This window comes from Streptomyces sp. NPDC040622, from assembly GCF_055593965.1.
The window spans coordinates 201838-259172 of record NZ_JBVIXD010000010.1 but is presented as its reverse complement, the minus strand read 5'-3'; the positions used below and the strand labels follow the sequence as shown (position 1 = coordinate 259172).

49 protein-coding genes and 1 pseudogene (1 of these 50 running past the window's edge) are annotated in these 57335 nt (G+C 72.1%); 23 read left to right on the top strand and 27 right to left on the bottom strand.

The features are described 5' to 3' along the window. Nucleotides 1-103, bottom strand: partial view of an ATP-binding protein gene (locus tag ACZ592_RS29075; RefSeq protein WP_471584615.1) — the beginning only. It extends 452 nt beyond the left edge of the window; only the first 103 of its 555 coding nucleotides appear in the window; its start codon is at nt 101-103; its stop codon lies off the left edge, out of view. Nucleotides 104-265: 162 nt separating this feature from the next. Between ACZ592_RS29075 and ACZ592_RS29070 the strand changes: the two genes are divergently transcribed. Beyond that, nucleotides 266-1618, top strand: coding sequence for a tetratricopeptide repeat protein (locus ACZ592_RS29070; protein ID WP_471584614.1), 1353 nt, complete (start codon nt 266-268; stop codon nt 1616-1618). 96 nt (nt 1619-1714) lie between these two features. Here ACZ592_RS29070 and ACZ592_RS29065 read toward each other — a convergent pair whose 3' ends face one another. The 5 genes from ACZ592_RS29065 to ACZ592_RS29045 all read right to left on the bottom strand — a co-directional run bounded on the left by ACZ592_RS29065 (nt 1715) and on the right by ACZ592_RS29045 (nt 5071). Continuing rightward, nucleotides 1715-1927 carry a hypothetical protein gene (locus ACZ592_RS29065; protein ID WP_471584613.1) on the bottom strand — a complete coding sequence of 71 codons (213 nt, stop codon included), beginning with the start codon at nt 1925-1927 and terminating at the stop codon, nt 1715-1717. Between the two features lie 960 nt (nt 1928-2887). Next, nucleotides 2888-3205, bottom strand: coding sequence for an antibiotic biosynthesis monooxygenase family protein (locus tag ACZ592_RS29060; RefSeq protein ID WP_471584612.1), 318 nt, complete (start codon nt 3203-3205; stop codon nt 2888-2890). A 70-nt stretch (nt 3206-3275) separates the two neighbouring features. Further along, nucleotides 3276-3782, bottom strand: a complete 507-nt coding sequence (locus ACZ592_RS29055; protein ID WP_471584611.1) for a hypothetical protein — start codon at nt 3780-3782, stop codon at nt 3276-3278. Beyond that, nucleotides 3775-4458 carry a hypothetical protein gene (locus tag ACZ592_RS29050; RefSeq protein ID WP_471584610.1) on the bottom strand — a complete coding sequence of 228 codons (684 nt, stop codon included), beginning with the start codon at nt 4456-4458 and terminating at the stop codon, nt 3775-3777. The genes ACZ592_RS29055 and ACZ592_RS29050 overlap by 8 nt, the downstream gene beginning before the upstream one ends. 208 nt (nt 4459-4666) lie before the next feature. After that, nucleotides 4667-5071, bottom strand: a complete 405-nt coding sequence (locus ACZ592_RS29045; RefSeq protein ID WP_471584609.1) for a DnaJ family domain-containing protein — start codon at nt 5069-5071, stop codon at nt 4667-4669. Between the two features lie 112 nt (nt 5072-5183). Between ACZ592_RS29045 and ACZ592_RS29040 the strand changes: the two genes are divergently transcribed. Continuing rightward, the gene (locus ACZ592_RS29040) at nt 5184-5576 is read left to right on the top strand and encodes a hypothetical protein (protein WP_471584608.1); all 393 of its coding nucleotides are present in this window, start codon (nt 5184-5186) and stop codon (nt 5574-5576) included. A gap of 40 nt (nt 5577-5616) precedes the next feature. On the opposite strand, the gene ACZ592_RS29035 is transcribed toward ACZ592_RS29040, so the two are convergent. Next, complete coding sequence (locus tag ACZ592_RS29035; RefSeq protein ID WP_471584607.1) at nt 5617-6294, bottom strand: O-methyltransferase; 678 nt, start codon at nt 6292-6294, stop codon at nt 5617-5619. 167 nt (nt 6295-6461) lie between these two features. Between ACZ592_RS29035 and ACZ592_RS29030 the strand changes: the two genes are divergently transcribed. Next, nucleotides 6462-7013 (top strand): serpin family protein, encoded by a 552-nt coding sequence (locus ACZ592_RS29030; protein WP_471584606.1) that lies wholly within the window; start codon nt 6462-6464, stop codon nt 7011-7013. 103 nt (nt 7014-7116) lie between these two features. Here ACZ592_RS29030 and proP read toward each other — a convergent pair whose 3' ends face one another. Next, nucleotides 7117-8496: a glycine betaine/L-proline transporter ProP gene (gene proP, locus ACZ592_RS29025; RefSeq protein ID WP_471584822.1), complete on the bottom strand. Its 1380-nt coding sequence runs from the start codon at nt 8494-8496 to the stop codon at nt 7117-7119. Between the two features lie 484 nt (nt 8497-8980). On the opposite strand from proP, the gene ACZ592_RS29020 reads away from it, so the two are divergent. Continuing rightward, entirely contained in the window at nt 8981-11044 is a 2064-nt protein-coding gene (locus tag ACZ592_RS29020; RefSeq protein WP_471584605.1) for a bifunctional glycosyltransferase 87/phosphatase PAP2 family protein, read from the top strand. On the opposite strand, the gene ACZ592_RS29015 is transcribed toward ACZ592_RS29020, so the two are convergent. Beyond that, the gene (locus ACZ592_RS29015; protein WP_471584604.1) at nt 10995-12653 is read right to left on the bottom strand and encodes a hypothetical protein; all 1659 of its coding nucleotides are present in this window, start codon (nt 12651-12653) and stop codon (nt 10995-10997) included. The two genes, ACZ592_RS29020 and ACZ592_RS29015, sit on opposite strands and share 50 nt — an antisense overlap. 183 nt (nt 12654-12836) lie before the next feature. Beyond that, nucleotides 12837-14081, bottom strand: coding sequence for a cytochrome P450 (locus ACZ592_RS29010; protein ID WP_471584603.1), 1245 nt, complete (start codon nt 14079-14081; stop codon nt 12837-12839). A 311-nt stretch (nt 14082-14392) separates the two neighbouring features. Between ACZ592_RS29010 and ACZ592_RS29005 the strand changes: the two genes are divergently transcribed. Beyond that, a complete protein-coding gene (locus ACZ592_RS29005; RefSeq protein WP_471584602.1) occupies nt 14393-15562 on the top strand; it encodes a steroid 3-ketoacyl-CoA thiolase in 1170 nt (389 codons plus the stop codon). Nucleotides 15563-15703: 141 nt separating this feature from the next. Here ACZ592_RS29005 and ACZ592_RS29000 read toward each other — a convergent pair whose 3' ends face one another. From ACZ592_RS29000 to ACZ592_RS28970, 7 genes are all read right to left on the bottom strand, one after another. Then, nucleotides 15704-16159: an aggregation-promoting factor C-terminal-like domain-containing protein gene (locus tag ACZ592_RS29000; protein ID WP_471584601.1), complete on the bottom strand. Its 456-nt coding sequence runs from the start codon at nt 16157-16159 to the stop codon at nt 15704-15706. Nucleotides 16160-16504: 345 nt separating this feature from the next. Then, on the bottom strand, nt 16505-17380 hold the full coding sequence (locus tag ACZ592_RS28995) for an ECF transporter S component (protein WP_471584600.1): 876 nt from the start codon (nt 17378-17380) through the stop codon (nt 16505-16507). Then, nucleotides 17377-19098 carry an ABC transporter ATP-binding protein gene (locus ACZ592_RS28990; RefSeq protein ID WP_471584599.1) on the bottom strand — a complete coding sequence of 574 codons (1722 nt, stop codon included), beginning with the start codon at nt 19096-19098 and terminating at the stop codon, nt 17377-17379. Before ACZ592_RS28990 ends, ACZ592_RS28995 begins: the two co-directional genes overlap by 4 nt. Then, a complete protein-coding gene (locus tag ACZ592_RS28985) occupies nt 19095-20336 on the bottom strand; it encodes an energy-coupling factor transporter transmembrane component T (protein WP_471584598.1) in 1242 nt (413 codons plus the stop codon). Before ACZ592_RS28985 ends, ACZ592_RS28990 begins: the two co-directional genes overlap by 4 nt. A 25-nt stretch (nt 20337-20361) precedes the next feature. Then, nucleotides 20362-21042 carry an SCO2322 family protein gene (locus ACZ592_RS28980; RefSeq protein ID WP_471584597.1) on the bottom strand — a complete coding sequence of 227 codons (681 nt, stop codon included), beginning with the start codon at nt 21040-21042 and terminating at the stop codon, nt 20362-20364. Next, nucleotides 21039-22280 (bottom strand): prenyltransferase/squalene oxidase repeat-containing protein, encoded by a 1242-nt coding sequence (locus ACZ592_RS28975; protein ID WP_471584596.1) that lies wholly within the window; start codon nt 22278-22280, stop codon nt 21039-21041. Before ACZ592_RS28975 ends, ACZ592_RS28980 begins: the two co-directional genes overlap by 4 nt. 277 nt (nt 22281-22557) lie before the next feature. Continuing rightward, entirely contained in the window at nt 22558-23670 is a 1113-nt protein-coding gene (locus tag ACZ592_RS28970; protein WP_471584595.1) for an MBL fold metallo-hydrolase, read from the bottom strand. Between the two features lie 184 nt (nt 23671-23854). On the opposite strand from ACZ592_RS28970, the gene ACZ592_RS28965 reads away from it, so the two are divergent. From ACZ592_RS28965 to ACZ592_RS28940, 6 genes are all read left to right on the top strand, one after another. Beyond that, nucleotides 23855-25321: an aldehyde dehydrogenase gene (locus ACZ592_RS28965; protein WP_471584594.1), complete on the top strand. Its 1467-nt coding sequence runs from the start codon at nt 23855-23857 to the stop codon at nt 25319-25321. Next, nucleotides 25321-25554 (top strand): ferredoxin, encoded by a 234-nt coding sequence (locus ACZ592_RS28960; protein WP_471584593.1) that lies wholly within the window; start codon nt 25321-25323, stop codon nt 25552-25554. The genes ACZ592_RS28965 and ACZ592_RS28960 overlap by 1 nt, the downstream gene beginning before the upstream one ends. A 256-nt stretch (nt 25555-25810) precedes the next feature. Beyond that, nucleotides 25811-28528, top strand: coding sequence for a class III lanthionine synthetase LanKC (gene lanKC, locus ACZ592_RS28955; RefSeq protein WP_471584592.1), 2718 nt, complete (start codon nt 25811-25813; stop codon nt 28526-28528). 49 nt (nt 28529-28577) lie between these two features. Continuing rightward, complete coding sequence (locus ACZ592_RS28950) at nt 28578-28706, top strand: SapB/AmfS family lanthipeptide (RefSeq protein WP_471584591.1); 129 nt, start codon at nt 28578-28580, stop codon at nt 28704-28706. Between the two features lie 138 nt (nt 28707-28844). Beyond that, nucleotides 28845-30572 carry an ABC transporter ATP-binding protein gene (locus tag ACZ592_RS28945; RefSeq protein WP_471584590.1) on the top strand — a complete coding sequence of 576 codons (1728 nt, stop codon included), beginning with the start codon at nt 28845-28847 and terminating at the stop codon, nt 30570-30572. Nucleotides 30573-30640: 68 nt separating this feature from the next. Next, entirely contained in the window at nt 30641-32563 is a 1923-nt protein-coding gene (locus tag ACZ592_RS28940) for an ATP-binding cassette domain-containing protein (RefSeq protein ID WP_471584589.1), read from the top strand. Here the strand turns inward: ACZ592_RS28940 and ACZ592_RS28935 are convergent. Both ACZ592_RS28935 and ACZ592_RS28930 read right to left on the bottom strand, forming a co-directional pair. Further along, nucleotides 32489-32971 (bottom strand): annotated as a pseudogene (locus ACZ592_RS28935) (LuxR C-terminal-related transcriptional regulator); the annotation flags it as partial. The gene ACZ592_RS28940 and the pseudogene ACZ592_RS28935 overlap by 75 nt on opposite strands. A gap of 210 nt (nt 32972-33181) precedes the next feature. Further along, the gene (locus tag ACZ592_RS28930; RefSeq protein WP_471584588.1) at nt 33182-33802 is read right to left on the bottom strand and encodes a TetR family transcriptional regulator; all 621 of its coding nucleotides are present in this window, start codon (nt 33800-33802) and stop codon (nt 33182-33184) included. 214 nt (nt 33803-34016) lie between these two features. Here ACZ592_RS28930 and ACZ592_RS28925 point away from each other — a divergent pair, with 214 nt between their 5' ends. From ACZ592_RS28925 to ACZ592_RS28915, 3 genes are read left to right on the top strand one after another with little or no spacing between them, the layout of a single operon-like run. Beyond that, entirely contained in the window at nt 34017-35390 is a 1374-nt protein-coding gene (locus ACZ592_RS28925) for a glycosyltransferase family 4 protein (protein WP_471584587.1), read from the top strand. Further along, entirely contained in the window at nt 35390-36142 is a 753-nt protein-coding gene (locus ACZ592_RS28920; protein ID WP_471584586.1) for a class I SAM-dependent methyltransferase, read from the top strand. The genes ACZ592_RS28925 and ACZ592_RS28920 overlap by 1 nt, the downstream gene beginning before the upstream one ends. Next, a complete protein-coding gene (locus ACZ592_RS28915) occupies nt 36139-37236 on the top strand; it encodes a prenyltransferase/squalene oxidase repeat-containing protein (protein ID WP_471584585.1) in 1098 nt (365 codons plus the stop codon). Before ACZ592_RS28920 ends, ACZ592_RS28915 begins: the two co-directional genes overlap by 4 nt. A 56-nt stretch (nt 37237-37292) precedes the next feature. On the opposite strand, the gene ACZ592_RS28910 is transcribed toward ACZ592_RS28915, so the two are convergent. Then, nucleotides 37293-37586, bottom strand: coding sequence for a hypothetical protein (locus tag ACZ592_RS28910; RefSeq protein WP_471584584.1), 294 nt, complete (start codon nt 37584-37586; stop codon nt 37293-37295). A gap of 140 nt (nt 37587-37726) precedes the next feature. On the opposite strand from ACZ592_RS28910, the gene ACZ592_RS28905 reads away from it, so the two are divergent. Then, nucleotides 37727-38275, top strand: a complete 549-nt coding sequence (locus tag ACZ592_RS28905) for a hypothetical protein (RefSeq protein ID WP_471584583.1) — start codon at nt 37727-37729, stop codon at nt 38273-38275. Nucleotides 38276-38329: 54 nt separating this feature from the next. Here the strand turns inward: ACZ592_RS28905 and ACZ592_RS28900 are convergent, their stop codons facing one another. The 5 genes from ACZ592_RS28900 to ACZ592_RS28880 all read right to left on the bottom strand — a co-directional run bounded on the left by ACZ592_RS28900 (nt 38330) and on the right by ACZ592_RS28880 (nt 44072). Next, nucleotides 38330-39340, bottom strand: coding sequence for an LLM class F420-dependent oxidoreductase (locus tag ACZ592_RS28900; RefSeq protein ID WP_471584582.1), 1011 nt, complete (start codon nt 39338-39340; stop codon nt 38330-38332). 118 nt (nt 39341-39458) lie between these two features. Next, nucleotides 39459-40319, bottom strand: a complete 861-nt coding sequence (locus ACZ592_RS28895) for a hypothetical protein (protein ID WP_471584581.1) — start codon at nt 40317-40319, stop codon at nt 39459-39461. A gap of 182 nt (nt 40320-40501) precedes the next feature. Continuing rightward, nucleotides 40502-41518 (bottom strand): N-acetylmuramoyl-L-alanine amidase, encoded by a 1017-nt coding sequence (locus ACZ592_RS28890; protein WP_471584580.1) that lies wholly within the window; start codon nt 41516-41518, stop codon nt 40502-40504. A 22-nt stretch (nt 41519-41540) separates the two neighbouring features. Further along, nucleotides 41541-42191, bottom strand: coding sequence for a class I SAM-dependent methyltransferase (locus ACZ592_RS28885; RefSeq protein ID WP_471584579.1), 651 nt, complete (start codon nt 42189-42191; stop codon nt 41541-41543). 132 nt (nt 42192-42323) lie between these two features. Beyond that, on the bottom strand, nt 42324-44072 hold the full coding sequence (locus tag ACZ592_RS28880) for an MFS transporter (RefSeq protein ID WP_471584578.1): 1749 nt from the start codon (nt 44070-44072) through the stop codon (nt 42324-42326). Nucleotides 44073-44334: 262 nt separating this feature from the next. On the opposite strand from ACZ592_RS28880, the gene ACZ592_RS28875 reads away from it, so the two are divergent. The 5 genes from ACZ592_RS28875 to ACZ592_RS28855 all read left to right on the top strand — a co-directional run bounded on the left by ACZ592_RS28875 (nt 44335) and on the right by ACZ592_RS28855 (nt 50971). After that, the gene (locus ACZ592_RS28875) at nt 44335-46629 is read left to right on the top strand and encodes an acyl-CoA dehydrogenase family protein (RefSeq protein WP_471584577.1); all 2295 of its coding nucleotides are present in this window, start codon (nt 44335-44337) and stop codon (nt 46627-46629) included. A gap of 29 nt (nt 46630-46658) precedes the next feature. Next, nucleotides 46659-47843: a lipid-transfer protein gene (locus tag ACZ592_RS28870; protein ID WP_471584576.1), complete on the top strand. Its 1185-nt coding sequence runs from the start codon at nt 46659-46661 to the stop codon at nt 47841-47843. Between the two features lie 194 nt (nt 47844-48037). After that, entirely contained in the window at nt 48038-49564 is a 1527-nt protein-coding gene (locus ACZ592_RS28865; RefSeq protein ID WP_471584575.1) for an MFS transporter, read from the top strand. Between the two features lie 70 nt (nt 49565-49634). Next, nucleotides 49635-50174, top strand: coding sequence for a SigE family RNA polymerase sigma factor (locus ACZ592_RS28860; RefSeq protein ID WP_471584574.1), 540 nt, complete (start codon nt 49635-49637; stop codon nt 50172-50174). Beyond that, complete coding sequence (locus ACZ592_RS28855) at nt 50171-50971, top strand: hypothetical protein (protein ID WP_471584573.1); 801 nt, start codon at nt 50171-50173, stop codon at nt 50969-50971. The genes ACZ592_RS28860 and ACZ592_RS28855 overlap by 4 nt, the downstream gene beginning before the upstream one ends. 270 nt (nt 50972-51241) lie before the next feature. Here ACZ592_RS28855 and ACZ592_RS28850 read toward each other — a convergent pair whose 3' ends face one another. Continuing rightward, on the bottom strand, nt 51242-51874 hold the full coding sequence (locus tag ACZ592_RS28850; RefSeq protein WP_471584821.1) for a response regulator: 633 nt from the start codon (nt 51872-51874) through the stop codon (nt 51242-51244). Nucleotides 51875-52177: 303 nt separating this feature from the next. After that, entirely contained in the window at nt 52178-53497 is a 1320-nt protein-coding gene (locus tag ACZ592_RS28845) for a sensor histidine kinase (RefSeq protein WP_471584820.1), read from the bottom strand. Between the two features lie 568 nt (nt 53498-54065). Between ACZ592_RS28845 and ACZ592_RS28840 the strand changes: the two genes are divergently transcribed. From ACZ592_RS28840 to ACZ592_RS28830, 3 genes are all read left to right on the top strand, one after another. Next, the gene (locus ACZ592_RS28840) at nt 54066-54920 is read left to right on the top strand and encodes a MaoC/PaaZ C-terminal domain-containing protein (RefSeq protein ID WP_471584572.1); all 855 of its coding nucleotides are present in this window, start codon (nt 54066-54068) and stop codon (nt 54918-54920) included. A 64-nt stretch (nt 54921-54984) separates the two neighbouring features. Continuing rightward, entirely contained in the window at nt 54985-56061 is a 1077-nt protein-coding gene (locus ACZ592_RS28835) for a Zn-dependent alcohol dehydrogenase (protein WP_471584571.1), read from the top strand. A 211-nt stretch (nt 56062-56272) separates the two neighbouring features. Continuing rightward, complete coding sequence (locus ACZ592_RS28830) at nt 56273-57214, top strand: 3-oxoacyl-ACP reductase (RefSeq protein ID WP_471584570.1); 942 nt, start codon at nt 56273-56275, stop codon at nt 57212-57214. Nucleotides 57215-57335 lie beyond the last annotated feature (121 nt).

The window sequence follows — 57335 nt, the reverse complement described above, 5'->3', positions numbered from 1 at the left end:
GCGTCAGCGCGCGGAAGCGCCCGCCAACCGGTATCGGCTTCTGATCATGAAGTGTGGGGGCTGGGGAAAGTCTCGCCAGGCCTCTGCTGTGCGGCGCGTTCATGGCACGATCCACCATCCTTGGCTCGTGTCTGCCGAGGTGTTCCGGCAGGGTGGACAGAGGGTGCACCTTCTTCGCCGCTTGCCGCTCCCCCCTCTCGGGGACCCCCGTCGTGGGTACACTCGCCGGACGGAGACGGAAGGTCAGCCACGATGGGGAAGTGAGATGGCCGAAGTTGCTCCCACTCCGGCGGCACTGCCGCCGCATGTGGTGGAACGTGCCGACGTACGTGCGGCTGTCGCCAACCACGATTTCGGCGAGGTCTTCAGGCTCGCCCGGCTGCACGGAAAGATCAGCTACGCCAAGATCGCCGAAGCCGTTGGCTGCAAACGCGAGCACATCGGCAAGATGGCCCGGCCCGAGACCGACGGCAAGGGCGTGCGCCCGCGGATCACGCAGCACCGCAAGATCCTCGAAGTAGTGGACGCTCTGCGTATCCCTGGCCATCTCGCCGGGCTCACTCCGCGACCGTGGGAACGTGAACGCGGCACGAACAACTCTCCGTCGGTAGACCCAAGCACCCTGCTCGCGCGAGGTGGCGCCGGGCTGTGGGACGTCGCGGAGCTGCTCCGCCGGACTGAGATGTCCGACATCAACAGCGCGGCCCTGGAGTCGATCGAGCAGGGCATCGACCAACTGGCGCGCGCGTACCCCTACGCCGACGCCGATCATCTCCACGAGCGCACCCGCAACGGCCTTCAGTACATCACCAAGCAGCTCGAAGGGCGGATGACCCTGCGCCAACACAGGGAACTCCTCGTCGATGCGGGATGGCTGTTCCTGCTGAACGCGTGCGTCCAGTACGACCGAGGCCAGCGGGAGGCAGCGAACCTCAGCAAGGCAGCCGCACTCAGGATCGGCGATGAGGCCGGCCACGGTGAGATCAAGGCATGGGCGTGGGAGATCGAGGCCTGGTTCGCCCTTACGCAGAGCCGCTGGCAGGACATGATCGATGCCGTCGAAGCAGGGCATGCTGCCGACCAAACGCACTCAGTGGGCGTGCAGTTGTACGCCCACAAGGCACGCGCCGCCGCACGCATGGGCGACGCTCGCCTGGTCCGCGATTCCTTGGACGCCGGACGCGCGAGGTTGGACCGGCTGCCTCGCCCGGACCACCCGGAGCATCACTTCATCATCGACCCCGACAAGTGGGACTTCTACGAGATGGACGCCTATCGGCTGCTGGGGGACGACGAGCGCGCCGCCAAGCACGCCCGGTCGGTGGTCCAGATCAGTACAGGCCCCGACGGGACCGAGATCTCACCCATGCGAGCAGCTGAGGCCCGCCTCACGCTCGCAGTCTCCGCCGCCCGGACCGGGGACATGGAGCAAGCAGTGGGTATGGGCACTGCGGCGCTGGGGGCCGACCGCAAGTCGCTGCCCTCTTTGCTCCTGGTCGCCAACGAGCTGGACAGGGAACTCCGGTCACGGTACCCACGGGAGGCCGCCTCCCGCGACTTCCACGAGCAAATCTTGACCATCACGCGAGGCCGAGCATCAGCAGAACTACCGTTCTGAATCCCCTGGCCTCTGCCTGTATCTATGCCCCCTGTGCGGCAGCGGGTGGGGCGCCACTGCCACCGGGTATCGAATCACGTCACATCGCTGGATGGCTTACTTCTCCGAAAAGAAGGCGTTGAGTAGGAGTTCGGCGACAACTAGACCCATACCGGCGATTCCTCCTGCGGCCGCACTTTGATAGAGGAACGCCACCACGACCACGACGGCAGCAATAGCAGCCGGTTCGGGTACATCTTGTCTTGTTGCAGCAATCGCAATCGCCGCGACGATAACAGCCGTGACTGATAGGCGAAGCGCCTCACCCATCCGGTGCGGCTTCTTGAGGTCGCTGTCATCCAGAAGCGCGCCAACCGCCCCTGAGGCGTACCGTTCGCTAATCGTCAGCGCCAGGCGCCCTAGGTCCCGTGCTGCCTCCCTCGGGTCTCTGTCCAATTGGGCTTCGGCAGCGCGCAGTGCCGCCACTACCTGAGCCGCATGGGTCTTGGCTGGACCCTGGCGTCGCGAGAACATAGGCACAGTCCCCCGTGCGATCCGCGCCCCTCGCACTCGCGCCACGGGCAGTCTCAGCGATACGGAACTCAGGTGTCGATCTCGGCTGTCAGAGGAACGTGCGACATTCGCACACTGGTTGATCAGGTCAGCCCAGACGTTTACGCGCTCGAAGGTAAAACCACCCGCGCCAAAAGCCCTTGCGGTGGATGCAAATAGAAACCGAAGAGGGTGCGCCAGTAGAAGTAATGCGACCCCGGCGGTACCTACATCACCCAAGACCGACTCTGTCAGGTCCTTCGAATCGTTGTAGTACGGAACCTGCGCGGCGAGCTCGTCGGCTCTCTTCACGTAACCCGAGAGCCCAGCCCCGACAACTCGAAAGCAGAGGAGGGTGAACGCGGTCCATAGTGCCCACGCTCGTACTTGACGCTGATGATACCGGCGCAACGCCACCCGCACGGGCCCAGGGACCGGGCCAATGTCAAGGAATTCGGCATCTTTGCGCAGCTTTTGTATCGCCTCATCCGCCTGCCGCCGATGTCGTGCGGCCAGGCGAGCCCCCATCCATCCCATCACTGAACGATCATTACACCCCAGGCCCAGGCAGATGTTGTCGTTCTTGCAATTCCCCTTGCTGTGGCTATGCCGACCAAGCACTCGGCGAGAGGCGCTGTGGTCCATCCTTCGCTCTCGTGAGCGCTACGTCCTGGCACAGCGACAGCAACGCCCCGCATCCGGAACGAAGTTGGGTGCGGGGCACGCTCGCCAGCGGAACTATTCGCTCTTGGGCGCTGCCTGCTGGACGACCTCGAAGGACCAGACCGAGGAGCCGCTCGCGGCCGGCTTCGGGCGGTCGCCGCCGCCCTGGTGGGCCGACTTCATCGGGCCTTCCATCCACGCCTGGAACGACTCCTCGTCGCGCCAGCGGGTGTAGACGAGGTACTGGTCGGTGCCTTCGACCGGGCGGAGCAGCTCGAACCATTCGAAGCCGTCCGAGTTCTCGACGGAGCCCGCGCGGGACGCGAAGCGCTTCTCCAGGATCTCGCGCTGTTCGTCGGGGACGGTGAGGGCGTTGATCTTCACGATGCTCATGCCGCCATCCTGCCGTACCGGGGTGTCGGGGCCGCGTGAGCCCCGGCACCCCGGGCGGAGGAGGGCGGGCTCACAGGCGCAGCAGGCGCTCGGCCGTCTCGCGGTAGTCGCGCAGGGCCAGGCGGAGTTGTTCCGTGTCGGCGGCGGAGGCTTCGGCGGCGGAGGGCCCGGCGGGCGGGACGGCTTCGGAGGGCCGGACGATGCCGGTGGCCGGTGGTGTTCCCGTGGGAGCGGGTGTCCCGGCGGCCGGTGGTGCCTGGGTGGCGGGGAACTCGCCCGGGGCGCCGGGCGGGACGGCACCGGGGGCCAGGCTCTCTCCGTGGGCGGCGCTCTCTCCGCGGGCGGCGCTCTCGCCGGGGACGGCTCCGGTGGCCGCCGGGGACTGCCAGGTCGTGCGCAGGGTGCGGCGGCGCTCGGCCAGCGTGTGGGTCAGGTCGGTGATCGTCTCCTCCAGGATGCGGTCCGCGCTCTCGACGGCGGCACGCGGGCTGTCGACGAAGCCGTTGACGGCGTTCTGGAGGCGTGACGTCAGCTTGTCGCGGGCGTCGGGCGGGAAGAGTGCGGACGGCTCAGCCATGCTGGACTCCCTTGGGGGTGATGCCGGTCGAGCGCTTGTGGGTGCTGTGGTCGCCGGTGCGGGTGGCGCCGGCGTCGGCCTGCTGCTCGGCCACCAACGCCTCGAAGAGCGCCCGCGCCTCTATCAGGGCAGCACGCAGATCCTCGGTTTCGGCACCTGCGGGGGCGACTTCGCCGGCCCTGCCCGCCTCGGTGCCAGCCACGGTGCCCGTCGCGCCGAGCGCCGCGCGGTGCACCTTGCGGTAGCCGTGGACGTGGTGGGCGTGGTGCACGGAGAGCGCCTCGACCTGGTCCTCGTAGTGGCCCGCGTCCGGGAAGCCGCGGGCGCCGGCCAGTTCGGCGATGAGCCGGTCAGCCTCGGCCACCGCATCGCGCGGGGAGTCGACGAAGCGCTCCTGGGCGACGGTCCAGCGGGCCGTGTACTGCTCGCGCGCGGCGGGGTCCAACGGCCGTGTCCGCAGGGAACCGTGCCGCTTCACTCGCTCGCCGAGGTCGCGCTCGGCGGCCTTGGTGTCGCCGTCGTGCCGGGCGACCGCACGGTCGTACTCGGGCCCGAAGCGGCGCCTGAGGCCGTGCTTGCCGCCCGTACCCTGCCGCCTGTTGTTCAGTACGGCGACGGCGGCGACGGCCAGGACGACGACGACCACGATCAGAACGATGATCATGACTGTGGACATGGGCGGGTGCCCTCTCGGCTTGGGGATCGGCCTGGGGGCGCGAGACCCGGAAGGCCTCGGCACCCGTTCCCCAGAACGAGTTGCCCGGAATCGGTCCGCCAAACGGCCCGTCAAATGGCCCGTCAAACGGCCCGTCAAACGGCCCGCCGGACGGCTCGCGCGCGGAGCGGGCCGTCCGGGAGAGGAGGCGTGGGGGAGCCCGCCGGCCTCAGGACGGGTGGCGCTCCCGCCAGTCGTGGGCCACTTCGTCGACGTCGTAGGGGACGAGACCGAGCGGAGGCCCGGTCGGCGGGGTGCGCAGCGCCGCGCGGATCTTCTCGTTCAGCTCGGTGACGAGCTTGCGGGCCACGCGTTCGGAAGGGGCGTCGGCCGCCGCGGCGAGCGTGTCCTCGGCCTCCTTGCGCAGGGCGAGCGTCGGGGACAGGTAGGAGAGGCCCTCGTGGGCCATCTTCCCCTTGATCCACCACATCTCGTCGTACGTCGGATCGGGGCCCTCGGGCAGCGGCTTGCCCTTGCCCGGCAGGGAGGCGAAGTCTCCGCGCTCCTCCGCCTCGCGGATCTGCTTGTCGATCCAGGACTCGAAGTTGACTCCAGGTGGCTTGCGCTCAGTCATGGGGGCATTGTCCCAGGAGGCCGTGCGGCCTGCGCGGGAGGCACTTAGGATGCGGCAGCGCGCGACACACCAACCACGCTCGCGCCGTCGCGAGTTGAAGGAGCGTACCTACGTGCTTGAGCTGACCATGGCCTCGGATTCCGGGGCGGACGCGGGTGCGACCGCAGGCCTGCTCATGGCCGAGGCGCCGAGCGAGCCGGGCACCGTGCTGCGGGTGGGGCGCGACCGGAGCGTGTGCCGTCTGGTGACGCCCGACGACTGGCTGTTCGTGTCCCGTACGCATCTGGAGTTCCGCTGCGGACCCGACGGTTCCTGGTCCGTCGGCTGGCTGCGCGGCTCGAACCCCGATCCGGCCTCCGAGGTGCGCGTGGTGTCCGACGGCGCGACGCGGCCCCTCGCCTACGGAGGGGTCGCGCCGCTCGCCAGGGGCGGCTCCGGAGAGGTCGTCATCCAGGACAGGTCGGGCCCGCGGAGCGTGAACGTCGGCTACTACCACGAGGTGTGAGCCGCGCGGCCCCGCGGTGCGCGGGGTGCGGTGGGAACCGTCAGGCGAGTACGCGGGCCAGCGCGAAGCCGTCGTACCCCTTGGTGCCCACCGTCTGCACGGCCGTGGCGCTCAGCCTGGGGTGCTCCGCCATGAGGTCGAGCGCGGCCCGGGTGCCGAGGACGTCCGGGTCGGTGCTGGTGGGGTCGGCGACGGCGCCGCCGCGCACGACGTTGTCGAGGACGATGAGGCTGCCCGGGCGGGTGAGCTTGAGCGACCACTCCAGGTAGTGCGCGTTGTTGGCCTTGTCCGCGTCGATGAAGACGAGGTCGAAGGGCTCGGGGTGCGCCGCGTACTCGGCGCCGAGCGCGGTGAGCGAGTCGAGGGCCGGGCCGACCCGGACCTCGGCGATCTTGTCGAGTCCGGCGCGGGCGAGGTTGCCGCGGGCCACGGCGGCGTGCTCGGGGCTGTACTCCAGGGAGATGAGACGGCCGTCCGCGGGCAGGGCGCGGGCCAGCCAGATGGTGCTGTAGCCGCCCAGGGTGCCGATCTCCAGGATGCGGCGTGCCCCCAGGGTCTGGGCGAGGAGATGAAGGAGCTTGCCCTGGTTCGGGGCGACGCCGATCTGGGGCAGGCCGGCCGCGTCGCTGTCGCGCAGGGCGGCGGTCAGGTCCTCGTCGGCGGGGGCGAGGAGGCCGGTGAAGTAGTCGTCGACGGAGTCCCACTGCTGCTGGTCCATATGGCTGCCACGTTCCCTTCGACTGCCTAGTTAGTTTCGCTAAGGAGCTTACGGTGGGGCGGCGGAATTGTCAGTGGCGGCTCGCATACTGGGCCGGTAATGGATGTTGGTGGCGGACGGCGGATCCTTGGGTCCGGCTGACGGTAACCAGGTGACGGGTGCCGGCCGTGTCGGGGGACGCGTGGGCGGTGGACGCCGGCACGGCGGGTGCGGGAGCGCGCGTCGTCGAGATGCGGTGTGCCACGCGCGGCGGGGTGCCGCCGGTGCGGGTCCGCTGCGTCCTGGGGGAACCGGGCGCGGGACCGGCCGCGGTGCTGCCGCTCGCCTGGGCGCCGCGCGAGCGCCGGTCGGCACTCGACGCCGAGCGGATATCCATGGCCCTGCCCCGCCTCACCCTGCGGACGCGGACGGACGCGACCGATCAGCCGGCGGCGCTCGGCGTGCGCCGGGCCATGAGTGACGCGGCCGACTTCTCCGGGATGTCACCGCACCCGCTCGCGATCTCGCAGGTCGTGCAGGAGGCGGTCGTGAAGATCGCGGAGGAGGGGGTCGAGGCGGCGGCGGTGACGGCGGTGCCGATGCGGCCGGGCGGCGCGTACCGCCCGCAGCGCGTGGAGCGCATCGCGTTCGACCGCCCCTTCGGGGTGGCCGTCCTCGACGCCACGGGAGAGGTCCCGCTGTTCACGGCCTGGCAGGCGGGGGTGCCGAGGGAGGGGTAGGTAGGGAGGGGCAGGGGGTAGGGGGGGCGCCACAGAGCCTCACGAGGTGGCCGGGCGCAACCGCCGGGCCCCCGCTACGCGCCCCGCAGCACCCGCGCCTCCGCTACGCGCCCCGCAGCACCCGCGCCTCCGCCTCGGTCTCCACCGCCGGGGGTGAGCCGGGCAGGGGCCTGCGGGCCGATTCCGTCATGTACCAGACGGCGATGCCGCCCACCACGGCCGCCGCCATCATGTAGTACGCGGGCATCATCTTGTCGCCCGTCGCGCCGATCAGTGCCGTCACGATCAGCGGTGTCGTGCCGCCGAAGACGGAGACGGAGATGTTGAAGCCGATGGAGAGGGAGCCGTAGCGGACCTTCGTCGGGAAGAGGGCGGGCAGGGTCGACGGCATCGAGGCCGTGAAGCAGACCAGGAGCAGACCGAGCGCGCCGAGGCCCAGGGCGATGGCCCACAGCGAGCCCTCGCGGATCAGGAGGAGGGCGGGCACGGAGAGCAGGAGGAAGCCCGCGCAGCCCGCGGCGATCACCGGGCGGCGGCCCACGCGGTCGGTGAGCGCGCCCATGAACGGCTGGACGCACATCATCAGCGCCATGACGGCGAGGATGACGAGGAGCCCGTGCGTCTCGTCGTACTTGAGCTCGCTGGTCAGATAGCTCGGCATGTACGACAGCAGCATGTAGTCCGTGACGTTGAAGACCAGGACCAGGCCCATGCACAGCACAAGGGCCTTCCACTGGCCCGTGACCATGTCGCGCAGCCGTACCTTCGGGCGGGACTTCTCGTCCTTGTGGGCCTGCTCCAGCTGGGCGGCGAACGCCGGGGTCTCCTCCAGGCGCATCCGCAGGTAGAGGCCGATCAGGCCCATCGGGCCCGCGATGAGGAACGGGATGCGCCAGCCCCAGGAGAGCAGGTCGTCGGTGGAGAGCAGCGCGGTCATCAGGGTGACCAGGCCGGCGCCGCCGATGTACCCCGCCAGTGTGCCGAATTCCAGCCAGCTGCCGAGGAAGCCCCGCTTCTTGTCGGGGGCGTACTCGGCGATGAAGGTCGAGGCCCCCGCGTACTCGCCGCCCGTCGAGAAGCCCTGCACGAGGCGGGCCGCGAGGAGCAGGACCGGCGCCCAGACGCCGATGGTCGCGTAGGAGGGGATGAGGCCGATCGCGAAGGTGCCCGCCGCCATCATGACCATGGTCAGCGCGAGGACCTTCTGGCGGCCGACGCGGTCGCCGAGCGGGCCGAAGACCATGCCGCCGAGCGGCCGGATCAGGAAGGCCGCGGCGAAGGCGCCGAACGTGGAGAGCAGCTGGGCCGTCGGGTTGCCCGAGGGGAAGAAGACCTTGCCCAGCGTGACGGCGATGTAGCTGTAGACGCCGAAGTCGAACCACTCCATCGCGTTGCCGAGTGCGGCCGCCTTCACCGCGCGCTTGACCATCGCGGGGTCGGTGACGGTGACGTCCTGGGCCTGGCCGCCGCGGGGCCCGGGCAGGTGTGCGTCCGAGGACTCGGGCTTCCGTGGGGCGACGGATGTGGCGCTCGCCAAGGGTTCGCTCGCCTGCTTTCGGTCGACGACAAGGGCGGGGCCGCCCGGTCACCGGGGCGGCCCGAATGCGACCATAGGTGCAAGGGGCATCATTACGGTCGGTGTCCGGGTGGCCGCGCAGTGCGCGAAAACAGCACTTGTCCAGGTCAAACGGCATTTCTGCCGACAGCGGGGACATGGCGGTCATGTGATCTATGTCGCGACCCGGAACCGCGCCCCGGGGCCCGGAGCGTCTTCCTCCATTTGTCCCCCGTGCGTACACGGTTTCGGGCAAGGCGCCCGAAAAGCCGATAGAAAACGATGTGGCTGCCAGGTGAAATGGTGGTTGCGTGCGTCTCTCCTGAGGGGCGCCCGCTCTCGGGTGCCCCCACGCGGCCCTTCACGGACGGGGCCGCAGACATGACGAACGGGGCGGGAGGGCCGACGAGGCGTGGCGAACGTTGAGCACAGGGGACCGGGAAACGCTCTGGGAGCCGGACGGGCCGGCGGGCCCGACGCACGGATGGGAGCGGCCCGCGTCCTCCTCTGGCTGCTCGCCGCCGTCCTCGCGATCCGCCAGGTGGCCGTCGTCCTGCGCACCCCCGAGGGCGACCGCCTGACCGATCTGGAGACCTGGATCGGCCCCGAGGGCGTCCTGCACGTCAACGGTTCCTTCTACGACGCGGACAAGTTCACCGGCACACCGTTCGCGGGGCTCGTCCTCAAACCGCTGGCGCGCGCGGGCGAGCAGGCGCTCGGCTGGGGCTGGACGTTCGGCACGCTCGGCCTCGTCGTGGTGCTCGGCCTGGTGGCCGCCCGCGCCCTGCCGCAGCCGGTCGCCCGCCGCACCTCGCTGCTCGCCGCCCCCGTCGCGATCAGCCTGCTCATCCTGTCGCTGCCGGTCCGCAACACCCTCTACCTCGGCCAGACCAGCATCCTGCCGGTCCTCCTCGTCCTGCTCGGCCTCTTCGTCGTGCGCGGCGAGCGGGCCGGCGGCGTCCTGATCGGTATCGGCGCCGCCCTGCAGCCGACGATGCTGCTCTTCGCCGGGCTGCTCTGGTTCACCGGACGCAAGAGGGCCGCCGCGTCCACCGGCGGCGCCTTCGCCGCCTGCACCGCGCTCACCTGGGCCGCGATGCCGCACGACTCGTGGACGTACTGGATCCACCACCTCGCGGGCGCGGGGCTCGGCGCGAACCCGGACGCCAACGCCAACCAGTCGCTGCACGGCATGCTGCTCCGCTTCGGCCTGGAGGGGCCGCTGGAGACCGGGCTCTTCCTGGCCCTCGGCGTGGCCGTCGTCGTCCTCGGCCTGCGCCGCGCCGTGCGCTACGCGCAGGACGGGCAGCTGCTCCTGGCCGTCGCGATCACCGGCTGCGTCGCGGTCGCGGTCTCCCCGACGACCTGGCAGCACCAGCTCCTGTGGGTGCTCTTCGCGGTGGTCGGCCGGGTCGGCAAGCGCCAGTCGGACCGCTTCATGTGGCCGGTGGCCGTCGTCCTGGTGTCGACGCTGCCCGCCAAGATGATGCTGCCGAACATGCCGGTCACCGAGCCGATCCGGGACAACGTCGTGCTCATCGCGGCGCTCGCCGCGGCCGTCCTGGTGCCGTTCCTGTCCCGCACGCACCCGCAGTACCAGAAGCCGATCCCCACGGACTATGCCGCGCCCGTCCCGGCCCGCTGGAGCCGGGTGCCGCTGCTCCCGTTCTGGCGGCGGGTCCTGACCCGCCCCAACCTCCTGCTCGAACTGCTCCTGATCCGCGTCGGCTACTCCGCGTACCAGCAGGTCAGGCTCGCGGCGACGGGCGGCACGATCTCGGGGGGCCGGGCCACCGCCGAGCAGCACGGCGAGCAGGTCCACGCCATCGAGCGGTTCCTGCGGCTCGACATCGAGCACTGGTTCAACCACCTGACGGCGCGCACCGGCTGGCTCCAGGACTTCTTCAACTTCTACTACACGTCGTTCCACTTCGTGGTGCCGCTGACCGTCCTCGGCGTCCTCTACGTCCGCAGGCCCGCCGACTACCGCTGGGCGCGCTCCGCACTCGGCATCGCGACGGTCCTCGCGCTCATCGGCTTCTGGGCCTACCCGCTCGCCCCGCCGCGCCTGATGCCGGACCTCGGCTTCATCGACACCGTGCACGGCACGCAGGACTTCACCCAGCCCGACTACGGCACACTGACCCAGCTCACCAACCAGTACGCGGCGATGCCCTCGCTGCACTTCGGCTGGTCGCTCTGGTGCGGTCTGGTCATCGCGATCGTCGCCCCCCGGTGGTGGATGAAGGCGTTCGGCCTGCTGCACCCCTTCTTCACGGTCTGCGCGATCGTGGGCACCGGCAACCACTGGGTGCTCGACGCGGTGGGCGGCGCGGCCGTCGTGGGTGCGGGCTTCGGCCTCACCTACCTGCTGTCCGGGCCGCGGGCGCGCCGGGCGCCGGCGGTGGGCACGGGTGCGGCGCCGGTCAGCGGCACGTCGAGGACCGACCTCGTGAAGGACCGTAGCCCGAGCTGATCTCGTAGGTGCCCGGCGCGGGCACCGACAGGCGCGTGAACTCGCCGTGCGGCTTCAGGCACGCCCCCTCGGCGCGCAGCCACGGCGAGTACACCAGCCGCAGGGTGACCGAGCCCCGCTTGGGCACGCGCACCACCATGTTCGACCCGTCGGAGCGCACGACGGCGGCGGGTTCGGAGACCAGCGGCACCGGGTTCTTGACCCGGAAAATCTGCCAGTGCGCGTCCTTCCACACCGGCTTCAGCCACTTCTCGCCGCTCGCCACCAGCGCGGCCTCGTCCTCGGCGAAGCCGTCCGGCTTCCCCGAGGGCAGCACGACGTAGCCGACGGCCCACCGGTCGAGCCAGGCGCGGTAGGTGGCCGCGGAGAACGACCCGTCGTAGAAGAGCCGGCCGCGTTCGATGTCGAGCTGGCGGTTCCAGCCGCGCGCCATGTTCACGTACGGGGCGAGCGCGGTGGCCTCGCGGTGGTTGCGGGTCGGGACGACCTCCACGCGGGTGCGGTTGGCCTCCAGGCGCTCCAGCTCACGCACCACGCCGTGGGTGTCGACCGCCCACTTCGGGACCTTCGTGGAGATCCGCAGGTCGTCGACGGTCTTCTGCGTCACCCAGGCCGAGGAGAGCACGAGCGCCACGATCAGGGTGATCCTGCGCGCCTTGGCGAGGCCGGGGACGAGCAGGGCGGCGAGCAGCACGGCGGGGCCGATCAGCTCCGCGAGCCGTTCGACGTTGGTGCCGATGGGGGAGGGGATGAGATACGTCAGGACGGTCCCGACCGCGTAGACGCCGGCACCCCACCGCACCACCCGCCACTCGCGCGGCCCCGCCAGGATGAGGGCCAGGCTGAACAGCACGGGCGGGAAGATCCGGTCGAAGGGCATCAGGTGCTCGCCGGTGAAGGGGAAGAGCACGGTGGTCGCCAGCACGACCAGGGCAGGCGGCACGATCAGCGCCGCCGAGCGCGCCCAGTCGCGCACGAAGAAGTAGCCCGCGCCCGCCACGACGAGGAAGAGCCCCGCGACCGGGGAACCCATGGTGGCGAGCGCCGCGCACAGCACCGCGACGGTCAGGCGCCGCCGGCCCACCAGGGCCAGACAGGCCGCGAGGGCGAAGGCGAGGCCGAGCGCGAACGTGGTGCGCCCCGAGGCGACGTTGCACCACACGGCGAGCGAGGCGAGCACCGCGGGCCACAGGGGCTTGCGGACGCCGCTGCGCGCGATCAGCGCCGCGACCAGCCAGGCCCCCGCGACACCGGACAGCACCGTCACGGTCCGCACGCCGAGCGCCGCCATCAGGTAGGGCGAGATCAGGCTGTAGTTGGCGGTGTGCATGCCGCCGTACCAGAAGAGGTTGTACGCGGCCGTGCCGTGCTCGGCGGCGAACCTCGCCCAGGCCTGCTGGGCCGCGAGGTCGCCGCCGCCCGTCGCGAGGAACGCCACCCACACGGCGTACAGGGGAAGGGTGGGGAGGGTGGCGAGGAGCGGGACGCGGTGGCGCTCGAAGAACGGACGGAAGGGAAGGTTCCGGCGGGTGGCCGACGCGGGCTCGCTGTCGGACGGGGTGAGCGAGATGTCGGCAGAGACCACGGTCACCGTTTCCGTTCGAGTCATGGGGAGGCAAGGTTCACTTCTCCAGACGCTCCGTGCAACGGAAACGTTGGTTCCGTAAATGTAATTGACCTGATAGGTCCTCTTGGTGACGCACCATCGGCTCAGGGGAGTGGTTCGCGATTCCTCCGGGGGAGGCAGGGGCGGGGCGTGAGAGGGAAGGGCCCCTGCCTCCCTGGAGGCGGGTCAGCGGGTGCTGACCTGGAGCTCCTTGACGCCGTTGAGCCAGGCGGAGCGGAGTCTGCGCGGGTCGCCGGTCAGGTGCAGGCCGGGCATGGCGTCGGCGATCGCGTTGAAGATCAGGTTGATCTCCAGGACGGCGAGGGACTTGCCGAGACAGAAGTGCGGGCCGCCGCCGCCGAAGCCGAGGTGCGGATTCGGGTCGCGGGTGATGTCGAACTTCTCCGGGGATTCGAACACGTCGGGGTCGTTGTTGGCCGAGGAGTAGAAGATCCCGACCCGGTCGCCCTTCTTGATCCGCGCGCCGCCGAGCTCGGTGTCCTGGGTCGCCGTGCGCTGGAAGGAGACCACCGGGGTCGCCCAGCGCACGATCTCCTCCGCCGTCGTCCCGGGGCGCTCGCGCTTGTAGAGCTCCCACTGGCCGGGGTGGGTGAGGAAGGCGTGCATGCCGTGGGTGATGGCGTTGCGGGTGGTCTCGTTGCCGGCCACCGCGAGCAGGATCACGAAGAAGCCGAACTCGTCGGAGGAGAGGTTGCCGTCGCCCTCGGCTGCCACCAGTTGGCTGACGATGTCCTTGGCCGGGCACTCCTTGCGGGCCGCGGCGAGGTTCATCGCGTACGCGACGATCTCCATCGCGGCCTCGGCGCCGATCTCCTCGGTGATGGCGTACTCCGGATCGTCGTACGCCGCCATCTTGTTGGACCAGTCGAAGATCTTGGAGCGGTCCTCCTGGGGCACGCCGATCAGCTCGGCGATGGCCTGCAGCGGCAGCTCGACGGCCACGTTCGTCACGAAGTCGAAGGAGCCGTCGGGGGCGGCGCCGGCCAGCGCGGTCTCGACGATGGACCCGGCGCGGGCGCGCAGCGCGTCCTCCAGCGAGCGGATGGCGCGGGGCGTGAAGCCGCGCTGCACGATCTGGCGGACCCGGGTGTGTTCGGGCGGGTCCATGTTGAGCATGATCAGCTTCTGGACCTCGATCTGGTCACGGCTGATCGTCTCGTTGAAGCGGATGATCGCGGTGTTGAGGTTGGAGGAGAACAGCTCCGGGTGCGTGGAGACGTACTTGACGTCCTCGTGCCGCGTGACGGCCCAGTAGCCCGCGTCGTCGTAGCCGGAGATCCGCGGCGGCTGGGTGATCCAGCGCACCGGTTCCGTCTGCCGCAGCTGGGTGAACTCCGGCAGGGGTATGCGGGCTTGAAGCAGGTCGGGGTCGGTGAAGTCGAACCCGTCGGGCAGCGCTGGACAGGGCATCGGCAACTCCAGGCGTGGAATTCGGCAAGTCCTGAGGGCGAGAGTGCTTCTGACGGTCCATCAGAGGCAGTGGATGGGTCGCAAGGTAGTAACGGGTTCTACAAGAGGCAAGGCTCCTGACGGCATCGTTGCGCAGACTCTCGAAGGGCGTGAAGGGGCCAACTCGTGGCGGACCTGCGCAAGGTGCGTGCACGACCCTTGCGGCGCGGGGGCTCCGCTCAGCAGACTGCTGCACAGAACTAGAACGCGTACTAGTTCCACTCGCGAGCCGCCGGGACGGCTCGCGGGACGTGGAGGGAGAGGACGAGCCCATGGCCGCGGAACCCGTCATCGTCGAAGCAGTACGCACGCCCATCGGCAAGCGCGGCGGCGCGCTGGCCAATCTCCACCCGGCCTATCTGCTCGGCGAGACCTATCGCGAACTCCTCGGCCGCACCGGCATCCACGCCGACTGCGTCGAGCAGATCGTCGGCGGCACGGTGACGCACGCCGGGGAGCAGTCCATGAACCCGGCGCGCACGGCCTGGCTCACCATGGGGCTGCCGTACGAGACCGCGGCGACCACGGTCGACTGTCAGTGCGGCTCCTCGCAGCAGGCGAGCCACATGGTCGCCAACATGGTCGCGGCCGGCGTCATCGACGTCGGCATCAGTTGCGGCGTCGAGGCGATGTCGCGGGTGCCGCTCGGGTCCGGGTCCAAGCACGGACCCGGCAAGCCCTTCCCCGACGAGTGGAACGTCGACCTGCCCAACCAGTTCGAGGCCGCCGAGCGCATCGCCCGCAAGCGCGGCCTCACCCGCGAGAACGTGGACTCGCTCGGCCTCATCTCGCAGGAGCGGGCCGCCGTCGCCTGGGCCGAGGAGCGCTTCAAGCGCGAGACGTTCGCCGTGCAGGTGCCCACCACCGAGGAGGAGCAGGGCGCGGGGCAGGGCATGTGGCGGCTCGTCGACCGCGACGAGGGTCTGCGCGACACCACGATGGAGGGCCTCGGCCGCCTCAAGCCGGTCATGCCGACCGCCGTGCACACCGCGGGCAACTCCTCGCAGATATCGGACGGCGCGGCCGCCCTCATGTGGGCGTCCAAGCGGATGGCGCGGGCCCTGAAGCTCAAGCCGCGGGCGCGGATCGTCGCCCAGGCGCTGGTCGGCGCGGACCCGCACTTCCACCTGGACGGCCCGATCGACGCGACCCGCGCGGTGCTCGGCAAGGCGGGGATGTCCCTGAAGGACATCGACATCGTCGAGATCAACGAGGCCTTCGCCTCGGTGGTGCTGAGCTGGACGCAGGTCTTCGGCCAGGACCTGGAGAAGGTGAACGTGAACGGCGGCGCCATCGCGCTCGGCCACCCGGTGGGTGCGACGGGCGCCCGGCTCATCGCCACGGCCCTGCATGAACTGGAGCGCAGGGACAAGGAGTTCGCCCTCATCACGATGTGCGCGGGCGGCGCGGTGGCGACGGGAACGATCATTCAGCGGCTGTAGGGAACACGAAACGCCGGACGGGCGCGTGGGCCTGTCCGGCGATCGGGGATGCCGGCCCGTCCGGCGGGTGGGGACGGACTCGGCGAAGCCGGTGATGCAGAGGTGCGGGGCGGGAGCCGTTCAGGCCTGCCGGCCCGAAGCTCAGTACCAGCCGTTGGCCTGCCAGTGGTTCCACGCGCCGACAGGGCTGCCGTAGCGGTCGTTCATGTAGTCCACGCCCCACTTGATCTGCGTCTCGGGGTTGGTCTTCCAGTCGGAGCCCGCCGAAGCCATCTTCGAGCCGGGCAGCGCCTGGACCAGGCCGTAGGCGCCGGACGAGGAGTTCGTGGCGGTGTGGTTCCAGCCGCTCTCGTGGGACACGATGTTGCTGAACGCCTTGTACTGCGCCGGGTCCTTGATGATCTTCTTCGCGATCGCCTGGGCGGACGAAGGGGCGGCGGCGGGGGCGGCGGCCGGGGCGGCGGCCTTCGCGGTGGTCGGGGTGGCTGCCTGAGCGGGGGCCGCGGCGAAGACCATGCCGGAGGCGGCGACGGCGACGAGGCCGCCGGTGAGGGCCTTCTTCGGGGAAGCGATGCGGCGGATGAGCGAGGCGGGCACGGAGGACCTTCCGGTGGGGGACGGGGCGGTCGCGGCGCACGCCGTCGCACACGGAAGTGTGGGGGACATGCGACGGCGCCTTGGCCCGAGGGGGCTGTCGGCGCCGTGCGACTCGTCCAGAGAAGCAGGGCTGTTACCTCGCCGCAATGACCCTGTTTACTAGTGGAAGTCGCACCTGCGCCGAATGTCCGTCGTGTGACGTGGCTCTCACTGTGCAGGTCAGCGCATCAATTGACACATGTACGTCAAGGCGCGCGCTCTACGGGCCTCCTTCGTAGAGGACCAAAGTCCTGTGGGCCGCCTCACCCCGACGGGACCCCGATGTGACGGAGAGCAGCCGCGCCCCTACGGCTTCGGCGCCTCGAATGTGACCGGCGCCTCGAACGCGGCCCGGCGCGTGGCCCGCCGCAACGCCTTCAGGACGGCCGGCCCGAGCGCGAGGCTCAGCAGCACGGTGACGACCGCGCGGGGCAGGTCCCAGCCGAGCGAGGTCGCCAGGCAGTACGCGACGAAGCGGCCGAGGTTGTCCGTGAGCGGGTCACCCGGCACGAAGGAGACGCCGGTGGCAAGGCCGCCCAGGTAGGGCCAGCCCTGCAGGTTCATCACCGTGCCGTACAGCACGGAGGACACCGCCCCGTAGGCCGCCAGCAGCCACAGCTCGCGCCGCCCGCGCAGGGGCGGCGCACCGCCGGGCCGCAGCCGCGACCCCGGGGAGGGGCCGGCCCCCGGCAGCAGTCCCGCGCCCATGCAGACCCAGCCCATCGACAGCATCTGGAACGGCATCCACGGCCCGACCCCGCCGGTCAGCAGCGCCGAGGCGAACATCGACACCGCCCCGAGCACGAACCCGAAGCCCGGCCCCAGCACCCGCCCGCTCAGCACCATCAGGAAGAACATCGGCTCGATGCCCGCCGTGCCCGCACCCAGCGGGCGCAGCGCCGCACCGGCCGCCGCGAGGACGCCCAGCATCGCGATGGCCTTCGCGTCGAGCCCGACGTCCGCGATGGTCGCCACCACCACGGCGAGCAGCAGCGGCAGCAGCGCCGCGAAGAGCCAGGGCGCGTCCTGCGCGTGCTCGCCGAGCCCCGAGTCACCGTCCGCGAGCAGCGGCCACCCGAAGGCGACCACGCCGACGGCGCTGACCAGGGCGAGCGCGGCGATCGAACGGCGGCCCAGGCGGATGGGCCTGGCCTGCGCCCGGACCTTCGGGACGGCCCTCACGAGGACTCCTCCCCGAACCAGTCCTCGGTGCCGGCCGTGCCCGCCGTGCCCGCCGTGCCCGCCAGTGTCTGCCGCACCTGCGCCACGGTCAGCCACTCCTGCGGCGCCAGGATCTTGGTGACCTGCGGTGCGTAGGACGGCGACGAGACCACGATCTGCTCGGTCGGGCCGTCCGCGACGACCTCGCCGTCCGCGAGGATCACCACGCGGTGGGCGATCTCCGCGGCCAGTTCGACGTCGTGGGTGGCCAGCACGATCGCGTGGCCCTCGGCGGAGAGTCCCCGCAGGATCGTGGCCAGGCGGGCCTTGGCCGCGTAGTCGAGGCCGCGGGTCGGCTCGTCGAGGAGGAGCAGGGGCGGGCGCGCGGTCAGGACGATCGACAGGGCGAGCGCGAGGCGCTGCCCCTCGGACAGGTCCCGGGGGTGCGTGTCGTCCGCGATGCCGGGCAGCAACTCGCTGACCAGGGCACGGCACGTGCCGGCCGCCGCGCCCGCGTCGTCGTCGGCGGCCGCGCACTCGGCGGCCACGGTGTCCGCGTACAGCAGGTCACGCGGCTCCTGGGGGACCAGGCCGACATGCCGGATCAACTGGCGCGGGGCCGTGCGGTGGGGGACCGCGCCGCCGACGCGGACGGTGCCCGATGTGGGTTCGAGCAGGCCGACCAGGGTGGACAGGAGCGTGGACTTCCCCGCGCCGTTGCGGCCCATCAGGGCGACGGCCTCGCCGGGCGTGACGCTCAGGTCGACCCGGCGCAGCGCCTCGACCCGGCCCCGGCGCACGGCCAGACGTTCGACGAAGGCGGCGGTCGTCCCGTCGGGTGTACGTGCCGTGCGCAGCCGGGACCACCGGCCGGGCGCGGGTCCGGCCGGCGGCGCGGCCGGCGCGGCCCTGCGCGGCACGGCGCCCGCGAGCCGCTCGCGCAGCGCGCCCGCCCTGCGCCGCGCGTCCCGCACGGTCAGCGGCAGCGGCGACCAGCCGGCGAGCCGGCCGAGCGCGACCACCGGGGGAAAGACGGGGGAGCGGGCCATGAGCGCGGCGGGGTCGCCGAGCACCGGAGGCTCGCCCGGCGCACCGAGCAGCAGCACCTGGTCCGCGTACTGCACGACCCGCTCCAGGCGGTGCTCGGCCATCAGGACCGTGGTGCCCAGGTCGTGCACGAGCCGCTGCAGCACGGCGAGGACCTCTTCGGCGGCGGCCGGGTCGAGCGCGGACGTCGGCTCGTCGAGGACGAGGACCTGTGGGTGCGGGGTGAGCACGGAGCCGATGGCGACCCGCTGCTGCTGGCCGCCGGAGAGCGTGGCGATGGGGCGCTCGCGCAGATCGGCGAGGCCCAGCAGGTCGAGGGTCTCCTCGACGCGGCGGCGCATCACGTCCGGGGCGAGGCCCAGCGACTCCATGCCGTAGGCCAGCTCGTCCTCGACGGTGTCCGTCACGAAGTGCGAGAGCGGGTCCTGGCCCACCGTGCCGACGACGTCGGCGAGTTCGCGGGGCTTGTGGGTGCGGGTGTCGCGGCCCGCGACGGTCACCCGGCCGCGCAGGGTGCCGCCGGTGAAGTGCGGCACCAGGCCGCTCACCGTGCCGAGCAGCGTCGACTTGCCGACGCCCGACGGGCCGACGAGCAGCACGAGCTCGCCCTCGGGGACGGTGAGGTCGACCCCCTGGACGGTGGGCCCCGCGCTCCCCTCGTACGTCACGGAGACGTCCTCGAAACAGATCATGACGTCTCCTTCTGCGGGTCCTGCGGGTCCTGCGGGTCCTGCGGGTCCTGCGGGTCCTGCGGGTCCCGCGGGTCGTTCGTGTCCCGCCGGTTCTTCCGGTCGCTCGGGGAGGACTCGACGGGCACCGGCGCGACGAACGCGGGCAGCAGGCCGATCAGTACCGCCGCCGCGGGCCACAGCGGCAGCGTCGGCGCGGTCAGCGGCACGACTCCGGGATGCAGGGCCGCCGGGTCGTGCGACGCGGACCAGATCATCAGCCCCGCCACCGCGACCCCGGACCCGGCCACCAGCCAGGCGCGCACGCCCCACGGGTCCGGCCGGTAGCGGGTGCGCACCGAGCGCCGGCCACCGAGCCGCAGCCCCGCGAGCGCGGCGACCAGTCCGACGGCCAGGACCGGCAGGCCGTACGAGGCGCCCTGCGCGGTCAGCAGTCCGTACGTGCCGACGCAGACGCCCATCAGACCGCCCAGCGTCAGCACGGCCGTGGCCCTGCGCACCCCGGCGGGGACCGGCCTGGTGCGGCCGAAGCCGCGTGCGTCCATCGCCGCGGCGAGCGCCACCGACCGCTCCAGCGCGCCCTCCAGGACCGGGAGCCCGACCTGCAGCAGTCCGCGCAGTCCCTTGTCCGGACGGCCGCGCAGCCGCCGGGCGGCCCGCAGCCGCTGCACGTCGGTGATGAGGTTCGGCGCGAAGGTCATCGCCACGACGACGGCCACCCCGACCTCGTACAGCGCGCCCGGCAGGGTCTTGAGCAGCCGGGCCGGGCTGGCCAGCGCGTTCGCGGCGCCGACACAGATCAGCAGGCCGGCCAGGCGGATCCCGTCGTAGAGCGCGAAGGTCAGGCCCTCGGCCGTGACCCGGCCGCCGATCCGCACGCCCTTCGCCCAGTCGGGCAGCGGCACCTCGGGCAGGGTCACCAGGGTGTGCGTGCCGGGGATCGGCGAGCCGAGCACGATCGCGAAGACCAGCCGGATCGCGATGACCACGAGCCCCAGCTTCACGAACGCGCCGTACGACTTCGCCCACGGCGCCGACGTCCGCCGCGCCGCCACCACATAGCCCGCGACGCCGATCAGCATGCCGAGCAGCAGCGGGTTGGTGGTGCGGGACGCCGCGGTGCCGAGGCCGATCGCCCACACCCACCAGGCGCCCGGGTGCAGGGCGTTGCTCCGGTGCGCCTCGGGGGCGAGGCCGCGCAGCAGGAGGCCGGGCGTGGCGCTGCCGTGGTCCGTCGTCATCGTGCCGTCCGTGTCCGGGCCCGCGTCAGCCGCGCCGGCGCCGGGCCTGCCAGATCGCGGCACCCCCGAGGAGCGCGACCGCGGCGACCCCGGCGATCAGGCCGAGCGAGGGCCCGCCGCCGTCGCCGTCCTGCTCGCCGTCCGCCTGCGGGGCCGCGTCCTTCTGGCCCTTCCGCGCGCTGCCGTCCCCTGCGACCTGCTCGCCGCAGCCCGCCCTCGGGTAGCCGTCGATGGCGCACAGCAGCGCCTTGCTGTCGTAGCGCAGCGGCTTGGCGACGGAGGCGAGGGCTTCCGCGCTGGTGGCGTCCTCGGCGACCTGTGCGCAGGCCAGTCGGGGTGCGGGCGGCCGCTCGCCCTCGGGGGCGTCCTTGGGCAGGCCGAAGTCGATGACCAGGGCGACGCGCTTGCGGTCGTCCTTCTCGGGCGTGCTCGCGCAGATGTCCTTGAAGACGGCGGTGCCGCGCGGCTGGGCGGAGTCCTTGGAGCCCTCGGAGACCGAGAAGCGGAAGCCCTGCACCGCACCGTCCTCGGGGCGGGCGGTGCCGGGGCCCTGGCCGGCGTACGCCCACCGGTCGCCGTCCCGGTCCCAGAACGACCAGTAGCGGTAACCGGCGGCCTGGGCGGGGGCGGCGACGAGGAGGCTCAGCAGGGCGGCGAGGAACGCCCCGAGCACCAGGCGTCCGCGCCGCTCACGCCCTCGCCTCACAGCTGGTTCTTCTTGCGGTTGCCGCTGTACAGGAAGCCGATGCCGATGCCGGCGACCATGCCGACGCCGATGATCCACCAGATGCTGACGCCGCCGTCGTCGTCCTTCTTCTTCTCGTCCGAGCCGGAGTCGGCGGCGGACGCGGAGTCCGAGGCGGACTGCGGGGCCGGGCCCTGCGCGTTCAGCTGCTTGACGAGGTCAGCGCCGCCGAAGTCGCGGGCGTCCAGGCCGGCCGCCTTCGCGGCGAAGATCAGCTGGGAGTAGGCGGCGGGACCGGACTGCTTCGCCCAGTCCGCGGAGTTCTTCGCGAGCCACTCGGCGGACTTCTTGGCCCGGTCCTGCTGGCCCGCGGCGGCCAGGGCCAGCACGGAGTCGGCGGTGTTGCCGTAGTCCGGCTGGTCGGTGGCGCCCGGCATCGAGGACATCAGGTGGCCGTCGGTCTTGCCGAGGGTGTCCAGGAGGTAGCCGGTGCCGTTGCTCGCGGCCTGCGCGGCGGTGTCCGCCTTCGCGCACCGGGGCGCGGCGGTCTCGTTCTTCTTGGGGGGCGTCACGACGAGGCCGCGGCCGAGGCTGCCGAGCACGCCGGCCGCGGTGGCGTCGGCGTTCGGCGCGAGCTTGCCGGACTTGGCGTCGGCGAGGCCGAACGCGCCCTTGTCCTTGTCGCAGTCCATGACGAGCTTCGGCAGCGCGTCATAGGCGGACTTGTCGCTCCGGGACGTCACGTTCGTGGGGTTCTCGCCGGCCGCGACGAGCGCGCCGACGACGATGCCGGTGGAGTTCGCGTCGGTGGGCAGGCCCGGGTTGTAGCCCCAGCCGCCGTCCTTGTTCTGCACCGACTTCAGCCACTCGACGCTCTTCTTCACGGCCTTGTCCTGGCCGCCGAGCGCGGCGAGGGCCTGCACGGCGGCGGCGGTGGAGTTGCTGTCGACCTGGGTCTTGGAGTCGCACGCCTTGGCCGTGTCCGGGCGGTACGCGGCGAAGCCGCCGCTCGCGCACTGCTGCCCGGTCAGCCAGTCGACGGCCTTCGCGGCCGGCTCGACGCCCTCGATGTGCTGGGCGAGCAAGGCGTATGACTGGCGGAAGACGCCGTCGAACTTGGGGTCGGTCTTGCCGTAGAGGCCCGAGGGGAGCGCGGTCGAGGGCGACGGCTTGGCGTCGTCCGCGAAGGCGGCCGGTGCTGCGGCCGAGCCGACCACGGCGACGGCGGCCAGGACCGCTGCGCTGCGACGAACGTTCATGATGGGGCGGGTTGCCTCTCCCTGCGGGGAGCGGGGCGGCACGGACCGTGCGAGCACGGCTTCCGGGCGGCTCCGGCTCCGTATACCTCGACGGTGCCGCTCATCGGAGGTCCCGATGACGCGAGCCGGTCACGTTCCGCACCGGGCATTCCGGCTCACCGAGGCTGAGCGCTCGGCACACGGCTGCGGGTCAGCGCCGGATTTCCCGCCGGCTTCCCCCTGTGCGGACGTGAGGACGACTCACCCACTCTACCGGCCGGTTCGCGTCCGCTTCCGGTCACACCGCCACGAACGTGACCGGATCGCTGCCCGCCACCGCCTCCGCGAGGCCCAGCTTCACCAGGCGCCGCACATGGGCCTCCGCCTCGGAGACCGCGATGTTGCGCGAGCCGTAGGGGATCTCCTCCCAGGGGCGGTTCCACTCCATGCGCGTGGCGATCTGCCAGGGCGTGAGGGGTTCGGCGAGCAGTGCGCGCAGGCCCGTCAGGCGTTCCTCGTGGTGGGCGAGGAGCTCGCCGACGCGGCCGGGGGCGTCGGTGAACGCGTACTGGTGGGCGGGCAGCACCTCCGCGGGGGCCAGGCGCCCGACGCGTTCCAGGGAGTCCAGGTAGTCGCCGAGGGGGTCGCCGCCGCTCGGGCGGAGCGGGGCGTCCGCGAGGAGGTCGGTGACGGCGGCATCATCGTCGTCGGGTGCCTCGTACAGGCCGATGTGCGGGGTGATGCCGGGCAGCAGGTGGTCGCCGGAGAAGAGGCGGCCGTTGCCCGCGAGGCCCGAGGGGTGGTCCTCCTCCAGGTGCAGGCAGACGTGGCCGGGAGTGTGGCCGGGGGTCCAGATCGCGCGCAGCCGCCGGCCCGGCAGGTCGAGCAGCTCGCCCGGGGTGATGGTGCGGTCGGGCAGGGCGGGGGCGAGGCCGGGCAGGGTGCGGGAGCGGCCCTCGTCGCGGGCGCGGATCATGGGGGCGACGTGGTCCGCGGGTGCGCCCGAGGCGATGAGCTTGTCGACCATGTACGCGTACCAGCGCTCCGGCGGGTTCGAGCGGGCGCGGCGCACCACGGCCGTGTCCGCCTCGTGCATGGCGATCCACGCCCCGGAGGCCGCGCGGACCTGCTCGGAGAGGCCGTGGTGGTCGGGGTGGTGGTGGGTGATGACGACGCCGTGCACGTCCGCGATCGCGACACCGCAGGCGGCGAGCCCGGCGGTGAGGGCGTCCCAGGACGTCGGGTCGTCCCAGCCGGTGTCGACGAGGACCGGTCCGGCGCCGGTGTCCAGGAGGTGGACGAGGGTGCAGCCGAGGGGGTTGTCGGGGATGGGGACCTTGATGCTCCAGACGCCGCCGCCGTGCTCGATCACCGGAGTGCCGCTCCCGTGGGTGCCGCTCACCTGCGTCATGGGCGCCTCGTCTCTGGTCGCTGGTGCCGCCACTATAACTAGAACTAGTTTCAATGGTCGCCCAAGTCGACCGACCGGGCGGCGAGTTGCCTGTTCCCTCCGTGGACTCCTCCAACTAGAACTGGTATCAGTTCTGGAACGTCTGAAACGGTGTCAGGAAGCGCTCCGCAGGAGGCAGTCAGCCATGACCGAGCTCGTGGAACACGGACAGCTGTTCATCGGCGGGGAGTTGGTGGACCCGCTCGGCAAGGGCGTCATCGACGTCGTCTCCCCGCACACCGGAAAGGTCTTCGCCCGCGTGCCGCACGCGGCCCCCGCCGACGTGGACCGCGCCGTCGCCGCCGCCCGCCAGGCCTTCGAGCACGGCCCCTGGCCGCGGATGACCGTCGACGAGCGCATCGAGGTCATCACCAGGATCAAGGACGGCTTCGCGGTACGCCACGAGGAGATCGCCCGCGTCATCAGCTCCGAGAACGGCACCCCCTACACGTCCAGCGTGATGGTGCAGGCCCTCGCCGCGATGATGGTGTGGGACGCGGCGATCACCGTCGCCCGCGACTTCACCTACGAGGAACAGCGCGACGGGGTCCTCGGCAGACTGCTCGTGCGGCGCGAGCCGATGGGGGTCGTCGCGGCCGTCGTGCCCTGGAACGTCCCCCAGTTCACCGCCGCCGCCAAGCTCGCGCCCGCGCTGCTCGCCGGCTGCCCGGTGATCCTCAAGACGTCCCCCGAGGCCCCCCTCGACGCGTACATCCTCGCCGAACTGGCCGCCGAGGCCGGGCTGCCCGAGGGTGTGCTCTCGATCATCTCCGCGGACCGTGAGGTCAGCGAGTACCTCGTCGGGCACCCCGGCGTCGACAAGGTGTCCTTCACCGGGTCCGTCGGCGCGGGCAAGCGCGTCATGGAGGTCGCGGCCCGCAACCTGACGCGTGTGACGCTGGAACTCGGCGGCAAGTCGGCCGCCGTCGTCCTGCCCGACGCCGACGCGGCGAGTGCCGTCGCGGGCATCGTGCCGTTCGCCTGGATGATCAACGGCCAGGCCTGTGTGGCCCAGACCCGCATCCTCGTGCCGCGCACCCGCTACGACGAGTTCGCCGAGGCCTTCGCGGCGGCGGCCTCCGCGCTCAAGGTCGGCGACCCGCTGGACCCCGCCACCGAACTCGGCCCGCTCGTCGCCCAGCGGCAGCAGCAGCGCTCCCTCGACTACATCCGCATCGGCCAGGAGGAGGGCGCCAAGATCCTCGCGGGCGGCGGCCGTCCCGCCGGGCTCGACGAGGGCTGGTACGTCGAGCCCACCCTGTTCGGCGGCGTCGACAACTCCATGCGCATCGCCCGCGAGGAGATCTTCGGCCCCGTCATCTGTCTGCTGCCGTACGGCGACGAGAGTGAGGCGGTGAAGATCGCCAACGACTCCGACTACGGGCTCAGCGGCAGCGTCTGGACCGCCGACGTCGAGCGGGGCATCGACGTCGCACGCCAGGTGCGCACGGGCACGTACTCCGTGAACACCTTCAGCCTCGACATGCTCGGCCCGTTCGGCGGCTACAAGAACTCCGGCCTCGGGCGGGAGTTCGGGCCCGAGGGGTACGGCGAGTACTTCGAGCACAAGATGATCCACCTCCCGGCGGGCTACGAAGGGCGTGGTGCCTGATGGGCGACCGCTGGCACGTCGAGGTCGACCGGTCGGTCTGCATCGGCTCGGGCATGTGCGTACTCACCGCACCCGGCGGCTTCGCACTGGACACGGCCCGCCAGTCCCACCCCACCGCCGCCGAGACCGACGCCAACGAGAAGGTCCTGGAGGCCGCGGAGGGCTGCCCGGTCGAGGCGATCACGATCACCCTCGCCGACGGCGGCGAGGTCGTCTTCCCGCCCGAGGAGTAGGCACCGCCCGGCGCCGGCCCCGCGGAAAGTGGCCACTGTCCGAGAGAGAGCAACCGGCCCGCGCCCGCGCCCCGTTCACACCGGGGCGGGCGCGGGCGTCGCCATTTGTCCGGTCCGTGGGTATTCTGGGCTCTCGAACATGAGCGAACGTGACTTTACGCATGCGTTCCGCACGGCCATCCGATGACACTCGTGACTGTTCCGCCCCTCGGCGTACTGGAAATCTCAGTGCCACGCCGAGCAGGGAGGGGACACCATGGACAAGCGGTACGAGGTCTACTGTCTGGCCGACAGGTACTTCTACGAGACCCCGGACCGGCTGTCGTCCACCGGTGCCAAGGGCACCCCGGAGTTCCCGGTGGCCCGCCGCCCCGTACCCGCAGGCTGGCGCTCGGGACGTATCGGGGACTGGCTCTCCCTCGTCCCCGTCGACGACGGCGGAACCTCACTCCCCGCGCCCCAGCAGGGCTGGAAGATCCACGTCTCGGCCACCCTGGCGAACGCGGACCGGGTCGCCACGACCGTGTGGGACTACTGCGTGCCGCGCGACATCCCCTTCAAGTTCGTGCCGGCCAAGCACCTGCTGCACCTGCGCAACAGCAAGTACGCCGGACGTGACCACAGCGGCAAGGCCGTCACCATCTACCCGGCGGACGAGAAGGAACTGCACGAGATACTCGACGAGTTGGGCGAACTGCTCGACGGCGTCGAGGGTCCGTACATCCTCACCGACCTGCGCTGGCGCCAGGGCCCGCTGTACGTCAGGTACGGCGCCTTCACCCGCCGCATGTGCGACAACGGCAAGGGCACGCTGGTGCCCGCCATCGAGGACGGCGAGGGGCGGCTCGTGCCCGACCCTCGCGACCCCGCCTTCAAGGTCCCCGAGTGGGTGACCCTGCCCGCCTTCCTCGAACCGGCGCTCGCGGCCCGCAACACGACGACCGTCTCCGACCTGCCGTACCGCATCGAGAAGGCCCTGCACTTCTCCAACGGCGGCGGGGTCTACGCGGGCACCGACACCCGGGACGGCCGCAAGGTCGTCCTCAAGGAGGGCCGCCCCTACGCCGGCCTCGCCTCCGACGGCGCCGACGCCGTGGCCCGCCTCCAGCGCGAGCGGGACGCCCTCGAAAAGCTCTCCGGACTCGGCGTGGCCCCCGAGGTGCGCGACTGGTTCCTCCTGGACGGCCACCGCTTCCTCGTCATGGACTTCCTCGAAGGGTCCACCCTCAACTCCTTCTTCGCGCACCGGCACCCGCTGTGCACCAGCGAGCCGGACGCCGCCGACATCTCCGAGTACACGGCCTGGGCGCTGCGCATGCACCGGGCCGTCGAGGAAGCCGTCGCCGCCGTGCACGGGCGGGGCGTCGTCTTCAACGACCTGCACCTGTTCAACATCATGGTCGCGCCCGACGAACAGTCCGTCTCCCTCCTCGACTTCGAGGCGGCGGGCGCCGTCGGCGACAGCGGGCGCCAGATCGTCGCGCACCCCGGGTTCCTCGCACCGCCGGACCGCACCGGCACCGACATCGACCGTTACGCCCTGGCCTGCCTGCGGCTCGCCCTCTTCCTGCCGATCACCTCGCTGCTGTCCATAGATCGCGGCAAGGCCGCGCACTTCGCGCAGGTGATCGCGGCCGAATTCCCCGACGTACCGGAGGAGTTCCTGGCCGAAGCGGTGGCGGAGATCGAGCACGGCGGGCGCGGGGCCGACGGGCACGAGCGGGCGCCGGTCCGCGACGCGGGAGTTACGGAGGCCCTGGAGGAGGGTGTCCTGAAGGGGGGCGGGACCGGCGCCACCACGCGCACACCGGGGGCGGCGGCCGCACCGCTGGTCGACCCCGCCGACTGGCCCTACAGCCGGGACTCGATGGTCAAGGCCATCCTCGCCTCGGCCACCCCGGACCGCGACGACCGGCTCTTCCCCGGCGACATCGCCCAGTTCACCGAGGGCGGCGGACTCGGCCTCGCGCACGGCGCGGCCGGCGTACTGCTCGCCCTCGCCGAGAGCGGCGCCGAACGGTACGAGGAGGGCGAGCGCTGGCTCCTGGAGCACACCGCGCCCGCGCCCACCGGCACCCCGCTCGGCCTGTACGACGGACTGGCCGGCATCGCCCACGTGCTCGACCGGCTCGGCCACCGCACCCGCGCCCTCGACCTCGTGGACCTCGCCCTCAAGGAGAACTGGCAGAAGCTGCCCTCCGACCTGTACGGCGGCCTCGCGGGATTCGGCCTCGCCCTCGACTCGCTCGCGCAGAGCACCGGCGAGAGCACCCTCGCCGAGCACGCCCGGCACGCGGCCGAGCTGATCGCCGAACGCCTCACCGCCGAGGACACCGGGAACACCCCGAAGATCGGGCGGCGCAGGGCGGGCCTGCTGCGCGGCGCCACCGGCCCCGCGCTGCTCTTCCTGCGCCTGCACGAACGGACCGGCGGCCCCGGACTCCTCGACCTGGCGGGCCACGCCCTGCGCACGGACCTCGCCCAGTGCGTGACCCAGGAGCGGGACGGCAGCCTCGCCGTGAACGAGGGCTGGCGCACCATGCCCTACCTCGGTGACGGCAGCGTCGGCATCGGCATGGTCCTCGACGACTACCTCGCCCACCGGGACGACCCCGCCTTCGAGGCGGCACGGCCCGGCATCCTGGCCGCCGCGCGCTCCCGCTTCTGCGTGCAGCCCGGCCTCTTCCAGGGCCGGGCGGGCCTCCTGCTGCACGTCAACCGCAGCACCACACCGGACATCACGCCCGAGGACATCGGCGCGCAGATCGAGGAACTCGGCTGGTTCGCCATGTCGTACGCGGGCCAGCTCGCCTTCCCCGGACACCAGATGTTGCGCCTGTCCATGGACCTGAACACCGGGACGGCCGGCTGTCTCCTCGCCCTCGCGGGCGCACTCGGCGACGGCACGGCACACGTCCCCTTCCTGCCGCCCCTGCGGCCCCAGAGCCGGTCCCGCGCTTCAGCGGGGTCGTGACAGCACCCCATCAGGGGATCTCAACTCCCCGAAGAGAGAGGGAACTTTCATGGCACTTCTCGACCTGCAGAGCATGGAGTCCGACGAGATGACCGGTGGCGGCGGCGGTGGCGGCGGCGGCAGCCTCGCCAGCCTGCTCCTCTGCTGGAGCGACGCCAGCGTCATCCTTTGTCTCTGATACCTGACCGCACCTGAGCGGTACGGACAGGAAGGCCCGGGCGGCACCCTGCGAGGGGCCCGCCCGGGCCCACCGATTCCCCCACCGCAATGCTTGAGCGAGCCACGAGGACGACGAGGCGACGGAGACCCGTACCGCATGGCGACGACGACCCCCCGTCCGCGGCACCCCGCAGCGGCACCACGCCTGCTGGGCGCGGCGGCCCGGTACAGCGCGGCCCGCTGCACGGTTCTCGCGCTCTGCGCCGTCGCGGGATCGGCCGCGACCCTGCTCCTGCCGCTGGCGATCGGCCGCGCCCTGGACGCCGTCCTGACCGGGTACCTGACCGGCAAGGACGACCCCGACACCACCCGCTGGATCCTCACGTGCGCCGCGCTGATCGGCGCGAGCGCCCTCCTGGACGCCGTCGACGGCGTCCTCACCGGCACCACCAACGCCCGCACCACCGCCTGGCTGCGCGGTCGCGTCGTGCGCCACGTGCTGGGCGTCGGACCCCGCACCACCGCGCGCTTCGCCCCCGGCGACCTGGTGGCCCGCCTCATCGACAACGCGGCGCACGCGGGCATCGCGCCCGCCACCTTCGCCGCGCTCCTGGCCGCCCTGGTCACGCCCGTCGGCGCCATCGTCGCCCTGGCCCTCATCGACGGCTGGCTCGCCGTGGTGTTCGTCGTCGGGGCACCCGTCCTCTTCCTGCTGTTGAGGACGTTCGTGCGGGTCTCCTCCGACTGCGTGGCGCGCTACCAGACGGTGCAGGGAGACATCGCGGGCCGCCTGAGCGAGGCGATCGGCGGGGCACGGACCATCGCCGCGGCCCGCACCGAGGACAAGGAGGCGGCGCGCGTCCTGCACGCGCTGCCCGAACTCGCCCACCAGGGCCACCGCATGTGGCGCGTCCAGGGCCGCTCCCAGGCGCAGGCCGTCGCCGTCGCGCCGCTGCTGCAGATCGCGGTCGCCGCGGTGGCCGGGCACCTCGTGCTCCAGCAGCGCATCAGCGTCGGCGACCTGCTGGCCGCGACCCGGTACGCGGTGCTCGCCACCGGTGTCGGCATGCTCGTCGGACAGCTGGGCGGCCTGGTCAGGGCGCGCGCCGCGGCACGGCGCCTGGAAGAGGTACTCGCCGAACCCGCCACCCTGTACGGCAACGAGGAACTCCCCCGCGAGGGAGGCCTCTTGGAACTGCGCGGCGTCAAGGCGGCCCGCGGCGGGCGCACCGTCCTCGACGGCATCGACCTGACCGTCCCCGCGGGCGGCACGGTCGCCGTGGTCGGACGGTCCGGTGCGGGCAAGTCCCTGCTCGCCGCCGTCGCCGGGCGGCTCGCCGACCCCGACGAAGGGGACGTACGCCTCGACGGCGTCCCGCTGACCGCGCTCGGTCGCGAAGAACTGCGCCGCGAGGTCGGCTACGCCTTCGAGCGGCCCGCGCTGCTCGGCGAGACCCTGGAGGACACGATCGGCTTCGGAGCGCCCCGCCCGGCACAGGACCGCATCCGCGCGGCGGCCCGGGCCGCCCGCGCCGACACCTTCGTCACCCGCCTGCCCGACGGCTACGCCACCCGCTGCGCCGACGCGCCACTCTCCGGCGGTGAGGCCCAACGCCTCGGCCTGGCAAGGGCGTTCGCGCGTGGCGGGCGGCTCCTGATCCTCGACGACGCGATGTCGAGCCTGGACACCGTGACCGAACACCACATCGCCGAGGCCCTGCTCCGCCACACCCCGCACCGCAGCAGGCTGATCATCGCCCACCGCGCGGCGACGGCGGCCCGCGCGGACGCGGTGGCCTGGCTGCACGAGGGCCGGATCCGTGCGGTGGGCACGCATGCCGAGCTGTGGGAGCGCCCCGAGTACCGGGAGGTGTTCGGCGCGTGAGGCCGACACCGTCCGGCGGGCCGGCACCTGCGGCGGGCGCCGGACCCCGGGGCCCGTACCGCCGCGGCGTGCGGTTCCTGTGGCGCAGGTGGCCCGTGGTGCTGCGGCTCGCGATCTGGTCCGTGCTGGAGACCGGGCAGACGTTCCTCACCGGATACGCCCTCGCGCACGCCCTGGACGACGGGTTCCTGGACGGCCACGAGGCGGTCGGCCTCGGCTGGCTCGGCGCCGCCGCGCTCGGCGTGGTCATCGCCGCGTACGGCACCGGGCAGGTGTACCGCGCGGTCGCCGACCTGGTGGAACCCTTGCGGGACACACTGGTGCGCCAGGTCGTGGGCCGGGGGCTGCGGGACGCGGACGGCGCCGCGGTGTCCCGCCTCACCCAGCAGGTGGAGATCGCCAGGGACACCTTCGCGGGCCTGGTGATGGTGTCCCGCTCCTTCGTGTTCACGGCGGCGGGCGCGCTGGTCGGCCTCTTCTCGCTGGACCCGCTCCTCCTCCTGGTGGTCGCGCCGCCGCTCCTGGCCGGCATCGGCCTGTTCGTCGCGACGCTGCGCCCGCTGGCCCGGCGGCAGGAGGAGTTCCTGGTCGCCGACGAGCACCTGGCGAGCCAACTGGGCGTGGTGGCACCGGGGTTGCGGGACGTCGCGGCGGCCGGCGCCGAGCGGGGCGTGGCCGATGACCTCGACGGGCGGGTCGCCACGGAGTACGCGGCGGCCGGCGCCCTCGCCCGCTGGGGCATCCTGCGCACCGCGGCCCTCGCGACCGGCGGCCAGCTCCCGCTCGTGCTCCTCCTCGCCACGGGCCCCTGGCTCCTGGACAACGGCGTGACCCCCGGCGCCCTGGTCGGCGCCCTCGCCTATGTCACCCAGGCGCTGCTCCCCGCCCTGCACAACCTGGTCCACGGCCTGGGCGCGAGCGGCTCCCGCCTGGCGATCGTTCTGCGCCGTCTGACGTGGGACGCGCCGACGGCAGCCGTGGACGACTCAGCCGACACGGCAGACACGGCAGACACGCCTGACGTAGGCGACACGGAGATCCGGGGCGAGAGCGTCACGGAGAGCGGCGGCGTCCCGGACCAGGAGGTGCCCGCCCTCCACCTCGCCTCCCTGACCTTCGCGTACGGCCCGCACGCCGAGCCCGTCCTGCGTGACCTGGGGCTCTCCGTCGCCCGTGGTGAGCATCTGGCCGTCGTCGGGCCCAGCGGGATCGGCAAGTCCACGTTGGCCGGAATCGTCGCGGGGCTCCTCGAACCGGACGCGGGAGACGTGCGCGTCGGCGGGCTGCCGGTACGCGGCGGGGACGCCGTGGGGCGGCGGGTGCTCATCCCGCAGGAGGCGTACGTCTTCACCGGGACGCTCCGCGACAACCTGCGCTACCTGCGGGCGGACGACGTCCCCGGGCCCGAACTGCTCGCCGCCGCCGAGGTCATCGGCCTGACCCCGCTCCTGGAGCGGCTCGGCGGCCTCGACGCGGAGCTGGCGCCGGGGGAACTCTCGGCGGGGGAGCGGCAGTTGATCGCCCTGACCCGCGCCTACCTCTCGTACGCCCCGCTGGCGCTCCTGGACGAGGCGACCTGCCATCTCGACCCGGTCGCCGAGTCCCGAGCCGAGCGGGCCTTCGCGGCCCGTCCCGGCGGCACTCTCGTGGTGATCGCCCACCGCATCAGCTCGGCCCGCCGGGCCGACCGCATCCTGGTGATGGACGGGGCGCACGCCCTGTGCGGCCGGCACGACGAGCTGATGGAGCGGTCGCCTCTCTATCGGGACCTCAACGGCGCGGGCGAGTGGGGGGAAGGGAGCACGGGCTCCCACCCACCGGGGGGTGCGGGCTCACACCCACCCCTCGCCCTGCGAGATCCGTATCGCGTCGATCCTGTTCCGCGCCCCGGTCTTGCGGGTGATCGCGGCCATGTAGTTGCGCACCGTTCCGTTGGACAGATGGAGGCTGTTCGCGATCTCGGCGACCGACGCACCACCGGCGGCGAGTGAAAGGACACTCAACTCCCGTCGGGTGAGCGGCATTTGCGCCGCCTTGAGAAATCCGAACCCCAGTGAGTCGTCGACGAATCGCTGACCGGCGGCCACCTGCCTTATTCCGGCGAGCAGCCGTTCCGGCGCGCTCGCCTTGTTCACATAGCCGAGTGCGTCCGCTTCCGCGGCGCGCCGCAGCTGGCCGGGCCTGTTCGCGGTGGTGAGCACCAGGACCCGGCAACCCCTCCCCAATGCCGACGGCCCGGTCAGCTCGCCGAGCGGCGTGTGCGCGTAGGTCGCCTCGTCGTCGAGGTCGACCACGCACAGGTCCGGTCGTACGCTGCGTTGACGGCCGCGGGCGTGCGACCACGGCGCGTGGAACACCTCCAGATCCGGCTCGCGGGCGAGTTGTTCCGCCAGAGCCATTCGCAACAGACAGGCGTCGTGCACGAGAAGAACCCGGATCACGCTCTGCCCCTCCAGCCCCCCGCTTCCGGTTGCTCCGTTCAAGCACGAAGACCATTCATAGCGGTGAGTACCCCCGTCGTGACGCAGAGAACTGGCCAAGGGGGAGTCGGGGGGCGCATTTGCCATACGACTGTGCGCCCCCTGTGCGTCGCACAGACGGCGGATGTTTTATGCCGCGGGCTCCGCCGTCAGGTCGATCAGACGGCAGACCGTCTCGATGTCGATCTTCACCTGGGCGATCGAGGCCCGGCCCGAGAGCCAGGTGATCAGTGCCGAGTGCCAGGTGTGCTCGATGACCCGCACCGCGGAGAGCTGCTGCGCGGTCGGCGTCTGCGTCAGCCCCATCGCGTCCAGGATGATCGCCGTCGTCAGACGCGAGACCGTGTCGACCTCGGGGCTCACCGAGCGGTCCGCGAAGGTCAGGGCCCGCACCATCGCGTCCGCCAGGTGCGGCTCGCGCTGCAGCGCGCGAAAGGCCCGCATCAGCGTCTCGGCGACCCGCTCCGCGGGCGTCTCACCGGCCGGCGGGCGCTTCCTGAGGGTGGTGTGCATGTGCTGCAGCTGGTCCTGCATGGTGGCGACCAGCAGATGGACCTTGGAGGGGAAGTAGCGGTAGAGCGTGCCGAGGGCGACGCCGGCGGCCTCGGCGACCTCCCGCATCTGCACGGCGTCGAAGCCGCCCCTGCTGGCCAGTTGGGCGCTGGCGTGCAGAATGCGGCGGCGACGCGCCTCCTGGCGCTCGGTGAGGGGCGGTGTCGCCGGGTTCGCCGCCTTGGCTTCCGCTGTCATGTCGATGCCCCTTTGAAAACGCCTCCCGAGATCGCACAGCATGGCAGGGAGCCCGTCGTGGCGCGAATCACCTGATCCGGGCCTTACACCTCGCCTACCTGCCGGTAGATTCAGAGCTCGTTCAGCGATCATTCAACGATCAAGTCTGAAACTTGTTCTAGATTACCGTCCCGGCGTAACCTCGCGGAGAACCGCAGGAAGAAGGGGGCCGAGAGTGACCGCTGAGGCCATGGAGGCAGGTCCCCGAAAGGGCGCCGGAGCCGACGGCGAGCGCCCGCTGCGCATCGCTCTCCTCACGTACAAGGGGAACCCGTTCTGCGGGGGACAGGGCGTCTACGTACGCCATCTCTCGCGCGAACTCGCCCGGCTCGGCCACAGCGTCGAAGTCATCGGCGCGCAGCCCTACCCCGTCCTCGACGAGGGCGAGGGCCTGGACGGCCTCAAGCTCACCGAGCTCCCGAGCCTGGACCTCTACCGCTCGCCCGACCCCTTCCGCACCCCGGGGCGCGGCGAGTACCGCGACTGGGTCGACGCCCTTGAGGTCGCGACGATGTGGACCGGCGGCTTCCCCGAGCCGGTCACGTTCAGCCTGCGGGCCCGGCGCCACCTGCGCGCCCGGCGCGGCGAGTTCGACGTCGTCCACGACAACCAGACCCTCGGGTACGGCCTCCTCGGCGACCTCGGCGCGCCCCTGGTCACCACGATCCATCACCCCATCACGGTCGACCGGCGCCTCGAGCTGGACGCCGCGCCCGACTGGCGGCGCCGCGCCTCCGTCCGCCGCTGGTACGCGTTCACCCGCATGCAGAAGCGCGTCGCCCGCCGCCTGCCCTCCGTCCTCACCGTCTCCGGCACCTCGCGCCAGGAGATCGTCGACCACCTCGGCGTCCGCGCCGACCGCATCGGCGTCGTCCACATCGGCGCCGACACCGGACTCTTCGCACCGGACCCGGCCGTCCCCGAAGTGCCGGGGCGGATCGTGACCACCTCCAGCGCCGACGTCCCCCTCAAGGGCCTGGTCCACCTCGTCGAGGCGCTCGCCGAGGTCCGCGCCGAGCACCCCGGCGCCCACCTCGTCGTCGTCGGCAAGCGCGCCGAGGACGGGCCCGTCGCCCAGGCCATCGAGCGCCACGGCCTCCAGGGTGCCGTCGAGTTCGTCAAGGGCATCACCGACGCCGAGCTCGTCGACCTCGTACGCTCCGCGCAGATCGCCTGCGTCCCCTCGCTGTACGAGGGGTTCTCGCTGCCCGCGGCGGAGGCGATGGCCACCGGCACCCCGCTGCTCGCGACCACCGGCGGCGCGATCCCGGAGGTCGCGGGCCCCGACGGCGAGACCTGCCTCGCGGTCCCGCCGGGCGACGCGGGTGCGCTGGCGCTCGGCCTCAAGCGGCTGCTCGGCGACCGGGAGCTGCGGGCCAGGCTCGGCGCGGCGGGACGCGCGCGCGTTCTCGCCAAGTTCACCTGGGCCCAGGCCGCCAAGGGCACCGCCGACCGCTACCGCGAGGCCATGGCCCGCGCCGCGGCCACGAACACCGGCCGCACCGCGGCCACCACGACGTACTCGACGCACTCCGGGAGCCATCGCTGATGCTGACCGTCGACTTCACCCGCTTCCCGCTCGCCGCGGGCGACCGCGTGCTGGATCTGGGCTGCGGCGCGGGCCGGCACGCCTTCGAGTGCTACCGGCGCGGCGCGCGGGTGGTGGCCCTCGACCAGAACGCCGAGGAGATCCGCGAGGTCGCCAAGTGGTTCGCCGCGATGAAGGAGGCGGGCGAGGCGCCCGCGGGCGCGACGGCCACCGCGATGGAGGGCGATGCGCTGAACCTCCCCTTCCCCGACGAGTCGTTCGACGTCGTGATCATCTCCGAGGTGATGGAGCACATCCCCGACGACAAGGGCGTCCTCGCGGAGATGGTGCGCGTCCTCAAGCCCGGCGGCCGCATCGCGGTCACCGTCCCGCGCTACGGCCCCGAGAAGGTCTGCTGGGCCCTGTCCGACGCCTACCACGAGGTCGAGGGCGGCCACATCCGCATCTACAAGGCCGACGAACTCCTCGGCCGGATGCGGGAGTCGGGCCTCAAGCCGTACGGCACCCACCACGCCCACGCGCTGCACGCGCCGTACTGGTGGCTCAAGTGCGCGTTCGGCGTCGACAACGACAAGGCGCTGCCCGTGCGGGCCTACCACAAGCTGCTCGTCTGGGACATCATGAAGAAGCCCCTCGCGACGCGCGTGGCCGAGCAGCTGCTCAACCCCGTGGTCGGCAAGAGCTTCGTGGCGTACGCGACCAAGCCGCACCTCCCCAAGGCCACGGCCGACGCCGCGGCGGCCGCCAAGTGACGAGCCCGGAGCGGACCGAACACCTCGTCCTGCCGGGTGTCCTGACGGCCGATCAGGCCACCGCGACGGTGCGCGGCATCCTCGCCGTGCAGCGGGAGGACGGCGCGATCCCGTGGTTCCGCGGGCACCATCTGGATCCGTGGGACCACACCGAGGCGGCCATGGCGCTGGACGCGGCGGGCGAGCACGCGGCCGCCGAGCGCGCCTACGACTGGCTGGTGCGTCACCAGAACGCGGACGGCTCCTGGTACGCCGCGTACGCGGACGGGGACCCGCAGGACGTCACCGACCGCGGTCGTGAGAGCAACTTCTGCGCCTACCTCGCGGTCGGCGCCTGGCACCACTACCTCTCCACCGGTGACGAGGCGTTCCTGGAGCGGATGTGGCCCGCCGTGGTCGCCGCCGTCGAGTTCGTCCTGGCGCTGCAGCAGCCCGGCGGGCAGATCGGCTGGAAGCGGGAGTCGGACGGCACGCCCGTCACCGACGCGCTGCTCACCGGCTCCTCCTCCATCCACCAGGCGCTGCGCTGTGCGCTCGCCATCGCCGAGCAGCGCGAAGAGCCGCAGCCCGACTGGGAGTTGGCGGCCGGCGCCCTCGCGCACGCCATCCGCAGCCACCCCGAGCGCTTCCTCGACAAGAACCGCTACTCGATGGACTGGTACTACCCGGTGCTGGGCGGCGCGCTGACCGGCGCGGCCGCCAAGTCCCGTGTGGAGGAGGGCTGGGACCGCTTCGTGGTGCCAGGCCTCGGGGTGCGCTGCGTGGTGCCCAACCCGTGGGTCACCGGCGGCGAGAGCGCCGAACTCGCCCTCGCCCTCTGGGTGTTGGGGGAGTCGGACCGGGCCCTGGAGATCCTGCAGTCCATCGGGCACCTGCGCGACGAGGAGTCGGGACTGTACTGGACGGGTTACGTCTTCGACGACAAGGCGGTCTGGCCCGAGGAGCTCACCACCTGGACGGCGGGCTCGCTGCTCCTCGCGGTGGCGGCGCTCGGCGGCGACGAGGCGACCTGCGCCGTCTTCTCCGGCGAACGCCTGCCGCGCGGCCTCGACCCGGACCGCTGCGACCCGGACTGCTGCGACTCGCCCCGGTAGCGCGTCGCAGCAGCCGTCCGTCGGCGGCTCAGTGACAGCCGCTCAGGGGGAGAGGCTCAGTACCGGCGCAGCCGTCCCGCGACCGCGTGACCGACGAAGAGGTACACGACGGCCGCGAGGCCGTAGCCCGCGACGACCCTCGCCCACTCCGCGTCGAACGTGAACAGGTCGTGCGACCAGCCGGCGAGCCACCGTGCCACGTCGTGCACGAACTGCACGAGGTCGTTGGCGCGGTTCGCGTCGAGCAGATACATGAGGATCCACAGGCCGAGAATGACGGCCATGATGTCGGCGACGAGGGCGATGACCCTCGCCGCCGTGCTGCCGTGTGCGTGCCGTGTGGGAGACATGGAACCCGCATACCTCGGAAAGTGCCGTTGAAACCCGTACGGGCCCGCCCCGGTGGCGGCGCCCCGCCACCGGGGCGAGGCTGCGCAGGAGGACCGCGCCCCCGCGCGGCCCGCTCAGCTCACGTCTGGAGGCCGTTGTCGTGCCCAGTCCCGTATCCGCCCGCCGTGCCGGTGTTTCCCTGGTCCTGTGCTGCACGCTGTTCGCGGGCGCGACGGCCTGCAACGACGAGGACAAGGCCAGTGCCGCCTCGACGCCGAGCGCCTCCAGCTCCGCGGAGAAGCAGAAGTTCGCCAAGACCCGCTTCGTGGCCAACGCGGGGCTCGCCGCCGGGGCGACCTACCAGTGGATCGTGAAGCCCTACCGATCGGGCAAGTTCAAGAAGGGCGCGGACGGCCGGAAGTTCGCCCTGATCAAGGCGGGCCTCGCGGGCGCGTTCACGTACAACAGGCTGAAGGCCGCGACGAAGAACGCGCAGGGCGACCCGACCCTCGCCAAGGCGGTGGCCCCGCTGACGGCGGGCATCGACGCCCTGAAGGACCTGCCGTCCAAGCTCCGCAAGGGCGACTCGACGGACTCGGTCGTGAACTCCTTCGACGACATCATCAAGAACGTGAAGGGCGCGGGGAAGGACGCGGGCGCCGAGGTCAAGGACAAGGTGCCCTCGGCGGGTGAGCTGACCAAGAACTGAGCTGACCGAGACCTGAGCGGGCCGAGACCTGAGCGGGCCGAGAACTGGGCGCGCCTACGAGTTGAGCTCGGCCAGGACCCGCAGCGTGTGCGGGTCCTGGCCGAGCACGAGCAGGTCCGTCACCGGGCCCTTGCGCCACAGCTCCAGGCGCTCCGCGATGCGGGCGCGCGGCCCGACCAGGGAGATCTCATCGGCGAAGGCGTCGGGTACGGCGAGGACCGCTTCTTCCCTGCGGCCCGCGAGGAACAGCTCCTGGATCCGCCGGGCCTCGTCCTCGTACCCCATGCGTGCCATCAGGTCGGCGTGGAAGTTGCGTGCGGAGTGCCCCATCCCGCCGATGTAGAAGCCGAGCATGGCCTTCACGGGGAGCAGGCCCTCACCGACGTCGTCGCAGACCGCGGCCCGGACCATGGGGGCGATCAGGAAGCCCTCGCGGACGTCGGTGAGCGAGGCCTCGTACACGTCCGTCCGCAGCGGCGACCAGTACAGCGGCAGCCAGCCGTCCGCGATCCGGGTCGTCTGCGCGATGTTCTTCGGTCCCTCGGCGCCGAGCAGGACCGGCAGGTCGGCCCGGAGGGGGTGGGTGATCGGCTTGAGGGCCTTGCCGAGGCCGGTGCCGTCCGCGCCGCCGTAGGGGTGGGAGTGGAAGCGTCCCGCGAGCTCCACCGGGCCCTCGCGCCGCAGGACCTGGCGGATCACCTCGACGTACTCGCGCGTCGCGGTCAGCGGCGACCTCGGGAAGGGGCGCCCGTACCAGCCCTCCACCACTTGCGGTCCGGACAGCCCGAGGCCGAGCATCATGCGGCCGCCGGAGAGGTGGTCGAGGGTGAGGGCGTGCATGGCGGTGGTGACGGGGGAGCGGGCTGCCATCTGTGCCACGGCCGTGCCCAGCCTGATCCGCGAGGTCTGCGCGGCGATCCAGGTCAGCGGGGTGAAGGCGTCCGAACCCCAGGCTTCGGCGGTCCATACGGAGTCGTAGCCGAGCCGCTCGGCCTCCTGGGCGAGGGCGACGTGGCCCGGGTCGGGGCCGCGCCCCCAGTATCCGAGTGCGAGCCCGAGCCGCATGTGTCCTCCCGGTCACCAGTATTCTGACGGTCCGTCAGTTGTCTGCCGGGTGGTGACTGTACGACAACGGCCCCCCGCCCGGAAGGGTGGGGGGCCGTTGTGGCTGTCGTGCGTGGGGTCAGCCGCGCTGGATCCCCGTGGTGTCCTGCAGCACGCCGCGACGGCCGTCCTGCGTCTGGGCCACCAGGCCCGGGCCGCGCTGCTCGACGGCCAAGTACCACGTGCCGGGTGCCAGTTCGGCGATCGGCGTGGGCGAGCCGTCCTCCGCGTACAGCGGACGCGGCACCGGCACGGCGAACCAGAACGGCGAGAAGTCACCGGCCGGCTGCGCCTGTGCGGGCGGCGGGGTGTGCCCGGCCTGCGGCTGCGGCTGGCCACCGAAGGGCTGGCCGCCCTGCGGCTGGGCGCCACCGTACGGCGCGCCCGGCTGCGGCTGGCCCGCGCCGGCGCCCGGGTAGCCGTAGCCACCCTGCGGCTGGCCGCCGTAGGGCTGCGGGGCGGCCGGACGGGGGGCGCCCATGAGGGGCGCCTTCAGGGCGGGGACGACCAGGGTCGCGACGGCGCCCGCGGCGAGCACCAGCGCGGCGATCAGGCCGAGGATGAGGCCGATGCCGGCGTCGGGCGACTCGCTGCGGCCGCCGAAGGCCTCGAAGAGGAAGCCGTAGGACTGGTCGACGTCGAAGATCGCGCCGAGCGAGCTCCACGCGGCGGCGATGGTGAAGGCCACCCCGAGCTGGCCGAGGTCCAGGCCCACGACCTTGCGCTGCTGCGGCAGCGCCCGGCCCACGACGATGAGCGCGGCACCGATGATGCCGAGCAGGTACACGCTGAGCAGCAGGTTGCCGTTTTCCCAGGCGTTCGGCAGCTTCGAGCTGTCGCCGCCGTCGGCGTCAAGGGTGTCGAGGAACGAGGCGATGAAGAGCAACACCGCTGCTCCGATCACCACGCCGTCGCCTCGAGTGAGGGAGCGGAAATTCACTTCAGGTCCTTCGTCAGTCGTCTCGTCAGTGGAGGCGTCGCTGTCGCCGTAGTCGCGTTCGTGTCGCGGTGCGCGAAGCGCGGGGGTGGCCCCTCATCGTAGGGAGGACAATATCGTCCGGACCCTCGGGGTGTCTGCTCGGGATAAAGACGTCCACGCTTCGAAACGAAGACGTGTCCGCCCTATCCGCGCAGGAATCCCGTGATTCCCTCAGAAATGCCCTGTGCCGCCTTCTGCCGCCACGCGCCGCTGGTCAGCTGGGCCGCGTCCTTCGCGTCCCGCATGTTGCCGCACTCGATGAACACCTTGGGAACCGTGGAGAGGTTGAGGCCGCCGAGGTCCTTGCGGACGTCGAGTCCGGTGCCGCCGCCGACGTAGTTCGAGGGGGCGCTGCCCGTCGCGCCCACGAAGGTGCCGGCGATGCGCTCGCCCAACTCCTTGGAGGGGGCGACGATCGGGGAGGTGTCGGCCGAGCCGGACCGCACCTTCGCGGGCATGATCACGTGGAAGCCCCGGTTGCCGGCTCCGGAGCCGTCCGCGTGGACGGAGACGACCGCGTCGGCGTGCGCGTTGTTGCCGATCCGGGCGCGCTCGTCGACGCAGGGCCCCCAGGGGCGGTCGCCGTCCTGGGTGAACTTGACCGTGGCGCCCTGCTTTTCGAGCAGCGTGCGCAGCCGCCGTGAGACGTCCAGGGTGAACTTCGCCTCGGTGTACCCGGCGTTGGTGGACGTACCGGTCGTGTCGCATTCCTTGCGGTTCGTACCGATGTCGACCAGGCGGTTGATCTCGGAGGGGTGCCGGAAGTTGCCCGCGTTGTGGCCGGGGTCGACCACGACGACCTTGCCCTTGAGGGGGCCGTTGGCGGCGGGGCGGCCGGCGGGCGGCTTCGTGGCCGAATCGTTGTCGCCGTCGTCCTTGCCCTTGCCGTCCTTGTCCTTTTCCTCCCCCTTGTCGGTCTCCTTGGCGTCCGAGGGGGAGGCCGATGCGGAGCCGTGCGGCGCGTCCCGGCCCGCGGACGCGCTCGGCGACGCCGGCAGCGATCTCGCGGGCTCGTTCCCGTCCGGGCCGCTGGTCGCCTGGTAGACGAGCCACCCCGCGAGACAGGTCGGCACCAGCGCGGCGACGGCCACCGTCAGCGGACGGCCGATGCGGCGCCTGGGCGGCTGGGAAGGATCGAATTCCGGACCTACGTACGACACGGGGGTGAGCCTATCGGCGAGGTCAGATCCCCGCTCCCGTTCGCCGCAGCACGCGCAGCGAGTCCGTGGCGGAGACCTCGGTGAACGCGCCGGACCCCAGGGCCCTGAGGTAGACGCGGTACGGCGCCTGCCCGGTCATGATGTCCACCGGGTCGGGGAACACGTCGTGGATGACGAGCAGCCCGCCCTCGGCCACGTGCGGCGCCCACCCCTCGTAGTCGGCCGTGGCGTGCTCGTCCGTGTGGCCCCCGTCGACGAAGACGAGGCCCAGCGCGCCGCCCCAGGCCTTCGCCACCTGCGGCGAACGACCGACGACCGCGATCACGTGGTCCTCCAGGCCCGCCCGGTGCAGGGTGCGGCGGAACGTGGGCAGCGTGTCCATCCGGCCGACCTCGGCATCCACCGTCTGCGGGTCGTGGTACTCCCAGCCCGGCTGCTGCTCCTCGCTGCCCCGGTGGTGGTCCACGGTGATCGCGACGACCCCGGCCTGCCGGGCCGCGTCCGCGAGCAGGATCGTGGAGCGGCCGCAGTACGTGCCGACCTCCAGGAGCGGCAGGCCGAGCGCGGCTGCCTCGGTCGCGGCGGCGTACAGCGCGAGCCCCTCGCCGCGCGGCATGAAGCCCTTGGCCGCCTCGAAGGCGGCGAGAATCTCCGGCTTGGGCTCGACGGCCATGGCGTCCTCCGGGGCGTGCGCGGGTGAGGGTGGGTACGGGCGCCCATGATGCACGGCACCCCCGCCACCGAAGTGACGGGGGTGCGTGCGGTGCGGTCCTGCCCGCGTACGCGTGCCGCGTGCGCGGACGCCTCAGGCCGGGACGTCCGTCTCGTCCGCCGAGCCCGCGAGCGCCAGGTCGACCTGCACCGGGCGGTCGTCCCCGCGGTACGCCGCCGCCGAGGCGTGCGGCGCGTGGCCGGTGGCGGTGGCGGCCAGGACGTAGGAGCCGTCGGCGGGGACGCTGAGGGAGTAGCGGCCGTCGTCGTCGGTGAGGGCGGCGCCCGCCTGCTTGCCCCTGCGGTCGATCAGCGTGACCTTCGCGCGGGCGACCGGCGCGCCGTCGGCGCCGTGCACCCGGCCGTGGAAGCCCGCGAGCGCCTTGGTCGCGCGCTCCAGGTTGGCGTCCTCCTCGCTGCTCGCGCGCAACTGCGTGTGCGTGCTCGCCGCGCGGCGGGCGGAGGGCAGCATGAGGGCGAAGAGCAGGCCGATGACGACCGCGCCCGCGGCGATCAGGAACGAGACGCGGAAGCCGTGCATGGTGGGCACCGCGACCCCGCCGACGTGGTTCGCGGTGTTGGCGAGGACCATGCCGATCACGGCGCTCGACACCGAGGTGCCGATCGACCGCATCAGGGTGTTGAGGCCGTTGGCCGCGCCGGTCTCGGACGGGTCGACCGAGCCGATGATGAGGGCGGGCAGCGAGGAGTAGGCGAGGCCGATGCCCGCGCCGAGGAGCACCGCGATGATCACGGTCTGCCAGGCGGCGCTCATCAGGCCGAGGCCGGCGCCGTAGCCGATCGCGATGATCAGCATGCCGAGGATGAGGGTCACCTTGGGGCCGTACTTCGCCGACAGGCGGGCGTAGACGGGGGCGGTGAACATCATCGTCAGGCCGAGCGGCATCACGCAGAGGCCGGCGACGACCATCGACTGGCCGAGGCCGTAGCCGGTCGCCTTCGGCAGCTGCAGCAGCTGGGGCAGGACGAGCGAGACGGCGTAGAAGGCGACACCGACCATGATCGAGGCGAGGTTGGTGAAGAGGACGGAGCGACGGGCGGTGGTGCGCAGGTCCACCAGCGGCGCCTTCAGGCGCAGCTCCATCACGCCCCACAGGACGAGGACGACGGCGGCGGCGCCGAACAGGCCGAGCGTGGTGGGCGAGCTCCAGCCCCAGTCGCTGCCCTTGGTGATGGGCAGCAGGAACAGGACGAGCCCGGCGGAGAGGCCGAGCGCGCCGAACACGTCGAAGGTGCCCTCGGCGCGGACCGGGCTCTCGGGGACGAAGGCGAGGGTCAGCAGGATCGAGACGACGCCGAGGCCCGCCGCGCCGAAGAAGAGCGCGTGCCAGTCGGCGTGCTGGGCGGTCAGCGCGGCGAGGGGCAGCGCGAGGCCGCCGCCGACGCCGATGGAGGAGCTCATCAGGGCCATCGCGGAGGCGAGCTTCTCGCGGGGCAGCTCGTCGCGCATCAGGCCGATGCCGAGCGGAATGGCGCCCATGGCGAAGCCCTGCAGCGCGCGGCCCACGATCATCACGATCAGATCGTCGGTGAATCCGCAGATCAGCGAGCCGACGACCATCACGGCGAGGCTGCTGAGCAGCATCTTCCGCTTGCCGAAGAGGTCGCCGAGGCGGCCCATGATCGGCGTGGAGACGGCGCCCGCGAGGAGGGTCGAGGTCATGACCCAGGTGGCGTTCGACGGCGAGGTGGCGAGCAGCGCGGGCAGGTCCTTGATGACCGGCACGAGCAGCGTCTGCATCACCGCGACGACGATGCCGGAGAAGGCGAGTACGGGGACGACTCCGCGTATGCCGCGTGGGTGGGTCGTCGACATCGACATTACTGGGGGCCTCCGGGGCGGAAGAGGGCTCGGCAGGACTGCGTACAGCTGGTACGTGTAGCTCGAACCTGTTTCCCGGGGCGACTATTCCGACGGATGTCGTACCAGGGGAACTCTTGACCCTTTGTTAACCCGTTCATCACTCGGGCTGCCGGTGACCCCCCGAGCCGCGCCGCAACGCGGCGCGTATCTGACCTTCCGTCAGATTGAAACGTGTTCTACTCTGACGCCGTCCCGGCAGCTGCTACCGGCGAGGATGCGCATGGGGATCGGAATCACGCGGGAACAAGGGGAGTTGGCGGCGGCGGTACGCGGCTGGATCGCGCGTGCGGCGCCACCCGAGGAGACACGGAAACTGCTCGACGGCTCACCGTCCGGGGCAGTGCGCGGCGGCGAACCGCTCGACGGCTCACCCGGCGCACCGCCCGGTCCGGGCGAGGAGGGCGCCCCTCCCGGCGGCCGACGCCCCGCCCACTGGGACGGCCTCGCCGCGCAGGGGCTGCTCGGCGTCCACCTGCCGGAGGAGTGCGGTGGCGGGGGCGGGGACCTCCTCGACCTCGCCGTGGTTCTGGAGGAGGCGGCGCGGGCCGCGCTCCCCGGACCGCTCGTGGCGAACTCCCTCGCCTCGCTCGTGCTCCACCGCGCGGGCGCGCACGCGCTCGCCGCCGACCTGGCGGGCGGCGCCCGGATCGGCGCCGCCGCCCTGGACGCGGGCACCCTCACCGCCGTCTCCGGGCCCGACGGCTACGTCCTCGACGGCGCGGCGCCACCCGTCCTCTCCGGCGACGCCGCCGACCTGATCGTCCTGTCCGCGACGACGGCGGCGGGCCCGGTGTGGCTGGCCGTCGACGCCACCGCGCTGACCGTACGTACGCACGAGAGCGCCGACCCGACCCGGCCCACCGCCGAGGTGAGCGCGCGGGCCGTGCACGTCCCCGCCGACCGGGTGCTGGCCGTGGACTTCGCGGCCGTCCGCGACCTGGCCGCCGCCGTGCTCGCCGCCGACGCGTGCGGCACCGCGGCCTGGGCGCTGCACACCGCGGCCGAGTACGCCAAGGTGCGCGAACAGTTCGGGCGGCCCATCGGGCAGTTCCAGGGCGTCAAGCACCTCTGCGCCGACATGCTGATCCGTGTCGAGCAGGCCCGCGCCCTGGCCTGGGACGCGGCCCGCGCGGCGGACGAACCCGCCCTGCCCGACGACGTGCGGGGCCTGGTCACCGCGCTCGCCGCGGGGACGGCCCTGGACGCCGCGTACTCCTGCGCCAAGGACTGTGTGCAGATCCTCGGCGGCATCGGCTTCACCTGGGAACACGACGCCCACCTCTACCTGCGCAGGGCGGTCGTCGCCCGCCAGCTGCTCGGCGCGGGGGACGCGCACCGGCTGCGTGCCGTGCGGCTCGCCGAGGGCGGCGCGCGGCGCGAGCTGCGCCTGGAACTCCCGGCCGAGGCCGAGGCGTACCGCACCGACGCCCGCGCGGCGATCGACCCCGTACGTGGCCTCGACCCGGCCGCCGCCCGCAAGGCCCTCGCCCCCACCGGCTACGCGGCCCCGCACCTGCCGGCGCCGCACGGCCTCGGCGCCGGGCCCGTCCAACAGCTCGCTGTCCAGGAGGAGTTGAAGGCCGCTGGGGTGCGGCTCGGCGACCTCGGCATCGCGACCTGGGTGATCCCCTCCCTCATCGCGTACGGCACCGAGGCGCAGCGGGACCGCTTCCTCGCGCCCACTCTGCGCGGCGAGCTCCTGTGGTGCCAGCTCTTCAGCGAGCCGGGCGCCGGCTCCGACCTCGCGTCCCTGAGCACCCGGGCCGAGCGCGTCGAAGGGGGGTGGCTCGTCAACGGCCAGAAGGTGTGGACGAGCGCAGCCCAGTGGGCGGACCACGGCATCCTCCTCGCCCGTACGAACCCGTCGGCGCCCAAGCACAAGGGGCTGACGTACTTCCTCGTCGACATGAAGGCGGCGGTCTCCCGTGGAGGGCGCGGCAGCGACGGAACGTCCCCGGGCGGGTCCGGCATCGACATCCGCCCCCTCAAGGAGATCACCGGGGACTCCCTCTTCAACGAGGTGTACTTCGACGACGTGTTCCTCCCCGAGGACGCCGTCGTCGGACAGGTCGACGACGGCTGGCGGGTGGCCCGCGACACGCTCGGCAACGAACGCGTCCACATGGCCGACCAGTTGACGTTCGACACCGGCCTTGAGGCACTCATCGCACGCGCCGGCGAGCTCGACGGCGCCTACCGCGCGCGCATCGGGGCGCTCGCGGCGGAGGCGCACGCCCTCGCCTGCATCGGCCTGCGCACCACGATCCGGCAGGTGGCGGGCGCGGAGCCGGGCGCGGGCGCGTCCGTACGCAAACTCGTCCAGACCCCGCACCAGCAGAAGGTCGCCGAGCTGGCCCTCGAACTCCTCGGCGCGGCCGGCGCGGTGCGCGAAGGGCCCGGCGAGCGGGCGCTGCACGGCTTCCTGATGTCGCGCTGCCTGACGATCGCGGGCGGCACCACCCAGGTCCAGCTCAACGTCGTCGCCGAGCGGATCCTCGGCCTGCCCCGTGACTGACCCGCCCGTGACGGAGAGGAACGGAAGAGATGAAGGCGTACATCGTCGGTGTCGGGATGACGAAGTTCGAGAAGCCCGAGACGCGTGACTGGCAGTACTGGGACATGGCGAAGGAGGCGGGCGGCAAGGCCCTCGCCGACGCCGGGATCTCCTACGACCAGGTCGAGCAGGTCCCCGTCGGCTACTGCTTCCAGGCCTCCACCGCAGGTCAGCGCGCTGTCTACGAGCTCGGACTGACCGGCGTCCCCGTCTACAACGTCAACAACAACTGTGCGACCGCGTCCACCGCGCTGATGATGGCGCGGCAGTTCGTCGAGGGCGGTCTGAGCGACTGCGTGCTCGCCCTCGGTTTCGAGAAGATGGCGCGCGGCTCGCTCGGCGGGGGCGGCGAGGGCGACTTCAAGACGTCCCCCGTCGCCCGCCACTACGGGATCATGGCCGAGCGGCACGGCTTCGAGATGACCCCGCCCACCGCGCAGATCTTCGGCAACGCGGCCCGCGAGCACATGGAGAAGTACGGCACGACCGAGGCGCAGCTCGCCGCGGTCGGCGCCAAGAACCACCGGCACTCCACGAACAACCCGTACGCACAGTTCCAGGACGCCTACACCGTCGACGAGATCCTCGCCGCCAAGACCATCCACCGCCCCCTCACCAGGCTCCAGTGCTCCCCGACCTCCGACGGCTCGGCCGCGGCGGTCGTCGTCTCCGAGCGGTTCGTGGAACGGCACGGGCTCGCGGAGCGCGCCGTGGAGATCGCCGCCCAGGCCATGACCACGGACACCGGCGAGTCCTTCGCGTCCGGCTCGTGCATCGACGCCGTCGGCCTGCCGATGTCGCGGGAGGCCGCGCGCCAGGTGTACGAGGGGTCCGGGCTCGGCATCGAGGACGTGGACGTCGTCGAGCTGCACGACTGCTTCTCCGTCAACGAACTCCTGACGTACGAGGCGCTCGGCATGTGCGCGCCCGGCGCGTCCGGGAAGCTCGTCGAGAGCGGTGCGACGACATACGGCGGCCGGTGGGTGGTGAACCCCTCCGGCGGCCTCATCTCCAAGGGCCACCCGCTCGGGGCCACCGGCATCGCGCAGGTCGCCGAACTGACCTGGCAACTGCGCGGCGAGGCGGCGGCGCGGCAGGTCGAGGGCGCGCGGGTGGGGCTCGCGCACAACATCGGGCTGGGCGGGGCGGCGGTGGTGACGATGCTGCGGAGGTAAGGGGGGGGGAGGTAAGGGGGGAGGAAGGAGCGTGGGCGTGCGGGGGCTCGGCGCGGCCGTGCGGGGGCGCGGAGGGGGCGCGTGGACGGGCGCCGGGGGCCTGCGGACGGAGGAGGTCCTAGTCCTGTCGCCCGAGGACTTGTCGAGCGAATTCCCGATGCGTCGCTCGAGTATCGCTTGAGAGGATGGCTGTCATGGTCCAGACGTCCTCCACCGCTTACACGGCCGCCCCCGGCACCGGCTCCACTCCCTCTGCTCCTTCCGCCTCCTCCACCCCCTCCACCCCCTCCGTCTCCTCCTCACCGAAGAAGTCCGTTCCGGTGTGGGCGGTGCTGCTCGCCGCGTGCGCCGGCCAGTTCCTGGTCGTCCTCGACGTGTCCGTGGTGAACACCGCGCTGCCGTCGATGCGCTCCGACCTCGGCATGAGCGCCGTCGGCCTGCAATGGGTCGTCAACGCGTACTCCATAGCCTTCGCTGGGTTCATGCTGCTGGGCGGGCGGGCCGGGGACCTCTTCGGGCGCAAGCGCATGTTCGTCGTCGGGCTCGGACTCTTCACCGCCGCCTCGCTCGGCGGCGGCCTCGCGCAGGCCGAGTGGCAGCTCCTCGCCGCGCGGGCCCTGCAGGGCCTCGGCGCCGCCATCCTCGCGCCGTCGACCCTGACGATCCTCACCTCCGCGGTGCCCGAGGGCCCGGCGCGGGCGCGGGCGATAGGCGTCTGGTCGGCGGTCGGCGCGGGCGGCGGCGCGGCGGGCGGTCTGGTCGGCGGAGTCCTGACCGACCTGCTCTCCTGGCGCTGGGTGCTCCTGATCAACGTGCCGGTCGGCGCCCTGGTGATCGTCGCGGGACTGGCCTGGCTCACCGAGAGCAAGGCGGACCGGACGCGCCGCCTGGACGTGCCGGGCGCCGTGCTCGTGACGGCCGGCCTCGCCACCCTCGCGTACGGCATCGTGCAGACCGAGGAGAAGGGCTGGACGGCGGCCGCGACCCTGGTGCCGCTGGCGGCGGGCCTCGCGCTGCTCGCGGGCTTCCTCGTGGTGGAGGCGCGCACGAAGCTGCCGCTGATGCCGTTGAAGCTGTTCAAGGTGCGGACGGTGTCGGCCGCGAACGCCGCGATGTTCGTGTGCGGCGCCGGCATGTTCGCCATGTGGATGTTCATGACGCTCTACACCCAGAACGTCCTCGGCTACTCCCCGCTCAAGGCGGGCCTCGCCCTCATGCCGTCCTCGCTCACCGTGGTCCTCGGCTCGATGATCGCGCCGCGCCTGATGCCGGTGTTCGGCGCCAAGAACGTCTCCGCGCTCGGCATCGTGGTGGCCGCCGCGGGCTTCGGCTGGCAGTCGACGATGACGGTCGACGGCGCGTACGTCACGTCGATCCTGCTGCCCGGCATCGTGATGATGTTCGGCGCGGGCCTCGCCACCACCCCGCTCGCCTCGCTGGCCACGTCGGGCGCCAGGCCGGGAGACGCGGGGCTCGTGTCCGGCCTGGTCAACACCTCGCGCACGATGGGCGGCGCGCTCGGCCTCGCGGTGCTGTCCACGGTGGCGGCCGCGCAGATGCACGGCTCGACGTCGCGGCGGGCGCTCACCGACGGATACGCGATGGCGTTCCGCACGAGCGGGCTGATCCTGCTGGTGGGCGTGGTGGTGCTGCTCCTGTGGATGCCGGGGCGGCGGCGGGCGCGGGCGGATGCGCCGGCGGAGGTCTCGGCGGAGGGCTGAGGCGAGTCGGCCGCGCGGGGGAGGCAACGGTTTGTGAACCTCATGGACTCCACTGTGCAAGGAGGCATTCATGGGGGAGCGAAAACAGGCCGTGGACGGAGAGTTCCAGGGGTTCGTCACCAACCGCTGGTCGCAGCTGATGCGCACCGCGTTTCTCCTCACGGGGGAGCAGCACGCGGCGGAGGACCTGGTGCAGTCCTCCCTGGAGCGGACCTACGTGTCCTGGCGCAAGGTGAGCACCGCGGGCGACCCGGACGCGTATGTGCGCCGGATCATGATCAACACGCATGCGCGCAGACACCGGCGAAAGCTCAAGGAGTTCCTGTCGCTGCATGACGCGGCCCCGGTGCTCGACCGGCCGGAGCACGGCGACCGCATGGCGCAGGCGGACGACCGCGCGGCACTGCTGCGCGCACTCGCCCTGCTGCCCGCCCGCCAGCGCGAAGCGGTCGTCCTGCGGTACTGGGAGGACCTGAGCGAGACCCAGACCGCCGAGGCGATGGGCTGCTCGGTCGGTGCCGTGAAGAGCAACGCCGCCAAGGGGATCGCCAAGCTTCGCGCCATACCCGCACTGACCGAGAAGGTCGGCAGCCGAGGGGAGAAGTCATGACCAGGGAGCAGGAACCGGCACGGTGCGACGCCGGGCACAGCGACATCGCCCTCCGGCTCGCGGACGCGGCGGAAAAGGTGGAGGTCGGCACCGTTCCGTACGAGGCGGTGCTGCGCGGCGGCCGGCGCAGGAAGGCGCGCCGCTGGGTGGTCGGCGCCCTGGCGTTCGCCACGATCGCCGGCTCCACCGGTTCGCTGGCGCTCGCCGTGGTGGACGGCCGCGACCGCACGCAGGCGGCATCGGAGGAGGGCACGGCGAGCGAGCGGCACGTCTACCACCCGCAGTTCACTGCGCTGACGGAGATCAGCGACGGGACCGGGACCGACGTGGCCGGGATCGAGCTGCAGATGTGGGGCGCCCCGCGCAATGACGCGGAGGCGCGCGGCCAGAAGAAGGCGATGACCGAGGCCGGCGTGTGGGACGAGCGGACGACGGACCCCGTGCCCAACTTCGACCAGCCCTGGTACGCGATCGCTGTCAGATCCGGCGGCAAGGAGAAGGTGACGTCCTTCGGCCTCCAGGACAAGGACCCGGGCGGCGACGACGGACTGAGCTTCGCCTCGGTGCAGTTCGAACTGAAGGGCCGCGAGGTCACCGTCGGCCACGTCGGCCCGAAGACGGCCCGCGTCGAGTTCGAGCACGAGAGCGGCACGACGGAACCGGAGCTCCACAAGGCGGCGGGCTCCGACTACCTGTGGTTCACCTGGGAGGGGGGAGAGCCGGGCCATCCGGAAAAGATGCGGACCATCCGCCTCTACGACGCGAAGGGGAAGGTGGAGGTGGTGCAGAGGAACTGAGGGTGGGGCGGTGAGGTGAGTGGTGGGCCGGGTGTCGGAGGCCGGGGCGGCCCGGGGGCCTCGGGCCGTGGCGGCGACCGAGAACGGGGCGGACTCTGCGGGCAGGTGGGGGAGGGCGCGGCAGACGGGGACGGAACGCACGGCGGGCGGCCACGGCGGGCGGGTGAGCACGTCGGTCAGGACCGCACGCCGTGTCAGGACCGCACGTCGGTCAGGACCGCACTGCGGTCAGTGCAACCGCGACCGGCCACGCGCAGGGCAGCCGCCCGCTCACAGCCAGCCCTGCTGCCGCGCCTCCCGCACCGCTTCCATCCGGTTCCGCGTCCCCGTCTTCCCGATGGCCGCCGAGAGGTAATTCCGCACGGTCGACTCCGACAGGTGCAGTTTCTCCGCTATGTCGGCGACCGTCGCGCCGTCCACGGAGGCCTTGAGCACGTCCGCCTCGCGGCCGGTCAGAGGGCTCGGGCCCGCGCTCAGCGCAGCCGCGGCGAGTGCGGGGTCGATCACGGTCTCGCCCCGCAGCGCCCGGCGGATCGACTCGGCAAGCTCCTCGACCGGCCCGTCCTTGACCAGGAAGCCGACGGCGCCGGCCTCCATGGCGCGGCGCAGATAGCCGGGCCTGCCGAAGGTCGTGAGGATGAGGACGCGGCAGTCGGGGCACTCCTCGCGCAGGTCGGCCGCGGCGTCCAGGCCGCTGCGGCCCGGCAGTTCGATGTCGAGCAGCGCGACGTCGGGTCGTGAGGTCAGCGCCGCGTCGACGATCTCGTCGCCCGCGCCGACCTGGGCGACGACCTCGATGTCCTCCTCCAGACCGAGCAGCAGGGCGAGGGCGCCCCGCATCATGCCCTGGTCCTCGGCGAGCAGGACTCGCACGGATTTCGCTGGTCGGTGGTCCCGCGGCATCTCTTCCACGGGAGAAGAGTAGGGCGGGAGGGTGCCCGGGGCGCAGGTCGGCTCATCGGGGGCATGTCCAGGTCGCCGGTCGGCTGGCCGAGCGTGCCCGGGTCGTTGGACGGTTCATCCGCCCGCACGCCCGCACGCCCGCACGCCCGCACGCCCGGGCCGCCCGCCCACCCGGGCCCCAGGCCGACACCGCAAGCGTGCCCGACACCGCAAGCGTGCCCGGGGCCGCCCGACGACTCATGGGCCACGCCCCGGTCACCGGCAGCCGGCCACTGGCCGCCGGTCACCGGCCCCCGCCCAGGCTCAGCCGCTCCGCTCCTCCCGGGCACCAGCGGGGGCGCCCGCCTCCACGGGAACGGGGCCGGGAACGGAGCCGAGGTCCGGGTCGAACGCGGCCGTCGGGAGGACGGCCGTGACGCGGAAACCGGTGCGGGGGGCCGGTCCCGAGGCGAGGGAGCCGCCCGCCGCCGCGAGGCGTTCGGCCAGGCCCTTCAGACCGCTGCCGGGCACCCCCGTGCCCTCGCCGCGTCCGTCGTCCGTGACCACCAGACGGGTCTCTTCGGCGGTGCCCGCGACCTCGATCTCGCAGCGCGCGGCACCGGAGTGGCGTACGACGTTGGTGGCGGACTCGCGGACCACCCAGCCAAGCAGCGCCGCCGTCTGGGGGGCGAGGGGCGGGCCCGACTGGCGCACGACCGCCTCGATGCCCGCCGCGTCGAGGAGATCGCGGGCGTGGTCGAGCTCGGTGGCGAGGCTGCCCTCGCGGTAGCCGGTGACGGCCTCGCGGATCTCGGTGAGCGCCTGACGGCCGACGGACTCGATGTCGGCGACCTGGCCCAGCGCCGCGTCCAGGTCGCGGGGGGCCAGACGGCGGGTGGCCTCCGCCTTCACCACGATCACGGAGAGGGTGTGGCCGAGCAGGTCGTGCAGGTCGCGGGAGAAGCGGAGGCGTTCCTTCTCGACGGCGGTGCGGGCCAGCTCCTCGCGGGTGTCACGCAGTTCGCGGACGGCCTCGGACAGGGAGAGGATCGCGGCGGTGACCATGGTGGACAGGAACGTGCCGTAGGCGACGTTCAGCCCGCTCCAGCCGTCCCTGAACCCGCCGATGACGCCCGCGAGGACGCTCAGGGCCAAACCGATGGGCCCGAGGCCGCGCCCGCGCACGATCGCCCCCACGGCGAGGCCGAGCAGGGGGAAGAAGAGGAGCCAGTTGCCGCCGTACCCGGCGGCGAGGCCGACGGTGAGGAGGCCGAGCAGGATCAGGCAGACCAGGGTGGCGGGAGCCGTCCGCTTGCACTTGTCGAAGGCGCGGAACGCCAGGAAGACGTAGAGGGAGTTGAAGACGAAGATCCCGATGCCGCCGATCCAGGGATTGGGGGTCTCGCCCTGGAGGAGGTGGGAGAAGGCGCCGAGGCCCATCAGGAGCCAAGGCAGGAGCGCGAAGCCGTTGGGCGGCGGGCCGAACTGGTCGCCGTTCTTCACGTTCTTCACGTTCTTCACGTTCTTCCCGGTCCTGCGGCCCGCGCGCCGGTCGCGTTTGGCCCGCGCGTGCTCACTCCGCCATCCGGTGCGGGTGCGCTGCCCCTCGTGCATTCGGCAGCTGATCCTGTTCTTCCTGTACATGCCGGCGTTCCCCGTCCTCTGTGGCACGCGGTGCGTGCCGCCCGCCGTTACGGCAACAGGGTACGAACCGGAGGCCGACCGCCGGGGAACCTTCCGGCCGACCAGGCCGACCAGGCCGATCCGGTCGGTCCGGTCGGTCCGGTCGACCAGGCCCACCTGGCCGACGCCGTCCACGGCTCGCACGGTGCCGATGCCCTCGACGATTCCGTCGGCGGCCACCGCGGGACCGCCCTGTGATGTCGTCGTCGTGGCCGCAGCGGATGTCTTCGTCATGGCCACGACGCTACGGATCCGGGGTGCCGCGGCGGCAGATGCGGCTGTACGGACTCGGCCGGTACAAATGTCACCGCCCGGCGGTCAGCTCCGTATCTGACGTAACGTCAGGAGTCTGGCGTCAGGAGTCTTCACAACCATCAGGGCCTCGGCTATACATGGATTCGCCGGACTGGAACGCGTTCTAGAACGGCCCTGTTGCGACCTCGGTGCGGTCGACGGTGCGGACGGCCGCACCGAGGTCTTCGATCTGCCGTCCCACCCGTCTTCCCCGTCCGTCAGGAGCCGCAAGCCCATGCCCATTGACGCCGTGAAGGCCGTGGCCGCCGAGCCCCGGTCCGCCGAGATCACGTGGGACCACAAGGACATCCAGCTCTACCACCTGGGCCTCGGCGCCGGACGGCCCGCCACCGACCCCGACGAGCTGCGCTACACGCTGGAGTCCCGGCTGCACGTCCTGCCCAGCTTCGCCACCGTCGCGGGCGCGGGCATGGGCGTCGTCGGCGGCCTCTCCGCCCCCGGCATCGAGGTCGACCTGGCGGCCGTCCTGCACGGCGGCCAGAGCATCACCCTGCACCGGCCCATCCCGGTCAGCGGCAAGGCCGTCACCACGTCCCGGGTCGCCGCGGTGTACGACAAGGTCAAGGCCGCGATCCTTGTCCTGCGCTCCGAAGTCGCCGACGAGGACGGGCCGTTGTGGACGAGCGACGCCCAGATCTTCGTGCGCGGCGAGGGCGGGTTCGGCGGCGACCGCGGGCCCTCCACCCGCGTCCCCGCACCCGAGGGCGACCCCGACCTGGAGGTGGAGCGTGCCGTCCGCGAGGACCAGGCCATGCTCTACCGCCTCTCGGGAGACTGGAACCCCCTGCACGCCGACCCCGAGTTCGCGGCGCTCGCCGGCTTCGACCGGCCGATCCTGCACGGCCTGTGCACCTACGGCATGGTCCTCAAGGCCGTCGTCGACACCCGGCTCGGCGGCGATGTGTCACGGGTGCGCGGCTACAGCACCCGCTTCGCGGGCGTCGTCTTCCCCGGCGAGACCCTGCGCATCCGCATGTGGCACACCGAGGGCCGCGTGCAGGCCACGGTCACGGCAGTCGAACGGGACGACGCGCCGGTCCTGGCCGACACCGTCGTCGAACACACCTGAGTCAGCCCGGGCCGCCCGGCCCCGCTCGGGTCCGCCCGGATCTTCGTACGAGAGGAGCCGCACCATGCGCGCAGCCGTACTGCACGAGATAGGCCAGGAGAAGCTCGAAGTCCTCGACGACATCGAGACGGTGGGCTTCGGCCCCGGCAAGGTGAAGATCCGGGTCCGGGCCACCGGTCTGTGCCACTCCGACATCTCGGCGATGAACGGCGTGCTGCCGCAGCCCGCGCCGTTCATCCCCGGTCACGAGGGCGCCGGCGAGATCATCGACGTCGGCGACGGCGTGAGCGGCCTCGCCCAGGGCGACCGGGTCCTGCTGTGCTGGCTTCCCGCCTGCGGCGCCTGTCCCGCCTGCAAGCGCGGCCAGACCCAGCTGTGTCTCGCCGGTTTCATGAACGCGGGCACCCCCAACTTCAAGCGCCCCGGCGGCGACGTCTTCGGCTTCGCGGGCACCGGCACCTTCACCGAGGAGGTCGTCGTCGACGCCGGGTGCGCCGTGCCGATCCCGGACGACGTGCCCTTCGACATCGCCGCCCTGATCGGCTGCGGGGTGACGACGGGCCTCGGCGCGGCCATCAACACCGCCGACGTGGCGGCCGGTTCGTCGGTCGCCGTGATCGGCTGCGGCGGCGTCGGCATCTCCGCCATCCAGGGCGCCCGACTCAAGGGCGCGGCGCAGATCGTCGCCGTCGACCCGGTCGCCTCGCGCAGGGAGGCGGCGCTGAGGTTCGGCGCCACCGAGGCGGTCTCGCCCGACGAACTCGGCGACGCCAAGCAGCGGATCACCGCGGGCGAGGGCTTCGACTACGTCTTCGAGGTCGTCGGCAAGTCCGCCACGGCCCGGGTGGCGTACGAGACGACGCGGCGCGGCGGCACCCTGTGCGTCGTCGGCGCGGGTGCCATGGACGACCACCTCCAGCTCAACATGTTCGAGCTGTTCTTCGACGAGAAGCGCATCCTGCCCTCCATGTACGGGGGAGGGGACGTCCTCACCTCGTACGAGCGGGCCATCGCGCTCTGGCGGGCCGGCCGCATCGACCTGGCGGGTCTGATCACGCACCGCGTGCAGCTCGCCGAGATCAACGAGGCCCTGGACCAGATGCGCACGGGCGTCTCCCTGCGCACCTGCATCGAGATCTGACCCGCCCCACGTCCGACGAACCGCCCCGCATCCGAGAACCGCCCCGCATCCGAGAACCGCCCCGCATCCGAGAACCGCCCCGCATCCGAGAACCGCCCCGCATCCGAGAACCGCCCCACGTCCGAGAACCGCCCCACGTCCGAGAACCGCCCCACGTCCGAGAACCGCCCCGCATCAGCGAACCGCCCCGTCCAGCTTCGAAGGGACTTCGATGTCACTGCCACTTGAGGGCCTCTGTGCGATTGTCACCGGCGCGGGCCGCGGGCTCGGCCGCGCCGAGGCCCTGGAACTGGCCCGGCTCGGCGCGAGCGTCGTCGTCAACGACTTCGGGCAGCCGGGCCGCGACGGCTCGGGCGAGGCGTCCGCGACGCCCGCCGAGGAGGTCGCCGCCGAGATCCGCGCGGCGGGCGGGCAGGCCGTCGCGCACACCGGCGACGTCGCGGACCACGAACAGGCCCGTGCGCTCGTGCGGTCGGCGATCGACACCTACGGGAAGCTCGACATCCTGGTCAACAACGCGGGCATCCTGCGGGACCGGATGATCTTCTCGATGAGCGAGGCCGAGTGGGACTCGGTCATCCACGTCCATCTCAAGGGCCACTTCAACACGACCCACTTCGCGGCGGCCCACTGGCGCGAGCGTGCCAAGGCGACGGGCGGCCCGGTCTACGGGCGGATCGTCAACACCTCGTCCGAGGCCTTCCTCGCCGGGTCGGCGGGCCAGCCCAACTACGCGGCGGCCAAGGGCGGCATCGTCGGGCTCACCACGTCGACGGCGCTGGCCCTCGCCAAGTACGGCGTGACCGCCAACGCCATCTGCCCCCGCGCCCGTACGCGGATGACCGAGGACGTCTTCGCGGGCTTCCAGGAGCCGGGCGCGGGACAGCTGGACCCGCTGGCGCCCGAGCACGTCTCCCCGCTGGTGGGCTATCTCGCCTCGCCGGCCGCCGCCAAGGTCAACGGGCAGCTGCTCGTGGTCCACGGCGGCATGGTCGCCGTCGTGGAACGGCCCAAGGTGGCGGCGAAGTTCGACTCGGCGAAGGAGGCGTTCACCTTCGACGAGCTGGACGAGGCGCTCTCCCCGTACTACGCGGACCGCCCGCCGAACGAGACGTTCGCGGCGGCGGAGGTCCTGGGCCTCAAGCGGGGATAGCGGACAAGTAGAAAGGTCTCGGCTCCGTGTCGTCGACACAAGGAAAGAGGGGAGACACTTCTGTACTGGGGTTTTTTTGGTCTCCCCCGGCTCCAGAGCTCAAGGAATCAGGGGGTCCGGG

Bases quoted from the DNA above. Each gene is read 5' to 3' on its own strand.
- ACZ592_RS28870 (WP_471584576.1), top strand. From the start codon at position 46,659: ATGAAGGCGTACATCGTCGGTGTCGGGATGACGAAGTTCGAGAAGCCC.
- ACZ592_RS28985 (WP_471584598.1), bottom strand. From the start codon at position 20,336: ATGACGACGGACCACGGCAGCGCCACGCCCGGCCTCCTGCTGCGCGGC.
- ACZ592_RS29055 (WP_471584611.1), bottom strand. From the start codon at position 3,782: ATGGCTGAGCCGTCCGCACTCTTCCCGCCCGACGCCCGCGACAAGCTG.
- ACZ592_RS28875 (WP_471584577.1), top strand. From the start codon at position 44,335: ATGGGGATCGGAATCACGCGGGAACAAGGGGAGTTGGCGGCGGCGGTA.
- ACZ592_RS29015 (WP_471584604.1), bottom strand. From the start codon at position 12,653: ATGACTCGAACGGAAACGGTGACCGTGGTCTCTGCCGACATCTCGCTC.
- ACZ592_RS28830 (WP_471584570.1), top strand. From the start codon at position 56,273: ATGTCACTGCCACTTGAGGGCCTCTGTGCGATTGTCACCGGCGCGGGC.
- ACZ592_RS28840 (WP_471584572.1), top strand. From the start codon at position 54,066: ATGCCCATTGACGCCGTGAAGGCCGTGGCCGCCGAGCCCCGGTCCGCC.
- ACZ592_RS28930 (WP_471584588.1), bottom strand. From the start codon at position 33,802: ATGACAGCGGAAGCCAAGGCGGCGAACCCGGCGACACCGCCCCTCACC.
- ACZ592_RS28835 (WP_471584571.1), top strand. From the start codon at position 54,985: ATGCGCGCAGCCGTACTGCACGAGATAGGCCAGGAGAAGCTCGAAGTC.
- ACZ592_RS28885 (WP_471584579.1), bottom strand. From the start codon at position 42,191: ATGGCCGTCGAGCCCAAGCCGGAGATTCTCGCCGCCTTCGAGGCGGCC.
- ACZ592_RS29045 (WP_471584609.1), bottom strand. From the start codon at position 5,071: ATGACTGAGCGCAAGCCACCTGGAGTCAACTTCGAGTCCTGGATCGAC.
- ACZ592_RS29065 (WP_471584613.1), bottom strand. From the start codon at position 1,927: ATGGGTGAGGCGCTTCGCCTATCAGTCACGGCTGTTATCGTCGCGGCG.
- ACZ592_RS28850 (WP_471584821.1), bottom strand. From the start codon at position 51,874: ATGCCGCGGGACCACCGACCAGCGAAATCCGTGCGAGTCCTGCTCGCC.
- ACZ592_RS28845 (WP_471584820.1), bottom strand. From the start codon at position 53,497: ATGTACAGGAAGAACAGGATCAGCTGCCGAATGCACGAGGGGCAGCGC.
- ACZ592_RS28865 (WP_471584575.1), top strand. From the start codon at position 48,038: ATGGTCCAGACGTCCTCCACCGCTTACACGGCCGCCCCCGGCACCGGC.
- ACZ592_RS28945 (WP_471584590.1), top strand. From the start codon at position 28,845: ATGGCGACGACGACCCCCCGTCCGCGGCACCCCGCAGCGGCACCACGC.
- ACZ592_RS29010 (WP_471584603.1), bottom strand. From the start codon at position 14,081: ATGCCCTGTCCAGCGCTGCCCGACGGGTTCGACTTCACCGACCCCGAC.
- ACZ592_RS29050 (WP_471584610.1), bottom strand. From the start codon at position 4,458: ATGTCCACAGTCATGATCATCGTTCTGATCGTGGTCGTCGTCGTCCTG.
- ACZ592_RS28920 (WP_471584586.1), top strand. From the start codon at position 35,390: ATGCTGACCGTCGACTTCACCCGCTTCCCGCTCGCCGCGGGCGACCGC.
- ACZ592_RS29060 (WP_471584612.1), bottom strand. From the start codon at position 3,205: ATGAGCATCGTGAAGATCAACGCCCTCACCGTCCCCGACGAACAGCGC.
- lanKC (WP_471584592.1), top strand. From the start codon at position 25,811: ATGGACAAGCGGTACGAGGTCTACTGTCTGGCCGACAGGTACTTCTAC.
- ACZ592_RS29070 (WP_471584614.1), top strand. From the start codon at position 266: ATGGCCGAAGTTGCTCCCACTCCGGCGGCACTGCCGCCGCATGTGGTG.
- ACZ592_RS28990 (WP_471584599.1), bottom strand. From the start codon at position 19,098: ATGATCTGTTTCGAGGACGTCTCCGTGACGTACGAGGGGAGCGCGGGG.
- ACZ592_RS28950 (WP_471584591.1), top strand. From the start codon at position 28,578: ATGGCACTTCTCGACCTGCAGAGCATGGAGTCCGACGAGATGACCGGT.
- ACZ592_RS29035 (WP_471584607.1), bottom strand. From the start codon at position 6,294: ATGGACCAGCAGCAGTGGGACTCCGTCGACGACTACTTCACCGGCCTC.
- ACZ592_RS28860 (WP_471584574.1), top strand. From the start codon at position 49,635: ATGGGGGAGCGAAAACAGGCCGTGGACGGAGAGTTCCAGGGGTTCGTC.
- ACZ592_RS28975 (WP_471584596.1), bottom strand. From the start codon at position 22,280: ATGAACGTTCGTCGCAGCGCAGCGGTCCTGGCCGCCGTCGCCGTGGTC.
- ACZ592_RS28965 (WP_471584594.1), top strand. From the start codon at position 23,855: ATGACCGAGCTCGTGGAACACGGACAGCTGTTCATCGGCGGGGAGTTG.
- ACZ592_RS28970 (WP_471584595.1), bottom strand. From the start codon at position 23,670: ATGACGCAGGTGAGCGGCACCCACGGGAGCGGCACTCCGGTGATCGAG.
- ACZ592_RS28960 (WP_471584593.1), top strand. From the start codon at position 25,321: ATGGGCGACCGCTGGCACGTCGAGGTCGACCGGTCGGTCTGCATCGGC.
- ACZ592_RS28910 (WP_471584584.1), bottom strand. From the start codon at position 37,586: ATGTCTCCCACACGGCACGCACACGGCAGCACGGCGGCGAGGGTCATC.
- ACZ592_RS29005 (WP_471584602.1), top strand. From the start codon at position 14,393: ATGGCCGCGGAACCCGTCATCGTCGAAGCAGTACGCACGCCCATCGGC.
- ACZ592_RS28855 (WP_471584573.1), top strand. From the start codon at position 50,171: ATGACCAGGGAGCAGGAACCGGCACGGTGCGACGCCGGGCACAGCGAC.
- ACZ592_RS28880 (WP_471584578.1), bottom strand. From the start codon at position 44,072: ATGTCGATGTCGACGACCCACCCACGCGGCATACGCGGAGTCGTCCCC.
- ACZ592_RS28900 (WP_471584582.1), bottom strand. From the start codon at position 39,340: ATGCGGCTCGGGCTCGCACTCGGATACTGGGGGCGCGGCCCCGACCCG.